Below are 55,899 nucleotides of genomic sequence, written 5' to 3'. Positions count from 1 at the left end.
GGCTTCCATAACGTTTGCTGCGCTCGATTTCAGGCTTCTCGTACCCGTGGTTTGCTCTGATACAGGGAAAGGGTTTTATTGAAGCCAGCGGCCCAGGGTTTCTTTTGGTCAAGCCGGCAGTCAAGAACCCATAGGTTTTTGGGTCCTGCCCCCACTTTCCAAATTAAACGACCGAGACCTTGGCGAAAATGCAAATTCGCCTCTTGCAAGTTGACGGTGTCTCCCATCATCGCGACCCTGCGTTGGTGAGATAGCGAGCGATTCAGCCGAAGGGGCAGTCGAGGGATTACGAGGTCTGAAACCATATTATTTTCGGTTGAGTCTGCCCGAACGTCACTAAGCAGGGACTCGTTCCAGGCGGCTCCTGTAGCAATCCATACGGGCCTTGCCCCGGTTAAATACATCGCTCTATATCGCGCAGCACAACCACTTGCACTTGCGTGTTGGCTTTGAATAATCAGACGCGAGTCCAGCTCTTCTGCAAGACCGTCGGCAATTTGCTTGGCATTAAGTTTGGATGTACACAACACTAGTGTCCCGCCAGAGGCATTGGCTGCTATCTGGCGGACCTGAGCTACTGTCTCTGCGGCCCATTCAGAGGAGTCATTAGGCGGAATTGATGTGCGGACGTTACGGTACAAAACCGTGCGATAGATCCATTCTGGATGTATCGGCTGTAGGTATTCAGCACGTTCTTTGGGTATGTGGAGCTTCCAGCGCGTCAGATTACCGCTTGCGCCATCTGTATAGAGGGTAGCCGAGACTAGGGCCGCAGCACCGACCTGATCCCAAAGGAAGCCTAGTGGTGTTTCAAGGTTGGCCTTACCTGCTACGATATGGGGGTGTTTACTCAGAGATGTCCGTTCCAATCGAACCGTGGAATGGTCAGTGAGGCACTCCATAAGGGCTTTTCTGGTGGCTTCGATAGTAGCTCGGAGCTCATAATCTTTATTCCGTGGCTTCAGCCCTTCAAGCGCTGAATCCAGATCTCGTATCTTTGAGTGCAAGCCCTCAAAGTCTGTAATTCGACCGGTTGCAGCCGACTGGTCCCGCCGATCCCCGGAGCGTAATTCTTTCAGCAGCTCGGAAATTCGCCCTGTAGCCTTGTCAATTTGCTCTATAGCGGCTCGCTTCCGAGGAAGCGTAGAGGTTCGGAGGGTTTTCGCTACCGTACTGAAATAGATCTCATGCTCGAACCCTGCCGATATGGCTTGTTCAAGCAAATGGGCCTCATGAATCAACAGCAAATCGATCTTGGGGGGTAGAAGTCCTCCAATAGGTGCTTGGGCGGCCGTAGTATTATTCGTAGCCCGCAAAAATAGCTGTTGAACGTGCGAAGCAAGGTAGGCATGAGAGCAGATCTGAATGGACGCCTGGGCGCCAAGCGATTGGACTGCCTCGTACATCTTCACTGCAGGACAGCCTTTTGCTCCGATCTTGGTCTCGAGAGTTACAGATTCAACGGGGATATTACCTGCGACTTCCAGAGCATCTTCCAGCAACCAACCCAGCTCTATGCCAAGGACCCTGCCGGCATTGATAGCCCTTTCATCGCGGGGCTTACCGCCTTCATCAATCCAATCTAGTAATTCTTGGTTGTTGCGGTCGGTGGCCCACTGGCGCAATAACAGCGGCGACACGACATCTGCTCGAGTTAGTAATAAAGCCAATCCCGAGGATAGGGCTTCTGGAATCGCGGCTAGTTCTTCGATCAGCTGCCAAGTAACCGAAAAAGGAGCACTGACCACTACCTTCTGTCCCTGTGCTACAGCGGTGGCTGCTAAAGATGCCAGCATCATCCCATTGCCGGCGCTGGTGGCTGCTTCGGCAAAGGCGATCTTCTTTCTCCTGACGGCGCTCCAGGTAGCTTCGGCTAGTGCTCGAAGGCCTGAGCTAACGAGACTCTCACCGACTAAGCCCTTATGAGGAGTAGCGGCATTGCTGGGCTGAGCGTTCATTTTAACCCTGGCGCTCTCTATAAACCCTGCTGCAATCTCGGCAACTGGGCGATTTAACCTGCTGGCCTTTTCATCCAAAGCGTTGGCCAAGTCGGTTGGGAGAGTTACCGTAAAGCTGACTAGCCTGTCTGAAGACACGGTAGCTGGCGTGAGTCCTTGCCCAATAGCGTCAGTCAGGATTTCTCTGGCCCATTTGCTCCGCATCTCTTCCGGTGGTTCTATGCATGAAATCCTCGTCAAATGCATTTCTTGCCCCCTTTTGGCGTTCGCCATCAGTTGTGTTGAGTACTCAACATAACGGGACCCACTAGCCGTCACCACTCAAACGGGGGTAACAAATGCAAGCTACGTCTGATCGCATTTGTTTCGCTACGATCATTTTTCTCAGACGAAACCGGCGCTGCGTTCAGGTGTCCCGGGCCGGGGGCTGGCATAGTTTCATTGCAGTACTCTCAGCTTTTTATCGGCTCAATCTGTTCGTCACGCGCCCAAACAGACCAATGGGGAGCCACAGCTTAATAAGCCTCGGGAGTTAACGTTTTATTGAGAGGTGTCGCATAAATTAAGGTTTTCATGGCTGAGTGAAGAAAATATTTGATGCGACCGGTCTAGCAACAGCTTTCCTAGCCGCCTTTAGCGATCGCTTGCGGAAAATTAAAATTTTAATGGCATAATAGAAAAAAATTAATATTTTCTTGGGGAGGTTAAGAAAATATTCGATGCCGTTACCTAAGAAAGGATTTTGTGATGAGCTCCGTCGGCTACAACCATCTCATTGAGCAGCTGCAGCTTTCCGCAGTTCCGCTCAAATGTCCGGCTGTTGTACGTCCTGTGACCCGGATTGAAAGAATCGGAAACCTTCTCGCTGTCCCGCAGAACCTCGTACCTGACGTGGGAGACTCACTGGGTCATATGCTCTTTGCCCTCAAACATGAAGGAATCAATCTGGCCGTACTGGCCCAGGCTCTGCCGATGATTCCTTCAGAGGAGTTGGAGACAGCCTATCAGGCGTCACCCAACGGCATTTACATACGTAAAGCATGCTACCTGTGGGAGGAGTTTACCGGCCGCCAACTCGGCCAGCATGCTCCGGTCCGCGCCGGCTACGCGCCGCTTTACGAGCCAGAAAAGTATGTAACCATGACCGGCAAGCGGAGCTCCAAATGGCGCATTGAATTTAATGGTCTTGGGGACCTCACATACTGTGCCACAGTTGAGCGGACCAAAGAGCTCTCCGCGCTGCTGGACCACGACATACTCAGTCGGGCCAAGGAGTTCATTGAGTCTCTGCCTCCGACTGTCATGGATCGGGCGATTAACTGGGCATACCTACACGAGACCAAGGACTCTTTTGCTATCGAGCGTGAGGCCCCCACTGAAGACAAGTCGCGTCGATTCATCCAACTGCTGCGCCAGGCTCATGACCGGCATTCTTTGACAGAGGATTATTTGGTCCAATTGCAGAATGCAGTCGTTTCAAACCCGTTAGATCGTGCAGGTGCATTCCGTCACGAACAGAACTACCTATCGGACGGCGCGCAGGGTGCTGCAGGTGTGACCTATCTACCACCTCCACCGGATCTTTGTCGGGAGCTAATGGATAGCCTAATGCAGTTTGCAAATGAGGCTCCTAACCGAATTGATCCGCTCGTGGCCGCCGGCGTTATCTCTTTCGGCTTCGTTTTCAATCATCCCTTTATGGATGGAAATGGACGTTTGTCGCGGTTTTTAATTCATCAGGCGCTCTGCCGGGCTGGAGCACTGGATAACGGACTGCTCCTGCCTGTGTCTGTCGCTATGAAACGGCAAGAAAGGCAGTACCTGGAGGCCCTGCAGACCTTTTCGCGTCATGCGCGCGAGTTTTGGGAGGTTCGGTGGATCGACTACGGTCAATACGACTTTACCTTCAATGGCGTCGACGCTATCTACCGATATTGGGATGCAACCCCGAGCGTGATATTCACTTTGAAAATGGCTCAGCTAGCCCTAGAGGAGGAGCTCCAGAAAGAAACTGCTTTCTTAGCGTCCTACGACACCGTCTATCGGCGCGTAGATGAACGATTCGACGTGCGCGGCAGCGATCTCGCCAGCTTAGTAATGATGTGCCTGAGCAACGACGGAAAGGTCTCCATCAACCGCCGCAAGCAGTATAAGTACGCCGTACCGGACCATGTCTTCGACTATATCGAAGAGGTCGCTAAGGAGGTGCTAGAGCAGCAACAGGGCGTTGGCCCGCAAGCTTCTGTGTCGAGTAGCCAGGCTGACAAGTAATAACTTAGTCGATCCTGGAGGCCATGCTATTCCCTCAATTTGCGCAGTTTAGATTGCCAGCATTTCGCCTGCCGGCGAGCTTCTGACACGCCAGCTAGGTACTAGGTATTGAGAGCCTACAGCCACGGTGAGGAAGTCGTTATGCTCAAACACTATGTTGCAATCGTCGGTGCCTGCTTTTGGCTCATTGGATGTACAGGTGAGTTCAACGGTAGCTATGCAGGAGATAATTGCATGGGTATCTACGTCGTTATGACTGTGAACGGGAATAACGCTCGGATTGAATCTATCGGCCGGATGAGAGGTGACATCAAGCGGGCCGATGATTTTGATGCAGATGTCCGGGAGGGAAAGCTGGTTCTTTCAAACGGCCCTGCTGTTTTCGTCTGTGGTCTGGGCGTTGATGAAGAGAGCCTGGATTGCCTGAGCAAAAGCTGTCAGGGATTTGCTGGTCTAGGCGCGGCCGGAATGCCAAGAACCTGGAAGCCGTTCACACCCTCAAAAGGTACAAAATAGGTACAGCAAAAAGGTACAGTAGCGGTACAGTGCCCAGTTTTTGCGATCTTAGGAAAACTCGTGAAAACCAAGCATAAACAACTAGTTAACCCTATTGTACCCTCGGCAACACTAGCCTAGACTTTACGGGCCTTGGCGTAACATCTAGCGACTTGTAATCAGTAGGTCCCGAGTTCGACTCTTGGTGCCGGCACCACAACACAAAAGGCTTGCGAGAAATCGCAGGCCTTTTTTGTTTTTCAGCGGTTGTTGCAAGAGGCAGATCGGAACTGCCCGACCCTTGGCGTGCTCGGAAGCACCGCCGCCCGGCGGCGATACGCCAGTGCAACTGGGCATCAATGGTGGCCCGTCAGGCGGGCTGTCATTGCTTGTGTCTTGCGTAACCCGGCTGCGACGGGCGCTGCAGCTGTCTGGCTTTGCGGAGTATTCGAATGCATCCTGGTGGTGACCCTAAGTGGCGGTTCGCGATGCTTGCGTGCCTGGTGTCGGCTGCATTGATGGTCGTTGCCCTGTCTCTTCCTCGCATCCCGCTTTTTGTCGAGCGGCCGCAGGACTACGTTTCCCTTCACCTGTTGCTGGAGCTGGTCGCCGTTGTTGTGTCGGTGATGGTTGTCGCTATCGCCTGGGGGTCGCTGGGTAAACGGGACTTGCCGCGGGCCAATGTATTGATCTTTGGTTTCAGCCTTGTGGCGGCCAGCGATCTGGCCCATGCCCTGGCGTATGAAGGCATGCCGTCACTGATCGTGGATGGCAGCGTCGAACTCTCCATCTTTTTCTGGCTGGCAGGGCGCTTTATCGAGGCTTTGTCGTTGCTGCTGGTTGCTGCCGGAGTGCGCTTTCACGGCACACCGTTGCGCTGGCTGGCGGCTGCGCTGCTGCTGTTCGCCGGATTGTTGCTGACGGGTGTATATGCCTTGCATCTGCTGCCGGATACCTTTGTGCCGGGGCAGGGTGTCACAGCGTTCAAGGCTCGGATTGAATACGCTCTGTGTGCAGCCAATCTGGTGCTGTCCGGCTGGCTGTTCACCCGTTTCCGCCGCGAACGCAATGTGCGCTTCCTCTGGCTCGGCCTGGCAAGCTTTGTCATGGGGGTGGGTGAACTGGCATTTACCGGCTATGTCGATCCGTCTGACGCCATCAGCCTGCTGGGGCACTTCTACAAGGTGCTGGCCTACATCTTTATCTATCGGGCAGCATTTATCGTCGCGGTGCATGAGCCCTACAGGCTGCTAAGCAGAACGACCGAGCTTGCGCAGGCCCGGGAGCAGGACCTGAACAGGTTGATGCAAAATCTGCCGGTCGGTGTGGTGCGGCTGGATCCGAGTCTGGCGATCCGCTTTTGCAATCCGGCCTTCGAACGCACCTTTCTCAGCGATGCCGCTGCCGAGACGGGGCGGCCATTTGAGCGGGCGATCAATGCTGATCTTTTTGGGCAGCTGTTGCCATTGCTGCGCAATGCACTGCGCGGTGAGCGTGGACAGCTTGATGGCGCTTACTGCGCGCCGCAGGGGGAGCTGCGCCATGGTCATGCCATTGTGGTGCCTGATGGCGACGGCGTCATGGCGATCTTTACCGATACCACGGAGCGCGAGCGGAACCTGCAAAAGCTGGAGCTGTCGATGCGCGAGAACAGTGATATTCGGCTGGCACTGGACGCCCATGCCATTGTTGCGTTCACTGATGCGCGTGGCGTGATTACCAAGGTCAACGACAAGTTCTGCGCGATCTCCCAATACGCCCGCGACGAGCTGATCGGGCGGACCCACAGCCTGCTCAACTCGAGGACTCATCCGCGGGAGTTCTTCGACGACCTCTGGCGCACCATTACCCACGGCGAGGTCTGGAATGGCGAGGTCTGCAACCGGGCGAAAGATGGCTCGCTGTATTGGGTGCAGACCACCATTGTGCCCTTTGTCGGTGACAACGGCCTGCCGGAGCAATATATCGCCATCCGCGCCGATATTACCAAGCGCAAGCAGGCTGAAGCGCAGGCACTGCATATCGCTCTGCACGATGAGTTGACCGGCCTGCCCAATCGCCGGCTGATGACCGAACGCCTGTTGCAGGCGACCCGCAAGGCTGTGCGCAGCGGCAGTTACGGTGCGGTGTTGATGATCGATCTGGATAACTTCAAGGAGATCAACGATACCCTTGGTCATGCCCAGGGAGACGCACTGCTGTGTCAGGTCGCCGGACGGCTGCAGCAAGTGGTTCGTGACGTGGACACCGTGACCCGGCTGGGTGGGGACGAGTTTGTGCTGCTGTTTGAAGACCTGGGCAGTGATCTGGACCAGGTCATCGCCCGGGTCGCCGCGCGCGCAGAGCACATTCGTCAGCGGCTGGGTGAGCCCTATCAGCTCAGCAGTCTGCAGCTGGGTGTGTCACCAAGTATCGGCGTCACGCTGTTCTCACTGATCGATGACCAGCCGGAGGAGCTGGTCAAACAGGCTGACATGGCGATGTATCGGGCCAAGGATGCGGGTCGTGATCAGGTATGCTTCTTTGATCCGGCGATGCAGACCGAGGTGGTGGCGCGCGCGATGCTGCTGCGCGACCTGCGTCAGGCGCTGGAGAACCATGAGTTCTGCCTGTTCTATCAGCCGGTAGTGGACGGGCAGCAGCGGATACTGGGTGTCGAGGCCCTTATCCGCTGGCAGCACCCCCAGCGTGGCATGGTCTCGCCGGCCACCTTCATTCCGCTGGCCGAGGACAGCGGGCTGATCCTGCCGATAGGTCAATGGGTGCTGGAAACGGCCTGCCGTCAGTTGGTCAGCTGGGCACAGGACCCGGAGCGCGCCCACTGGCATATCGCCGTTAACGTCAGTGCCAGGCAGCTGAATCAGGTCGAGTTTGTCGATCAGGTAACCGCTGTCATCGACGCCACGGGCGCACCTGCTGCCAGGCTGCGCATGGAGTTGACCGAGAGCATGCTGCAGGACAACCTGCCGCGTACCATCGGCAAGATGCGCACCCTGCGACAGATGGGTATCCGTTTCTCGCTGGATGATTTTGGCACCGGTTATTCCTCGCTCAGTTATCTCAAGCGACTGCCGCTGGATCAGCTGAAGATCGACAAGTCCTTTATCGACCACATTCTCACCGACGCCAACGACGCGGCGATAGCCGGCACCATTGTGGCGCTGGGGCGAACGCTCGGTTTGGGCGTCGTGGCCGAGGGCGTGGAAACCGTCGAGCAGATGCGTTTTCTGGTCGACAGCGGCTGTGAGGTGTTTCAGGGCTACCTGTTTGGTCGCCCGGTTGAAGCGGCCGCGCTGGGACGCTCTCGTGAGTCATTGGCAACCAGCTGATCGGTCACCTGCCTCCCGGGCGCCATGTTGCCCACCGGCGATTGCCAAGGCAGGCTGCCGGGGTCGAGAATGAAGGCACCTTTGCGACCATCGCGGTCGTATCTATCGTCACCCGACGGCGTGGTCGTCGGCGTTTGCCAAGGAAGCCTCGCATGACAAGACCCAACGTAATCAATGCATCGGTCAGCCCCAAAGGCAGCCTGGAAACCCTCTCTCAACGTGAAGTGCAGCAACTCGGCAAGGTCGGCTCCGGTGGCCTGCATCAGCTGTTTCGGCAGTGTGCGCTGGCGATTCTCAACACCGGCGCCCGCGTCGATAACGCCAAGACCATTCTTGAGGCTTACGCCGATTTTGAAGTGCAGATTCACCAGCAGGATCGTGGCGTGCGGCTGGAGCTGATCAACGCGCCGGCTGATGCCTTTGTCGATGGCGAGATGATCGCCAGTACCCGCGAGATGCTGTTCAGCGCGCTGCGCGACATCGTTTATACCGAAAGCGAACTGGGCGGCCCGCGGATAGATCTGGAAAGCTCCGCCGGCATCACCGACTACGTCTTCCATCTGCTGCGCAACGCGCGCACCCTGCGCCCCGGGCTGGAACCGAAGATGGTGGTGTGCTGGGGTGGGCACTCGATCAGCATCGAGGAGTACAAGTACACCAAGAAGGTCGGGCACGAACTGGGCCTGCGCAATCTCGACATCTGCACCGGTTGCGGGCCTGGTGTGATGAAGGGCCCGATGAAGGGGGCAACCATTGCCCACGCCAAGCAGCGCATCCTTGAGGGGCGCTATCTGGGTATCACCGAGCCCGGCATCATCGCCGCCGAAGCGCCCAACCCGATTGTCAACGAACTGGTCATCATGCCCGACATCGAGAAGCGCCTGGAGGCCTTTGTGCGGGTGGGTCACGGCATCATCATCTTCCCGGGCGGTGCCGGTACGGCGGAGGAGTTTCTCTACCTGCTGGGTATTTTGATGCACCCGACCAACCGTGATCTGCCGTTCCCGGTCATCCTCACCGGCCCGCGCAGCGCCGAGGCCTATCTGCAGCAACTGCATGCCTTTGTCGGTGCGACCCTGGGCGCCGAGGCGCAGCAGCACTATCGCATCATCATCGACGATCCGACCGAGGTCGCGCGCGGCATGGCCGCCGGGCTCAAGGAAGTGGAGCGGTTCCGGCGCGAGCGCAACGACGCCTTCCACTTCAACTGGCTGCTGCACATCGAGGAGAGTTTTCAGCGCCCGTTTGATCCGACCCACGCCAACATGGAGGCGCTGCAGCTCACCCTGGATATGCCGCCGCACGAACTGGCGGCGAACCTGCGCCGGGCGTTTTCCGGGATCGTTGCGGGCAACGTCAAGGACAAGGGTATTCGTCTGATTGAGCAGCACGGGCCGTACCGTATACACGGCGACCCGCGCATCATGCAGCCGCTGGATGCGCTGCTGCAGGCCTTTGTTGATCAGCACCGGATGAAGCTGCCGGGCGGGGCCGACTACGAGCCGTGTTACCGCGTGGCCAGCTGAAGCAGGAGGTGCCTCGCCGTCAGCGCGGCGAGGTGCCCTGTGTCAGACCGGCTGACAATAGCGGCGCTGGAAGTACACCAGGCCGTCGCCGCTGTCGCGCTGGCGGATCGCCAGAATCTCGCAGATCAGAATGTCGTGGCTGCCGGCGGCAACCCGGTTGCTGATGCGGCAATCGAAGTTGATCAGCGCGTCGTCCAGCATCGGTGCGCCACTGACATCGGTGCTCCAGTCGGCGCTGGCAAAGCGCTCCTCCATCGCTGTCTTGCCGCCGAACAGGTTGGACAGCGCCTGCTGCTCGCAGGTCAGGGTGTTCACGCACAGGTGGTCGTTGGCCTGAAAGATGTCGTAGACCGATGCGCTGCGGTTGAGGCAGACCAGCAGGCTTGGCGGCTCGTCCGACACACTGCACACGGCGGTGGCGGTGAAGCCGGCGCGGCCGGCAGGGCCATCGGTGGTGACCACGTTGACGGCTGACGCCAGCACCGACATCGCGTTGCGAAAAGCGTCCTTGGTGACCGGGGCGGGCATGGGTTCCACTATCTTGGCTGCGAGCATGACGGGCTCCTTCAGGTGAGAATGCAGGCCTTGGAATAGGCCAGACGCGGCAAACGGTCGAACACCTTGCTGCTGTCGCCGTAACCGAGGTTGATCAACAGGTTGGACTTCCAGTGGCTGTCGCTGAAAAACGCGGCGTCCAGCGCCTTGGCGTCAAAGCCGGACATCGGCCCGGTATCCAGTCCCAGGCTGCGGGCGGCCATGATGAAGTAGGCGGCCTGCATCGAGCTGTTGCGAAACGCGGTCTCGTAAATCATCTCCGGGCTGCCGGTGAACCAGCTGCGTGCGTCCGCATGCGGGAACAGCTCGGGCAGCGCGTCGTAGAAGCGCGAGTCGTAGGCAACGATTACGGTGACCGGCGCGCTCATGGTCTTTTCCAGATTGCCTGATGACAGGCACGGCTTGAGCATCTCCTTGCCTTGGCGGGTGCGCACGAACACGAAGCGTGCCGGGCTGCAGTTGGCCGAGGTCGGGCCCATTTTGGTCAGGTTGTAGATGGTTTCCAGCAGGCTGTCGGGCACCGGCTGATCCAGCCAGCCATTGTGGCTGCGGGCCTTGGTAAACAGTTGCGCCAGGGCGCTTTGATCCAATGGTTCGTACATGGTTGCCCTCACTCAGGCGGCGTATTCGGTGTCGTGAATGACGCTGGCAAGAAAGCGCCTGAGCGTCGTATTGATGGTGTCCGGGCAGCTCACGCTGGAGGCGTGGCCGCCGTAGTCAAAGCATTCCAGGCGGGCGTTCGGCAGTTGCTCGGCAAGCTCTCGCGAGCACTGCCAGGGCACCAGCATGTCGTCGCGGTTGGCGATCAGCAGCGTTGGCTGGCGGATGTTGGCCAGCGCCTGTGCGTCCGGTGCAAATGCCTGCAGGGCGGCAATGCGGCGCAGCAGGTTGTCGGTCGGCGGAAAGCCGGCCACGTGCTTGCGGTCGTCGATTTGCAGCTGCTCGATGTTGGCGGCAATCCAGTCCGGCGGGTAGAGAAACAGCGACTGCGCCTCGACGTAGGCAGCCGGGCCGCTGCCGGCCAGCAACTGCTTGCGTACCGAGAAACAGCGCGCGGTATGCGGGCTGAGCCGCGACCAGGCGTTCATCAGCGTCAGGCTGCGCAGCCCCGGTGCCTGCTGCATGGCCAGCGCCAGACCAACCAGACCGCCGAGGGCGTGACCGATCAGGTGATAGTCGCCGATGCCGTGGCTGGCGAGCAGCGTGCGCAACTCGCTGGCCATGGCGTCGATACTGTAGTCGGCGGGTAGCGTGGCGGGGCTCTTGCCGGTGCCGAGCTGGTCGTACAGTACGACGCGGTAGTCGCTGGTCAGTGCGTCCAGTTGCGGCATCCAGAAGTGCGCCGCGCCACCGAGCCCCGAGCTGCATACCAGCGTCGGGGCGTCGGCATCACGCCGGCCGTGGATTTCGATATGCATCACGGCCACGGCCTCAGCCGACGTGGGCAATGCTGGCGATTTCGATCAGCGCGTCCGGCTTTACCAGACCGCACTGGATGCAGTAACGCGCCGGCTTTTCGCCCGGGAAGTACTCGGCGTAGACGGTGTTGATGGCGGCGTAATCGCTCCAGTCGCGCAGCATGATCATGTTGAAGGTGACGTCATCCATGGTGCCGCCGGCTTCCTCGACCACACCCTTGATGGTTTCCAGCACGTGACGGGTTTGCGCTGCGGCATCGCCAACGTGCACCACGTTGTTGTCCTTGTCGAAGGGCAGGGTGCCGGAGACATAGAGAATGCCATCGGCCATCGAGCCCGGAACGTAGGGGGCCAGCGGTTTGCCGGTGCCGGCGGGGAGTACGGTGGTTTTGCTCATGCGGATGCTCCTTGGGTAACGGGCTTGGTCAGGGCAGTGCAGAAGTCATCGACGCTGCTGACCCAGCCAAAGAAGGTTTCGATGTTGTACAGCGAGGCCTGCTGGACGAATTCCGGGCCGGCCTGATGGGTGGCGTCGGCCAGCACCACGCCGAAGTATTCGAGGAAGAAGCCGTCGCGCAGGGTGGACTCCACGCAGACGTTGGTGGCGATGCCGGTGAACACCAGATTGCGGATGCCACGGGCGCGCAGCAGGCTGTCGAAGGCGGTGTTGAAGAAGCCGCTGTAGCGCGGTTTCGGCACCACAAGGTCGCCCGGTTGCGGTTGCAGGGCGTCGACCAGATCGTAGTCCCAGCTGCCCTTGGCCAGCAGCTTGCCCTGCAGCTCCGGGTTCTTGCGCATGGTCTTCAGCGCGTTGGATTTGTGCCAGTTCGGCGAGCCAGGGCCGCCAGCTTCGGCGTACTCGCTGTCCCAGCCGTTCTGGAAAAAGATCACCTGCACGCCGGCGGCGCGGGCCGCTTCGATGGCGCGGGCGATTTGCTCGATCACCGGCCCGGTGCTGGAGACATCAAAACCGGCCAGATCCAGATAGCCGCCCTTGGTCGAATAGGCGTTCTGCATGTCGACCACGATCAATGCGGTCTCGCCGCTGTTGATCGCCAGCGACTCGGGGCGCGCGGGCAGAATCACATCGGTCGGGTTATTGCGCAGCGGTGCATGACCGACAACAGGTTGGGTCAGGCTGTTCATCACGCGGTCTCCTGCATCTCTTTGGTTACGTGTTGGCGGCTCTTCATCAGCGGCTGGATCTTGCTGCCGAAGTCTTCGATGCCCTTGATAAAGTCGTCGAAGGTCAGCATCACACCGCTGTTGCCGGGCACGGTGGCGACTTCGTCGAGCATGCGGGCAACGTTTTCGTAGGATCCGACGAGGGTGCCCATGTTGATGTTCACCGCAGAGGTCGGATCGGCCATCTGACGGATGTTGGTATCGCCCTTGGATTTGGTGTCGGCGGCGCCCTGTTCGCCCAGCCAGGCAATGGCTTCGTGGTCGGCGCCGTCCTTGTAGTGCTCCCAGCGGGCGCGCGCGGCTTCGTCGGTCTCATCGGCGATGATCATGAACAGCGCACAGGAGGTGACGTCGCGGCCGCTTTCCTCGGTGGCCTTGACCAGTCGCTCGACGGTCGGGGCAAAGGCAGTCGGCGTGTTGACGCCCTTGCCGAAGCAGAAGTTGTAGTCGGCGTATTTGGCGGTGAAGGCCATGCCGGCTTCGCTCTGACCAGCGCAGATGACCTTCATGTCGGCCTGGGGTTTGGGGCTGACGCGGCAGTCGTCCATCTGGAAGTGTTCGCCCTTGAAGTCGCTGCGACCGGTGGTCCACAGGTCGCGCAGCACAGTGGCGTACTCACCGAGATAGTCGTAGCGGTTGGCAAAGAACTCATCACCCGGCCACAGGCCCATCTGGCTGTATTCCGGTTTTTGCCAGCCGGTCACCAGGTTGACGCCGAAGCGGCCGTTGGAGATCGAGTCGATGGTCGAGGCCATGCGCGCAACGATGGCCGGTGGCAGGGTCAGGGTGGCGGCGGTGGCGAACAGCTGGATGCGCTCGGTCACGGCAGCCAGGCCGGCCATGAGGGTGAAGGACTCGAGGTTGTGTTCCCAGAACTCGGTCTCGCCGCCAAAGCCGCGCAGCTTGATCATCGACAGGGCGAATTCGAAGCCGTAGTGCTCTGCGCGCTGCACGATGGCCTTGTTCAGGTCGAAGGTCGGCATGTACTGCGGCGCGTTCTTGGAGATCAGCCAGCCGTTGTTACCGATCGGGATGAAGATACCTACATTCATTGGATTGCACTCCGTGGTCCATTTGTTCGGAAGGTCGGCATACCCTGCCGGCCGCTGAACAGCTGAAAAGCACAATCCAGGCCATGTTTTTTTTGTTGATTTAAATCAATGACTTGGGTGGTTTGACTGGTTTAAGTTAGACCATTTAGTCCGAATTAGAGCACTTGGTTTGTGCATTCCGATTCGCTTTGGGGCCCATTTTGGGGCTTGAGTTGTCTGCTATCCCCAAGGGTAGAATGCGGGCGTTAAAAGAAGAGGCATACCTCCCAGTGAGCAAACAGATACAGCGTCCCGCAACACCTGCCAAGAAGCCCAAGGCGCGGACTCGGGTGCCCAGTGAGGCCACGCTGAATCGGCGCAAGCGGCTGATGGAAACCAAGCGCAGCGCCATCATGGAAGCGGCGCTGGATGTGTTTTCCCGTTACGGCTTGCACGGCACCAGTCTTGATCAGGTGGCCAGCCAGGCCGACGTGTCCAAGACCAACCTGCTGTATTACTTTGCTTCCAAGGAAGATCTGTACATCAATGTGCTGCGTCAGTTGATGGATGTCTGGCTCAGCCCGCTCAAGGCGTTCAGTGTCGAACAGGATCCGTCCGAGGCGATTGGTGACTACCTGCGCGTAAAGCTGGAGCTGTCGCGAGATCATCCGGCCGAGTCGCGGCTGTTCTGTCTGGAGGTCATTCAGGGGGCACCGCTGTTGTTGGGCGAGCTGCAGGGCTCGTTGCGTGATATCGTCGAATCCAAGGTCAGCGTCATCAATGCCTGGATCGAGGCCGGTAAGCTGGCACCGGTCGAGCCGCACCATCTGATCTTTTCGCTCTGGGCGATGACCCAGCATTACGCGGACTTTCGTACCCAAGTTGAGGCCGTCTCTGGTCGTACCCTGGAAGATCCGGCCTTCTTTGCCGAGACGCTGACCAATCTCAAGGCATTGGTGTTGCAGGGCGTTTGTCCGCGCTCTTGATGCAGATCAATATCTCCGCCCCTTTTTTGGGCTAAACGCACAAACCGAGTGCTCTAGATCAGACCGTTTGTTCCAAAACAAGCGATCGCTTTTCATTATCTATCTGTTTTTTAAGTAAAAACGCTTTTTGGCATAGTTGCTGCAAACGTCTCCGCTGATTGGAAAATGGCGCGTCGAACACTCCTCGCGTCGCTTCTTTTGCCCAGCGCTCCCGCTGAGCTCCATTTGGAGGAAACGGTTGTATGACGCTTCAATACGTCCCCATCATCGATCTAGGGCCTTATTTCGGCGGGACTGCCGAGGGCAAGGCTGAGGTGGCCAGAGCGGTCAACCAGGCCTGTCGCGACATCGGCTTTCTGGTTATTACCGAGCACCAGATTCCCAAGGAATTGATCGAGCGGGTTTATGCCCTGACTTCACAGTTCTTTGATCTGCCGATGGCCGAAAAGCGCAAGGCAGACCGTCCGCGTCCGGACATGGTGCGAGGTTACAGCGCGGTTGCCGAAGAAAGCCTTTCCTATTCGATGGAAGAGGCGGCGCCGGGCGACCTCAAGGAATCCTTCTCGATCGGCCCGAGCAACGTACCTGCCGAGCCTTACTATTCTGAAGCCATGGCCGGTCCGCACTTTGCGCCGAACGTCTGGCCGTCCGACCTGCCCGGTTTTCAGCACGCCTACACCGAATACTTTGAAGCCATGGGCGATCTGGCCCGTTCGCTGATGCGTATCTTTGCATTGGCGCTGGAGCTGCCGGAAACCTTCTTTGACGACAAGATCGACAAGCACATCAGCATGTTCCGCAGCCTGCGTTACCCGCACCTGAAAGAGGGTATCGAGGAAGGTCAGCTGCGTGCCGGTGCGCATACCGATTACGGCAGCCTGACCATCGTCAAACCCGATGGTGCGCTGGGCGGCCTGCAGGTTTGCAACCGCGCCGGCGAATGGGTCGATGTGCCCTTTGTTGAAGACGGTTTCGTGGTCAACATCGGTGACCTGATGATGCAGTGGACCAACGACCAGTGGATCTCGACACTGCACCGCGTTATCAACCCGCCGGAAGACGCCGCCGGCGATCAGCAGCGCCAGTCGCTGGTGTTCTTCCATCAGCCCAACTACGACGTGATGGTCGAGTGTCTGCCGAGCTGCCTGGCCGAGGGCGAGGCGCCGCGGTATGCGCCGGTCAGCTCCGGCGATCACCTCAAGTCCAAGTTCGTCCGTCAGACGACCTTCGGCGGCAGCAAGGTGGCCTGAGATGAGCAAACTTTCCTACGTCAACGTATTTGCCCGCGACATCGAAGCGCTCAGCGGGTTCTACCAGCGGGTGTTCGACTTTCCGGAAGTGGAGGCGATTCGCTCGCCGATCTTTGTCGGTTTGGATGCCGGCACCTGCTGCATCGGCTTCAACGCGCCGGATGCCTACGAGCTGCTGCATCTGGCCGAGCACTCCGACACCCGCGGTTGCAAGTTTCTGCTCAACATCGACGTCGACAGCCCGGCCGAGGTCGACCGCATGGTGCCGATCGCCGTCGAAGCGGGCGCCACCCTGATCAAGCCGCCGTATACCACCTATTACAACTGGTATCAGGCGGTGCTGATGGATCCGGAAGGCAACGTGTTCCGTATCAACCACATGATGTAGTCACACCACCTGATCGCAAGAAGGACTTTGGCAATGAAAAAACTGATTGCGGGCGCCGTATGCGCCCTGGCCACCTGCGGCCTGCCGACCCTGGCTGCTGCCGAGGAAGGCGGTTTTACCCTGACCGGCCCGGCGAAGATCGCCATGCTCTACATCAGCCCGCGCAATGACGGCGGCTGGACCCAGGCGTTCGACGAGGCGCGTCAGCGTCTGGAAGGCGAGATCGGCCAAAAGATTCAGTACGTGGAAAGCGTGCCGGAAACCGCTTCGGCGATTAAACCGACCGTTGAACGGCTGATTCAGCGTGGTGCCAACATCATCATCGGTACCGCCTTTGGTTACTCCGACACCTTCAAGGAACTGGCCGACAAGTATCCGGAAGTGGCCTTCCTGAATGGCTCCGGCACTACCAACTCGCACAACCTGGAGTCCTTCTACGGTCGTACCTACGAGAGCCAGTACCTGTGCGGCATGGCCGCGGGTGCCGCTTCTGAAACCGGCAAGCTGGGCTTTGTAGCGGCCAACCCCTTCGGTCAGGTGAACTGGACCGTCAACGCCTTCGCCATGGGCGCGCAGCAGATGAACCCGGATGCCACCGTCACCGTGATCTACACCGGCGCCTGGAACGACCCGGTCAAGGAGCGCGCGGCAGCCACCGCACTGATCGACCAGGGCGCCGACGTCATCGGTCAGCACGTGGACAGCCCGACCCCGCAGATCGTTGCCCAGGAGCGCGGCGTCTATGGCACCGGTCACCACCGTGACATGAGCGAGTTCGCCCCCGAAGCCACTGTCTGTTCCTCGGTCTGGGTCTGGGATCGCTTCCTTGCACCGGAGCTGAAGAAAATCATGGCCGGCAACTGGGTCCCGGCGGAGAACGGTGCGCTGCTGTCGATGGAGCAGGGCGGTACCGACGTCTCCTGCTGCGGCAAGGGTATCGATGAAGAAGAGAAAGCCAAGATCATGGCTGCTCGCGAGGCACTGCTGAACGGCGAGAAACTGATCTACGCCGGCCCGATCTCTGACCGTGACGGCAACGTCAAGGCGGCTGAGGGTGAGGCGCTGTCGGACGGTGAACTCTGGTCCATGGACTGGTTCGTCAAGGGAGTGATTACCCAGCAATGAGTAACCCGAACGCGATCCGGCTGGACAGCGTAAGCAAGTCGTTTGACGGCTTCAAGGCGCTGTCCGAGGCCTCCTTCACCGCACGCTGGGGCGAGGTACATGCTCTGCTGGGCGAGAACGGAGCGGGCAAGTCGTCCCTGATGAACATCGCCGCAGGGCTGTATGCGCCGGAAACCGGATCGCTGTTCATCGACGACAACCCGGTTCATCTGAAGGGGCCGCTCGATGCTGCCGCACAGGGCATCGGCATGGTTCACCAGCATTTCAAGCTGGTGAAACCCTTCACCGTGGCAGAAAACATTCTGCTCGGTCTTCGTCACCTGCAGGCCGGCACGTACCGGCAGCGGCTGGCGCAGACCGCCGAGCAGATCACCGCCATGGCCGCCAGCCTGGGGTTCAGCATCGAACCCCACGCGCGGGTGGATCAACTGTCGGTGGCCGAGCAGCAACGGGTCGAGATTCTCAAGGTGCTGCTGGCTGGCGCCCGCATTCTGATTCTCGATGAACCCACCGCGGTACTGACCGATGCGGAAGCAGAAAACCTGCTGACCACGGTCCAGAATTTCGCGCATCAGGAAGGTGCTGCCGTCATCCTGGTGACCCACAAAATGAATGATGTCATGCGCTACGCCGATCAGGTGACGGTGATGCGCACAGGCTCAACGGTTGCCAGCCTCAAGCCGCAGACCGTGTCGGTCGGTGAGCTGGTCAAACTGACCGTTGGCGACGCGCCGACTCCACCGCAGATTCCATCCAGCCGAGACGCGGGCGAGGTCAGGCTGGCGGTGCGTGATCTGAGCTCCAGCGGCGCTGCGCCGGCGCTGCGCGGCGTCAATCTTGAGCTGCGCGCTGGCGAGATTTACGGCATCGCCGGGGTTGGTGGCAATGGTCAGAGTGAGCTGGCGGGTGCGCTGATGGGCCTGCCGGAGCCGGTGTCCGGCGAGATGGAACTGGTCGGCGAAGGTGATCTCAACAGCCTCAGCGCGGCCCGTCGCCGCGAGCTGGGCATCGCCTGCATTCCCGCCGACCGCTACAGCTCGGCGCTCGCCGCACCGCTGTCGATCAGCGACAACTTTGCCATGGGCGATGTACACAGCGGCCGCTACGGGCCGTTCTGGTTTCTGCGCCGCAAACGGATTGAAGCCGATACCGCCGCCGCGGTCGCCGAGTTTGATGTGCAGGGCGTGCGCTCGCTGCAACAGAAGGCGGCGCTGCTGTCGGGCGGCAACGCGCAGAAGCTGGTGATTGCCCGCGAGTTTGCCCGCACCCCGCAACTGGTCATCGTCCACAGCCCCAGCCGCGGGCTGGATGTGCGCGCCACCCTGGCGGTGCACGAGCGGCTGCGCAGCGCCCGTGATGCCGGCTCTGCGGTGTTGCTGATCAGTGAAGACCTGGACGAAGTGATGGCGCTGGCAGACCGCATTGGCGTGATGTCGGCAGGACGTATCATCGGCGAGTTTGCCCAGCCGGCGGACCGCCAGGCAATCGGGCAGGCCATGGTGAATCATGTTTGATACAACGAATTTTCAACCGCTGCTGGCGCGCCGCTACACCCTGGAAGTACGCCAGCAGATGGCCTGGTACTGGCAGGCGCTGGTCATCGCGCTGGCGCTGCTGGTCGGCATGCTGATCTCGGCGGCGATTCTGGTCAGCGCCGGGGTGCCCGCCGGTGAGCTGCTCAACGAGTTTGTCATCCTCACGCTGTTCGACAGCCAGAGCCTGCGTGCGGTGCTGTTTCAGGCCGCGCCGCTGATTATGGTCGGTCTGGCCGGCTGTCTGGCCTTCCGCGCGCGCTTCTGGAACCTCGGCCTCGAGGGCCAGATGATCTGGGGCGCCATTGGCGCGACCGCAATCTCGCTGTTCGAGATCGGACCGCCATCACTGCGCCTGCCGCTGATGATGGTCTGCGCCATGGCCTGCGGCCTGCTCTGGGCGCTGGCGCCGGTGCTGCTCAAGCTGCACCTGAAGGTCAACGAGATCATCTCCACGCTGATGCTCAACTACATTGCGATCAACTTCCTGCTGCATCTGGTCTACGGCAGCTGGAAGGACCCGCGTGACTCTTTCCCCTATTCGCCGCAGTACAAGGTATTCGAGCGTCTGCCCGAGCTGTTCGATGGCGTCAGTCTGGCGGTGGTGCTGGCGCTGGTGGTCGCGCTGTTCGTGCTCTGGTTTACCGGTATCTCGCGCGCTGGCCTGTACCTGCGCTTTGTCGACAGCAGCCCGGGCGTGGCCCGCGCAGTCGGTGTGCCGGTTAAGCGGGTAATCCTCGGTACCGTTCTGCTGTCGGGCGCGCTGGCAGGTCTGGCCGGGCTGATGATTACCGCCGGGCAGGAAGGGCGACTGACCCATTCGTTCTACGCCGGGTACGGCTTCTCCGGGATTCTGATCGCCTTTCTGGCGCGCAATCAGCCGATTGCCGCGACCGTGGTAGCAGTGCTGGTGGCGACCCTGTTTGTCGCCGGGCGCAGTCTGCAGGTGTTCTATCAGATCCCGTTCTCGATGGTGCAGTTGATCCAGGCGATTCTGGTGATCTGCGTGGCGTCGTCCGAGTTCTTCATCCGCCATCGTATTCGCCGCATTCAGGGAGGGCAGGTCTGATGGACATGATTGCAAGCTGGATCGGCAACATTCCCGACTTTGCCGTGCCCTTTGCGCTGGCGGCGCTCGGGTTGATCGTGATCGAACGCTCCGGGGTGCTGGCGCTGGGCGCCGAGGGCTTGATGCTGGTGGGCGCGCTGGCGGGTATCGGGGCGTCGCTGATGACCGGTGGCGCAACCGTCTGGGCGCTGATTCTGGCGATGTGTGCAGCCGGGGTTGTCTCGCTGCTGTTTGCCCTGATGGTGCTGGTGATGCGGATCAATCAGGTGATCGCCGGTCTTGCGCTGGTGTTCTTCTGTCAGGGCCTGACCGGCTTGCTCGGCACCCTGCTGGACTGGACCAACAAGCCGGTCGCCGGGCTGCACGCGGTCTCGCTCTGGCCGTTTTCGGAGCTGCCGGTAGTGGGCAAGCTGTTTGTGCAGAACCCGCTGGTATTCGTTACGCCGCTGATCTTCGTCGTGGTGGTGCTGGTGCTCAATCGCAGTGTGCTGGGTCTGCGCCTGCGTGCGGTCGGCGAGAACCCGCAGGCGGCGGATGCCGCCGGTATTCCGGTACTGGGTTATCGCTGCGCGGCCATCGTCGCCGGCTCCATGCTGATCGGTCTGGCCGGTGCCTATATCTCGGTGCTGAGCACCAAGATGTGGATCGCCGACATGGTCGGCGGGCGCGGCTGGATTGCCGTGGCGCTGGTGATCTTTGCCCGCTGGTCGCCGTGGAAGGCGCTGGCCGGTGCCGTGCTGTTCGGCTGTATCGAGGCGCTGATTCCGCAGATGGCGGCGTCCGGTATTCGCCTGCCGCAGTACTTCGTATTCATGACCCCCTACGCCGTCACCCTCGGGGTGATGATCTGGGTAGCCCTGGCCAGCCGCGACAGCAGCAGCCAGCCCGGGGCGTTGGGGGAGCCTTTTATTCGTGAGGAAAGGCGCTAGCCGCGTTGAAAGCTGGCTGCGTGGCCAGCGCGGCGTTAAGAGTCGGTTCAACATGCTCATTTACTGTTCGTAAACTGCGCTGTTTCGCTGACTCTTGCCTTGCGCTGACTGCCTCGCCGACGCTTTCCACTGCGGCTAGTGATCTCATTTAAGAACAGGATATACCCATGCAAGGTGCAGTATTGATTACCGGCGCGACCTCCGGGTTTGGCGCCGCCAGCGCGCGCTGTCTGGCGCGGCAGGGCTGGCCGCTGATTCTCTGTGGTCGCCGTCTGGAGCGGCTGCAGGCGCTGGCTGATGAACTCAGTGAGCTGACCAGCGTTCTGCCGCTGCAGCTGGACGTACGCGATGCCATCGCCGTGCGGCGCGCCATCGATGAGCTGCCGGATCCGTTCTCCGGGATTCAGGTGCTGGTCAACAACGCCGGGCTGGCGCTGGCGCCGGGGCCGGCGCAGGCGGTCGAGCTGAGTGACCTGCACACCATGATCGACACCAACATCACCGGGCTGGTCAACGTCACCCACGCGGTACTGCCTAAACTGATCGCCTGGGGTAGCGGTGCAACCATCATCAACATCGGCTCCACTGCCGCCGGCAATCCGTATCCGGGCAGTCATGTCTACGGTGCCAGCAAGGCGTTCGTGCAGCAGTTTTCCTACAACCTGCGCTGCGACCTGCAGGGCACCGGCGTGCGGGTGACTGATCTGGCTCCGGGGATTGCCGAGACCGAGTTCAGTCTGGTGCGCAACGCCGGGGACTCGGGTGCCGCGGACAAGGTCTATCAGGGCACGGTGCCGCTCACCGCCGACGATGTAGCCGCACAGGTGGGCTACATCGCCGCGCTGCCGGCGCACATGAACATCAACCGACTGGAAGTGGTGCCGGTGCGTCAGGCCTGGGGGCCTTACGCGATTCACCGGGATCAGCTTACCGAGTCGGCCTGAGCGCTGTTCACAAACTCCACCACCCGCTGCAGCGCCGCATCAGCACTGTGCAGCAGCCCGGTGTGGGCCTGAAATACATGCCACAGGTCCGTGTAGCGCTCCAGCCGTACGGCAACGTCGGCTGCGCGCGCGGCTTCGGCCAGCCGCAGGCTGTCGTTCAGCAGCACCTCGTCTTCACCGACCTGCAGCAGCAATGGCGGCAAGCCCTTGAGCTGGCCGAACAGCGGCGACACCAACGGATCGGCGCGGTCCAGCCCGGCCGGGCAGTAGGCGTCGCGGGCGCTGTCGAGCCAGGACGGATGCAGCAGTGGATCGCCTGCCGCAGGCGCGTGCAGCTGCTCGGCGGTCATGTCGGTGACCGGTGAAAAGCAGACCAGTGAGGCGGGCAGCGGCAGCTTGAGCGCGGCCAGCTTTTGCGCCGTCACCAGTACCAGGTTGCCGCCCGCCGAATCGCCGACCAGGGTGATCTGCGCGGGCGTATAGCCTCGCTGCAGCAGCGCCTGGTAGGCGGCGACCGCATCGTCACAGGCCGCTGGTGCCGGGTGCGCCGGCGCCAGTCGGTAATCGAGTGCGCAGACATCAAACTGGCCACGGCTGGCCAGCGCCGAGCAGATGCCCCGATGGGTCTGCGGGGAGCCGATGACGAAGGCGCCGCCATGCAGGTACAGCAGCACGCGACCGTTGCCCCCAGCGGCCGGGCGGTGCCACATGCAGGACCGTCCGGCGATCTGCTCGGCGCTGCGGGTCACGCCTTTGGCCAGCGGCATGCCGAGGGTCAGCAGACGCAGCACCAGCGCCTGCACGGCAAAGGGTACGGGCGGGCGGATCAAACCGCGAAACAGCAGTTTCAGCATACCGCGCAGAAGGGCGCGCAACCCGGGCTGCCCCGGATTGCGATACAGCTCATCAACGTACCTGGACATAATCGCTCCATGTCGGTTTGCGGGTCATGTATCGATAGGTGAAGGTAAAACCGGGCCAGTTGACGGTCTGCTTGCCGTCGGCGGTCAGATACCAGCTCTGGCAGCCCTGGGCCCAGACCGTGCCGCGGGCATCGTCCTGCAGCTGCCGGTTGTAGCGCGCCTGCACCTCGGGCTGCAGATCAAGATAACGCAAACCACGGTCGCGCACGGCCTTTACGCAGGCAACGACGTAGCGGAACTGGCTTTCCAGCATGTAGATGATCGAGTTGTGGCCGAGGTTGGTGTTTGGCCCGTAGAGCACATACAGATTGGGGAAGCCGGCGACCGAGATGCCCTTGTAGGCTTCTGCACCGTCGCGCCAGACGTCGTTCAGGTCTTTGCCGTCCAGCCCGCTGATGCGGATCGGCGCGAGGAACTCGGTGGCGGCAAAGCCGGTGCCGTAGATGAGCACGTCGGCCGGATGCAGGGTGCCGTCGTTGGTGACGACGCCTTCCGGGACAATTTTCTCGATGCCGTCACTGACGATGTTGACGTGCTTTTGATCCAGCGCCGGGTAGTAGTTGTTGCTGATCAGGATGCGCTTGCAGCCCATCGGGTAGTCCGGGGTCAGTGCGGCGCGCTTGGCGGGATCGCTGACCTGACGGTCCAGATGACGCTTGGCGGCGCGTTCACTGCTTTTGACCAGTGCCGGGAAATGCACGAAGGCCAGCGCGCGGACTTCGTGGGTCAGGTACTGCCATGCACGATCCAGCTGATGAAGCAGCGGCAGGCGACTCAGCCAGCGTCGGCGCGAATCGCTGTACTCGCAATCATCCTTGGGCAGCACCCAGGCGGCGTTGCGCTGGTACAGGTCAAGCTGGGCCACATCGGGCACGATCTGCGGCACGAACTGGATCGCCGAGGCGCCGGTGCCGATGACCGCGACCCGCTTGCCCTTCAGATCAACGTCGTGCTGCCACTCGGCCGAGTGGAAGGCCGGGCCGGCAAAGCTGTCCAGTCCGTCGATGGTTGGCATCAGTGGGCGGTTGAGCTGGCCGGTGGCGGCGATCAGGTTGCGCGCGACCAGGGTGTCTCCGCCGGCGGTAGTGACCTGCCAGCAGCCGCTGTCAGCGTCGAAGCGGGCTTCGCGGACTTCGCAATTGAGGCGAATGCGCTGGCGCAGATGGTATTTGTCGGCGCAGTGGCGGATGTAGGCGTGAATTTCGTCCTGGCGGGCGTACTTGTGCGGCCAGGTGGTACGCGGCTCGAACGAGTAGGAATACAGGTGCGAAGGTACGTCGCAGCCCGAACCCGGATAGTGGTTGTCGCGCCAGGTTCCGCCGATGTCGGCGGCCTTTTCCAGCAGCAGAAAGTTGCTGATGCCGGCGCGGTCGAGCTGGATGGCCATGCCTATGCCGCCAAACCCGCTGCCGATGATGATGGCGTCGAGTGGTGCGGCAGGTGAGCGTGTTTTTGTCATTGTGTGCTTCCTCCTGTTGTCAGCATATTAGGTGTTGCCTGACGGCGCGGGTATGGCATAGTCGGTCAAAAAATTGTGAGTTTCGGACACGCCATGACCTCTACTGCTCCTCCCTGGCCGCGCCTGCGCAACATCGGCAGCGTGCAACTGATGACCCAGCTGGGTACCGAGCTGGGCCTGACGGTTCCGCAGTGCCTGCAGGACACCGGGCTGGATGTGATGACGCTGGCCGATGGACAGGCCGAGGTCACCGCGGACCAGGAGCTGCAGGTGGTCGGCAATCTGCTCGCCAACCTGCCTGATCAGCCGCTGCTCGGTCTGCTGGCCGGGCGTCGCTACCAGCTCAGCCGCTACGGCATCTGGGGGTATGCGTTGCTCAGCAGTGCGTCGCTGGGCGAGGCGCTGGAAATGGGCCTGCGCTACCTTGATCTGACCTTTGCCTTCTGCCGTATCCAGGCCCGCGAGGACGCCGGTCGCCGATGGCTGGTCATTGATGATCGCTGGATCGAGCCGCGTCTGCGGTTCTTTCTGCTGCTGCGTGACAGCTCCGCCATTATCCGCATCCACAGGGAGCTGACCGGGCTGCGGCAGCCGTTCAAATCGGTTCGACTGGCGCTGCCCGCGCCACCGGATGCACTGATAAGTGCCTACACCGAGGCCTATGGCTGCACCCCGCAGTTCGATGCCGCGGAAACCCTGCTGGAACTGGACCCGGTACTGCTGGCACGCGGTTTGCCCGGCGATAACCCGGCGATTCGGCAGGCCTGCGAGCAGCAGTGTCGGCAGTTGCTGCAGCGCTACCGGGCGCGTGATGGTCTGGCCGGACGGGTGCGCGAGTTGCTGCTTGAGGGGGGCAGTGCTCTGCCGGACATGACCTCGGTCGCGGCGCGGCTGCATTTGACCGAGCGCACGCTGCGCCGCCGCCTTGGCCAGGAGCAGACCGGTTTTCGCCAACTGCAGGAGGAAACCCGCGAGGCGCTGGCCGAGGAATTGCTGCGCCTGCCGGGCCTGTCGCTCGACGAGGTCGCCCAGCGTCTGGGTTACGGCGAGGTGTCCAATTTTGTGCATGCCTTCCGGCGCTGGAAGGGGATGACGCCGAAGCAGTTCATGCGCAGCCGGGAGGGCTGATCCATCACGTTGGTTAATGGGTAACCATTCGGTCAGTCAAGCTCTGCGCGCGCGGCGGGCCGGGCAGAGTATCTTTGCTGCCGGACCTTTCACGAACATACCGAGGAGAATGCCCGTGGCCGATCTGGACGTATTCCGCCAGCAGACCCGTGCCTGGCTGGAAGAAAATTGCCCGCAGAGCATGCGTACACCGCAACGTGCGGACAACGACGCCTGCTGGGGCGGACGCAAATTCACCTTTGCCAGCGAAGATCAGAAGCTCTGGCTCGAGCGCATGGCCGCGCGCGGCTGGACTGCCCCCGACTGGCCGACCGAGTATGGCGGCGGCGGACTCAGCCAGCAGGAGCACAAGGTTCTGCGCGAAGAGATGGCGCGCATCAACGCTCGCCCACCGCTGTCCAGTTTCGGCGTCTGGATGATCGGCCCGGCGATTCTCAAGGTCGGGTCTGAAGAGCTCAAGCGCCAGCATCTGCCGCCGATTGTCCGCGGTGAAATTCGCTGGTGTCAGGGCTACAGTGAGCCGGGTGCCGGCTCCGACCTGGCCGGCCTGCAGACCCGTGCCGAAGACCACGGCGACCACTTTATCGTCAATGGCCAGAAGATCTGGACCTCCTACGCCGACAAGGCCGACTGGATGTTCTGTCTGGTGCGCACCAACCCGGATGCCAAGAAGCAGCTGGGCATCAGTCTGGTGCTGTTCGACATGACCACTCCCGGCGTCAGCACCCGGCCGATCAAGCTGATTTCCGGCAGTTCGCCGTTCTGTGAAACCTTCCTCGACAACGTACGGGTCGAGAAAAGCCAGGTCGTGGGCGAAATCAACGCCGGCTGGACCATCGCCAAGTATCTGCTGACCCACGAGCGGGAAATGATTGGCGGCATGGGCCGCACGGCTGCAGGTCAGAAGACACTGCCGCAGATTGCGGTGGATGCTGTTGGGCTGGAAGACGGCAAGCTGGCCGATGGCATGCTGCGCGGCGAGCTGGCGACCTGGGATCTGGATGCGGCTGCCTTTGCGCTGACCGCAGAGCGGGTGCTGGATGAAGCCAAGGCCGGTCAGGGCGTGGGCGCGGCCTCGGCCATGCTCAAGTACTACGGCACCGAGCTGAACAAGCGTCGGCAGGAACTGATGGTCGCCCTGCATGGCAGTGACGGTCTGCTCTGGGAAGGGGAGGCGTCTCGCGAGGGCGCGATTGCCCGTAACTGGCTGCGCTCCAAGGGCAACTCGATCGAGGGCGGCACCACCGAGGTGCAGCTCAACGTCATCGCCCGCAACATTCTCGGCCTTCAGTAAGGGGACACCATCATGGCAGCTTTGGTACTTAACGAAGAACAACAGATGCTCAAGGACGCGGCCAAGCGTTTTCTGAGCGAGAGCGCCCCGGTCAGCCAGCTGCGTGCGCTGCGCGACAACCGCGATGAAACCGGCTTTTCCCGCGAGCTGTGGCAGAGCATGGTCGAGATGGGCTTTGTCGGTACCCTGATCCCCGAAGCCCTCGGTGGTGCCCAGTTCGGCTACGTCGGCATGGGCCAGGTCAGCGAACAGGCCGGCCGCAACCTCAGCGCTTCCCCCTTGATCTCGACCGCCATTGGCGGTGTGGCCGCGCTGCTGCTGGCGGGCTCCAGCGAACAGCAGCAGGCGCTGCTGCCGCAGGTCGCCGAGGGCAGCCTGCTGCTGGCGCTGGCGATTGATGAAGCGCCGCGTCACGCTCCGAACCGGGTAGCAACCCGGCTGCAGGTGGCTGATGGCGGGTATCTGCTCAACGGCCGCAAGACCTTTGTGGTCGACGGCCATGTTGCCGACAAGCTGATCGTCTCCGCCCGCAGCGAGGGCGCCGAAGCCGATCAGGCCGGCATCAGCCTGTTGCTGGTGGACCGCAACGCGCCGGGCGTCAATGTCGAACGCATCATCATGGCTGACAGCCGCAATGCGGCGATTGTGAGCTTTGACAATGTGAAGGTCGCCTCTGGTGATCTGTTGGGTGAAGCGGGCAATGCGTGGGCTGCGCTGGAACTGACTCTGGATGTGGTCAACGCACAGCTGGCCGGCGAGCTGCTGGGCCTGTCGCTGGAGGTGTTCGAGCGCACCGTTGCCTATCTGCAGGAGCGTAAGCAGTTCGGGGTAACCCTGAGCACCTTCCAGGCACTGCAGCATCGTTGCGCGCATCTGTTCAGCGAGTTGGAGCTGGTCAAGTCGGCGGTGCTGAAGGCGCAGATGGCGCTGGATGCCGGTGACGCCGAGGCAGCGCAGTGGGTCAGTCTGGCCAAGGCCAAGGCCTGCGAAGTGGCCGAGTTGGCGACCAACGAAGCGGTGCAGATGCACGGTGGCATGGGCATGACCGACGAGTTTGATATCGGCCTGTTCATGAAGCGCGCGCGCAGTGTGCAGACGCTGTTCGGCGACTACCGCTACCACGCCAACCGCTTTGCGGCGCTGCGGGGGTATTGAGTTCTTGGTGGAGAAAGCCGCAGGCTTTTCCACCGGATGGCGCGGCGAATGCTGGAGAGCGCTCGCGCTTCAGGTATGCGGCTGCACCACTGGCACGGTCGGACGCGACATGTCGCGTCCCTACGGCAAGAGCGCAACTTCACCGTCGTAGGGCCACGGCATGCCGTGGCCGTTGGCATTACCGGTGCCGCACATAAAAAAACCGCAGCCTTGGCCGCGGTTTTTTTATGTCCTGATCAGAAGTGGAACTTGACGATCAGGTTGGTCGCACTCTGGTGGGTATCCAGTCCGAAGGTGCCGTTCGGGATGCCGTACTTGTGTTTCCAGTAGTCGTACTCGATACCGGTGTACAGCTGCTTGGCGGACCAGCCCAGCGACTTGCCCAGGTCGTACTTGACCTGCGGGTTGATGTGCAGGTTTGCGTGGTAGTTGTCGCCGTCGTTATCGACCACCCAGTCGATAAAGCCGTCGATCAGGATGTCGGAGTTGCCCACCGGTACGGTGTAGGCCCAGACTGGAGTGATCTGCCAGATACCGCGGCCACCTTCGTCGTTGTTGGCATGGCGGTAGTAGGTGTTCAGCTGGAAGTAGTCGAAGCCGGGGATGCTCAGGTCAACGGCCGGGCCGAGCAGGTAGTTCTTGAGGTCGTTGCGGCCAAACTCGTAGGTGCCGGCCAGCAGCACGTCGGTGATCGGGCCGAAGGCAAAGCTCTGGCCTGTGATCTTGCTCAGCGACAGGCGCGGAGAGATTTCACCGTAGTAGCTGCTGTTCTGGTCTTCGCTGTTGGTACCACCGTTGTAGTGGATGGTGTCGAAGAAGGCGAACAGGTCACCCTTGGTCCAGCCGCTGGCGTGCTCGAAGGTCACGGTTTGCTGGGTGTCAGGATCAACCTGGAAGTCGGTGCCGTACAGATAGGTAATGCTGTTGTTCTGCCACAGCAGGGGATAGGCGTGTGCAAGGCTGCTAGCCAGCATCAGGGTGCTACCCAGTGCGGCGCGGGTCAGGCTGTTCATGGATGTTGCTCCATTTCGTATTGGCATTGTGGGTGTAACGCAGTGGCCCGGTAATGCACAGCTTGGTTGGGCCGGTAATCCGGCGCGCATGGTATAGCAAAACGCGTCCGGAAGCAGCGGTTCATGGGCATGTTGCTACATTTTGCCGCGCCGTCTGTCAGGGCGTCAGGACGGCCTTGCTCTGGTTGATCAGCAGTTTCTGCGCGTCGGCACAGGTCAGCGGCCGACCCCACAGGTAGCCCTGGATGGCCTCGCACTCAAGGCGCTCCAACAGTGACAGCTGTCGGGCTGTTTCTACCCCTTCTGCCAGGGTGCTGATGCCCAGGTTGTGGGCCATCTGGATGATGCTGCGTACCATGTCGGCGCTGCCCTGGTCGACGTCAATGTCCTGTACGAAGCTGCGATCGATCTTCAGCGTGTCGACCGGGAAGTGACGCAGCTGAGCCAGCGAGGAGAAGCCGGTACCAAAGTCGTCGATCGCCAGCCTGACGCCCAGGCGATGCAGGCTGGTCAACTGCTGGCGCGCCTGCATCGGGTCTTCCATTGCTGTTCCTTCGGTCAGCTCCATCTCCAGGCGTTCGGGCGGGACCTGATGGTGGAGCAGCAGGTCAGCCACCTGGGTGGCCAGATCGGTGCGGCGAAACTGCGCGGCCGACAGATTGATTGCCAGGGTAATCGAGGTGAAGCCCTGCGCGCGCCAGCGTGCCAGTTGAGCCACGCCCTGCTGCAGTACCCATTCGCCAATCTGGCCGATCTGACCGCTGCTTTCGGCGACCGGTATGAATTCGGCCGGAGAGACCTGCCCCAGTACCGGATGTTGCCAGCGCAGCAGCACCTCAAAACCGGTCAGCCGTTGGCCTACCAGTGCCCACTGCGGTTGATAATGCAGTGCCAGCTCGTGTCGATCGATTGCGGTACGCAGGGCATTCTCCAGCTCCATCAGGCGGGACATGCGCGCCTGCAGATCGGCCGTGTAGAACTGCACGTTGTTGCGACCGCGCTGCTTGGCCAGGTACATGGCGGCATCGGCGTGCTGGATGAGACAGTCCAGATCGTCGCTGTCGTTCGGGTACAGGGCAATGCCGATAGAGGCGCTGGTGGTAGTGACGTGATGGTCGAAATGCAGCGGTTGCGTCAGGCTTTCAAGCAATCGGCTGGCCATGTGCATCGCACCATCGGAGTCGATGTCGGGTAGCGCAATGATGAACTCGTCGCCGCCCTGGCGCGACAGGGTATCCTCGCTGCGCAGGTGCGGGCGCAGCCGTTCGGCGACGGCACACAGCAACTGATCGCCAGCGTTGTGTCCAAGGGTATCGTTGATATGTTTGAAGTGGTCAAGGTCGATCAGCAGTAACGCCACCGATTGCTGATGGCGTCTGGCAAGACCCAGTGACAGCGTCACCCGCTGGCGGAACAGGGTGCGATTGGGCAGGCCGGTCAGTGTATCGAAATGGGCCAGATGGAGAATTCGCTCTTCCTGCTGCTTCAGTTGGCTGACGTCACGCACCAGCAGGATATGCCCTGTCAGGTGGCGACCGATGCGCCGCGCCGATACCGACAGCTGCAGCCAGATTGACAGGCTGCCCTGTTCGAACAGGAAGGGCTGGCTCTGGGCGTAGCCCTGCGCGCTGGCGCTGGCCATCGTCTGCCGACAATGCTCCAGCGTGTCGTCAGACAGCAGGTCTGCAACCGATTTGCCGATGACCCTGGCCGGGTCTACCTGCAACCGAGCGTCGGCCGAAGAGTGGCAGTTGACTACGCGCTCCTGTTCATCCAGCTCGAACAGCATGTCCGGAATGGCGTCGAAGGTGGCCTGCAGCTGGGCGCGGGAGCGGGCCAACTGATCGTAGGGCTGTTCGACCGCCTCAACGAAGATGCCCCGGTACAGCTGCCAGTAGGCAATCACCTTGATCAGGTGCCCGAGCAGGTTGAACTGGTCGGTAACGCTGGCGTAGAGAGTGAAGCACAGCTCGCCCAGGGCCATCAGCAGAGATGCGCAGAACAGCGCGGCAATGTTGAATGGTTGTGGGCGGCGCATGCTGCGCCAGAAACACACGGCGGTGAGCAGGTGAACGGCAATCAGCAGGTACTCGCAACCCACCTTGAACAGGGTCAGTCCCACACCCTCGATAAAGGTACGAGGCAGCAGTTCCTGATAGCCGAAAACGGTAATGTGAACCACGGCAACCGCGAACAGGCTGAGGCCGAGTATGGCCCAGCGTTCAAAGGGTCGGCCGGAGGCTTTCCATGGGCGCAGTGCAACCCACAGCAGGGTGCCGGCGGCCATGCCCCGGGCGGCCAGCCAGAAGGAGATCGCCTTTTCCGGGTCCGCCGGAGTAATGAAATCGGGCATGCCCTGGAATGACAGCATGTGGCTGAAATCGAGAATCGCCACGCCGGCAAAACCGCAGGCCAGGCTCAGCAGGGTATCGGCCCGCAGTCGCCGATAACTGGCCCAGCTGATGGCGAACACCATCGCAGCGACCACGATCGCCAGCGTCTCCAGCAGCATGTGCAGCGGCAGGTAGCCTGCCTGGCCGAGTAGTGCCGGGAGCGGCACAACAGCGAACAGCAGCATTGCCAAGCACAGGGTACCCAGCAGCAGCGCCGAGCGACGAAGGCCCTGGCGGTGGCTGGCGTGACGGCTGGAAAACAGCCACAGGTGGCGCAGGGGTATCGGCATGGCCTCGGTACAACGACTGATCCGGGGTGGGAAAGTAAGTGACGCACTTTATCAGGCGCTTGTCGATTATCCATTGATCCATGTCGGTATTTGCCCGAAAAGGGCGTTTTAGGCCGCACGGTACTAGGCACTGCGCAGCGGAGTGTTTACCCTTTCCGGGTGTCTGTCCTGCTGGATTCAAATCAATGCTCTTACGTGGAATGACCTGGCTGGTGTTCTTCCAGTTGCTGGGTACCGGGCTCAATGTCCTGCTGTTGCCATTTCTCCCTGGCCCCATCATCGGCATGCTGCTGATGGTGGTCTATCTGAGCCTGCGTGGCGGCGTGAGCGAGTCGATCAGCCTGGCGGCCAGCGGGCTGCTGACCTATCTGCCGCTGATTCTGGTGCCGCCGGCGGTGGGTATCATGGCCTACGGCTCAGAAATCCTGGCGGACGCTACCGCGATTCTGCTGACCCTGGGGGCGTCGCTGGCGCTGAGCCTGCCGTTCTGCGGCTGGCTGATGCAGAAGATGATTGAGCGACAGGATCGGAGGGCCGGCCAGTGACCGGGACGCTGATGCAGGCCTGGCAGGCGATTCTTGGCCATCCTCTGTTCTGGGTTGGAGTGACACTGGCCGCATATCAATTCGGCCTCGCGCTCTATCAGCGCACCCGGCTGGCGCTGTTTCACCCGGTACTGGTCTCGACCCCGATGCTGGTGCTGGCGATCTGGCTGGCCGGTGAGGATTACCCGCATTACCGTGACGCGGTGCAGCCGTTGCTGGTGCTGCTGGGGCCGGCAACCGTGGCGCTCGCCGTGCCGTTGTACATGAACCTCAAGCGTATTCGCAGCTACCTGGTGCCGGTGCTGACCTGCCTGCTGGTGGGTGGGACCTTTGCGACCGTTCTGGCCATCGTGCTGGCCTGGGCGCTGGGCGCCGAGGACATGATCATGATGACGCTGGCACCCAAGTCGGTGACCTCGCCGATCGCCATGCTGGTCGCTGAACAGATCGGCGGTGTTGCCGCGCTGGCAGCGGTATTCGTGATGTTTACCGGCGTACTGGGCGCGATTTTCGGCCCGATGCTGCTGCGCTGGTGCGGAGTCGATCATCCGGCAGCCTGGGGCATGGCGATGGGCCTCACCGCTCACGCGGTTGGTACCTCCCGGGCCCTGGAGGAGGGGGAGGAGGCCGGCGCCTTCGCTGCCCTGGCGATGAGTCTGATGGGCACGGCAACGGCCCTGTTGCTGCCGCTGGCGGTATCCATCTGGATGATGTGGTAGGAAAACCGTCGGCTGTCGGCAGTTTTCTGGACTAATCTGCGTTCTGTTTGCTGTGCGTCAATTCGCCCAATCGCCGCTGGAGCGATGATTGCGGCACACTGTGTCGGCAGGCTCGGATAACCGGGCCTGCCTGCGGTGCCGAACTGGCCTGACGATGACTTCTCCGAGCGGAGTACGCAGATGGATATTGTAGAGCTTTCCCGAATGCAGTTCGCCTTGACGGCGATGATTCACTTCCTGTTTGTCCCCCTGACGCTGGGTATGGCTTTTTTGCTGGCGATCATGGAGTCGGTCTATGTAATGACCGGCAAGACCATCTACCGCGACATGACCCAGTTCTGGGGCAAGCTGTTCGGTATCAACTTCGCCCTGGGGGTTACCACCGGCCTGGCAATGGAATTCCAGTTCGGCACCAACTGGTCCTATTACTCCCATTACGTCGGCGATATCTTCGGTGCGCCGCTGGCGATCGAAGCGCTGATGGCGTTCTTCCTTGAGTCGACCCTGTTCGGTCTGTTCTTCTTCGGCTGGGAGCGCATGAGCAAGGTCAAGCACCTGGCGGTGACCTGGCTGATGGCGCTGGGTACCAACCTGTCGGCGCTGTGGATTCTGGTCGCCAACGGCTGGATGCAGCACCCGGTGGGGTCGGAGTTCAACATCGAAACCATGCGCATGGAGCTGACCAATTTTGCCGAGGTGCTGCTCAACCCGGTGGCTCAGGTCAAGTTCGTTCACACTGTCTCGGCCGGCTATGTGACTGGTTCAATCTTCGTGCTGGCGATCTCCAGCTACTATCTGCTCAAGGGCCGCGACCTGGCCTTTGCCCGCCGCAGTTTCGCCATTGCCTCGGCCTTTGGCCTGGCCAGCGCGCTGTCGGTCATCGTGCTGGGTGACGAGTCCGGTTACGAAGTCGGCGAGGTACAGCAGGTCAAGCTGGCAGCGGTGGAAGCCGAGTGGGAAACCCAGGTGCCGCCGGCGTCCTTTACCCTGTTCGGCATCCCCAACGAGGAAACGCAACGCACCGATTACGCGCTGAAGATTCCGGCGGTACTCGGCCTGATTGCGACCCGCTCGCTGGATGAAGAGGTCAAGGGCCTGCAGCAGATCAAGGAGGAGAACCTGCAGCGCATTATCCGCGGGCAGGAAGCCTATGACCTGATGCAGCGTATCCGCGCGGGAGACAAGTCCTCTGCCACGGTTGATCGCTTCAACGAAGTGCGTGTTGATCTGGGCTTTGGTTTGCTGCTCAGTGGCTACACCGATGATGTGCTGAACGCGACGCCGGAAGAAATTGCCAACGCGGTCGAGGCGACCGTGCCGAAGGTCTGGCCGCTGTTCTGGAGTTTCCGGGTCATGGTTGCCTGCGGCTTCCTGATGCTGCTGCTGTTCGCCTGCGCCTTCTGGCATAGCGCACGCCGCACTGTCGACAAGCCCAAGTGGCTGCTCAAGTTTGCCGTGTTCAGCCTGCCGCTGCCATGGATTGCCAGTGAAATGGGCTGGTTCGTCGCCGAGTACGGCCGTCAGCCCTGGGCTATCGGTGAAATCCTGCCGACCCACCTGGCTGTCTCGCAGCTGAGCCCGGGCGATGTGCTGTTTACCCTGATTTCGATCGCCGTGCTCTACAGTATTTTCGTGATCATCGAGATCTGGCTGATGACCAAATACGCGCGCAAGGGGCCGTCGAGCCTGCACACCGGTCGCTATGACCTGGAAACTGCCGAAGCACAGGAGGCCTGATCATGGATTACGAAGCGTTACGGTTTATCTGGTGGGTGCTGATCGGGGTTCTGCTGATTGGCTTTGTGGTCACCGACGGGTTTGACATGGGTGTTGCCTCGCTGCTGAAGATCATTGGCAAGAGCAACGATGAACGCCGGGTGATGATCAACTCGATCGCGCCGCACTGGGATGGCAACCAGGTCTGGCTGGTGACCGCTGGTGGCGCGCTGTTTGCGGCCTGGCCAACGGTCTATGCCGCCTCCTTCAGCGGCTTCTATATCGCCATGATGCTGACCCTGTTTGCGTTGTTCCTGCGCCCGCTGGCATTTGAATACCGCTCGAAGATCGATAATGAGCTGTGGCGCAGCCGTTGGGACTGGGCGCTGACCGCCGGTTCGGCGATCCCTGCACTGATCTTCGGTGTGGCCTTTGGTAACCTGCTGCAGGGCGTGCCATTCCATTTCGACGACCTGCTGCGGCTGGAGTACACCGGCAGCTTCTGGGCGCTGCTCAACCCCTTTGCGCTGCTGGCCGGGGTGCTGAGTCTGCTGATGATCGTCAACCACGGTGCGACCTATCTGCAGCTCAAGACCGAAGGCCAGATCAAGGCTCGTGCCGAGGCGATTTCCTCGTTGCTGGCGCTGGTCTGTGCGGTGGTATTCGTCATGGCCGGGGTCTGGCTGTGGGTTGGCATTGATGGCTATATCGTCACCAGCGTGATCGACACCAACGGTGGCAACCGGACCGTCGAGAAGACCGTAGAGATCATGTCCGGTGCCTGGTTTATCAATTACGGCAAGGCGCCGCTGCTGTGGGCTGTTCCGGCGCTCGGGGTGATCTGCTTCGTGCTCTGCGCACTGTTCAGCAAGGCGCGGGCGCATGCGATGGCGTTTGTCAGCTCCGGGCTGGCGATGGCGATGGTGCTGATCACCACCGGCATCAGCATGTTCCCCTTCGTGATGCCGTCCTCGAGCATGCCCAACCACAGTCTGACCATGTGGGATGCCACCGCCAGTGAAACCACGCTGTTCATCATGTTCTGCGTGGCCTGTGTGTTTGTCCCGCTGATTCTTGGTTACACCGCCTGGGGCTACTTCGTGATGCGCGGCCGTCTGAACGAGCAGCACATTCGCGACAACACTCACAGCATGTATTAACGGAAGGAGAAGACTATGTGGTATTTCACCTGGATTCTCGGCGTACTGCTGGCCTGTGCTTTCGGCATCGTCAATGCCATGTGGTTGGAACTCAATGGCTATGTCGGTGAAGAAGATCAAGTCGACTGAGATTGATTCGCGTACCGCCAGCGGCTGGTTGACCCGGCTGCTGGCACCGCAGGCTTCCCTGCTCAATCTGGCCCTGCTGTTCGCGTTGGCGGCGGCGGGGCTTTTTGTCTGGCAGTGCTGGCTGCTGGCGCAGCTGTTTTCCGGCTGGCTGGTGGCCTGGCAGCAGGGCGGGCTGGGCGAGGCGCAGGCGCAGCTGCTGGGCAGTCTGTTGCCCTGGCTGGCGCTCTGTCTGATCCTGCGGCCGTTGCTGCAGTACGGCCGCGAGCAGGCCAGCCAATTGGCCAGCCTGCGCGCCCGTGGCGAGCTGCGCCGCACCTTGTTGCAGCGTCTGGCGGCGCTGGGGCCTGCGCGGGCGCAACTGGGCGCCGACGCGGAACTCGGCAGCCGTTTGCTGGAGCAGGTCGAGGCGCTGGACGGCTATATCAGCCGCTACCGGGTGCAGCGTCAGCTGGTGTTGCTGGTGCCGCTGCTGCTGGTGGTTTGTACCGCTCTTTTCAGCCCGTTGGCGGCGGTGCTGTTGCTGCTGACGGCACCGCTGGTTCCGGTGTTCATGATTTTGCTGGGCAAGGCCGCGGCCTCCGCCAGCCAGCGCCAGTTCGTTGCGCTGGCGCGGATGAGCGGGCGCTTCAGTGACCTGCTGCGCGGCAGCTGGACGCTGCGCCATCTGGGCGCGTTGCCCGCCGCCGAAGCTGGGGTTGAAACCGCCGCCGAACACTACCGCGCCGGTACCATGCGGGTGCTGCGTATGGCCTTTCTCTCCGGTGCGGTGCTCGAGTTGTTTGCCTCATTGGCGATCGCGCTGGTGGCGCTCTACCTGGGGCTTGGCCTGCTTGGCATTTTACCCTGGGCCAAGGGTGAGATTCCGGTTCCCTATCTGGGCGCGTTGTTCATTCTGCTGCTGGCGCCGGAGTTCTATGCGCCGTTGCGTCAGCTCGGCGCGGATTACCACGCCAAGGCGGAAGCCGAAGGGGCGATGACCGAGTTGCTGCCGCTGCTCAATCAACAGGTGTGGGCGCACCCGGGGCGTGAGCCGGTGAGGCTCAGCGCCGCGCCGCGCATCGACTGTCATCAACTGGCAATTGAGGGTCGCCTGGCGCCGCTCGATCTGCGTGTGCAGCCGGCCGAGCGGGTGGTGCTGCAGGGCGCCAGCGGCAGCGGCAAGTCCAGCCTGCTCGAAGCGCTGCTGGGCTTTGTGCCCTGGCAGGGTGAGCTGCTGATCAATGGTCGCTCGCTGCTGGACCTGTCGCGACCCGACTGGCTGCGGCACGTTGGTTATCTGGCCCAGCAGGTACCGATCCTGCACGGCAGCATCGCCGATAATCTGCGCCTTGCCGCGCCCACGGCCACTGACGCCGAGCTGATCGCGGTGCTGGAGCAGGTCGCGCTCTGGCCGCTGATTCGCCAACTGCCCAAGGGTCTGGAGACCGAGCTGGGCGAGCGCGGGCTTGGGCTGTCGGGCGGGCAGCTGAGCCGGCTGGCGCTGGCGCGGCTGCTGCTGCGCGATACCCCGGTCTGGCTGCTGGATGAGCCGACGGCCCACCTGGATGCGGACACCGCCGAGTTGATCCATGCGCTGCTGGAGCGCCTGAGCCAGGGGCGCACACTGCTGCTGGTCAGCCACGATCTGCAGGGACTGGACTGGGCTGACCGGGTGGTGACGCTCGGCCAGTCTGAGCAACGCCTGGAGGCTGCCGATGTCTGAGCAACCCATTCGTCTGCGGACCCTGCTGCGCAGTCGCCTCGGGCAGTGGAGTCTGGCGCTGTTTCTCGGCGCGGTGACGCTGTTGTCGGCAATCGGCCTGCTGGCCACCTCCGGCTGGTTTATCAGCGCGGCGGCGCTGGCCGGGCTGGCGACGGTCGCGGCCTACGGTTTCGACTACTTTCGTCCGGCGGCGATCATTCGCTTCTTCGCCATCGTCCGTACTGCCGGCCGCTACGCCGAACGGCTGGCTTCGCACAACGCCGCACTGGCCCTGCTCAAGGATCTGCGTACGCGCCTGTTTGCCCGCGTTGCAGGGCAGCGCCGGCTCATTCCGGCGGCGCGCTCGGCGATTGCCATGCACCGGCTGGTAGCCGATATCGATCTGCTCGACTTTTTCCCGCTGCGCTTTGTCGCGCCCTGGTTCTGGGCATCGGTACTGACGCTGCTGGTGCTCGGCTGGTTGGCGCTGCTCGACACCTCGCTGGCGCTTGCCGCGCTGCCGGGGTTGCTGCTGGCCTGGCTGGTGGTACCGATGCTCGGTGGACGGCTGGCTGCCCGCCTGGCCCGTCGTGATGCCGAACTGGCCGAACAGCGCCGCGAGTTTCTGCTCGACCGTCTGCAGCTGCTGACCTCCCTGCTGCTGTGGCAGCGCTGGGACGATCAGCAGGCTGCGTTTCTGCAGCAGGATGATGCCTGGCTGCAGCAGCGCCTGCGACAGCAGAAACTGGTGAGTTTGACGGCGCTGGGGCAGCAACTGGGCCTGGCGCTGGCGTTGCTTGCGGTGCTCTGGCATGGGCATGCGCTGTTGCAGCAGGGGGCGTTGTCGGTGCCCTGGCTGCTGGCCGCCTTGCTGTCGGTAATGGGGCTGGCCGAAGCCCTGCTGCCGCTGGCAGCGAGCTTTATTTCGCTGGGCTTCAGCCAGGCGGCGCGGGATCGGTTGAATCAGCTGACCGCCGCCGAGACCGACCTTGCCGGCACCGCAACCGCGCTGCCTGAGCAGTCACTTAGCCTGGTGCTGTCTGGCCTTAGCGCCAGAATGCCCGGCGCGCTGAACGGCCCGGAAAATGTGTCCATCGCCCTGCAACAGGGCGACGTGCTGCTGATCGAAGGGCCGTCCGGCGGCGGCAAGAGCACCCTGCTGCAGGTGCTGGCGGGCGAGCCGCTGGCGTTCAGCGGGGAGCGGCTGATCAACGGTCAGGGCTTTGAGCATTGGGATTTGCGTGAGCTGATAGGCTATCTGCCACAGCAGTTGGATATCTTCGATATGACGCTGGCGCAGAACCTGCGATTGGCAGACCCCGAAGCTACCGACGAGGCGCTTTGGCAGGTGTTGGACGATGTCGCGTTGGCGGACTGGGTCCGCGGGCGCAAGCATGGCCTGAACACCACGCTGGGCGAGTTTGGCGCCAAGGTCTCCGGTGGACAGGCGCGGCGTATTGCCCTGGCCCGTCTGCTGCTGACCAGGCGCCCCCTGCTGCTGCTGGATGAGCCCTTTGCCGGGCTGGATTTTGATACCCGCGAGCGGGTGCTGGCGTCCCTGCTGCGTCGGCGCGAGCAGGGCATTATCGTTATTGTCAGCCATCAGCAGGTGGCGGTTCCGGAGGCTCGCCACCTGCGTATTGGCTAAGGGCCGGGGCTATTTTCCGGCCATGCTGCGTTGTCGGTCGCTTATGTGGGATGACCACACTGCACTCCCTCCGCCTTGCCTGGCCGAAAACTAGCCTCCGGCAGGCAGGCGGGTGAACTAAACAGCAACAGTCTCGGGTTACCAGGTGTCGACGAACGGGCGTGTGCCCTTCTTCAGCGCCTCGTCCGGCGCCGAGTGCAGGCCACGCATCAGCCAGTCGCGGGTTTCCAGCGGGTCGATCACCGCGTCGATCTCGAGGAAGCTGGCCATGCTGATGCCCTTGCCGCGCTGGTACAGCTCGGCGACCAGTTTCTCGAAGGTCGCCTGACGCTCGCCCTCGTCCTCAATCGCCGCCAGCTCTTTCGAGTAGCCCAGACGCACCGCACCTTCCAGCCCCATCGCACCGAACTCGCTGCTTGGCCAGCCGATAGTGAACATCGGTGCGTGGAAGCTGCCCGCTGCCATTGCCTGCGCGCCCAGGCCGTAGCCCTTGCGCAGCACCACGGTGAAGAACGGGATGCTCAGGCTGGCGGCGGTGACAAACATGCGCGAGACATGGCGCACGGTGCCCTGCTGCTCGGCATCCGGGCCGACCATAAAGCCGGGGGTGTCGCACAGCGAAACCATCGGCAGACCGTGGGCCTGACACAGCTGCATGAAGCGCGCCGCCTTGTCACCGGAGACGGCATCAATGGCGCCACCGAGATGCATCGGGTTATTGGCGATCAGGCCGAAGGCGCGGCCCTCGATGCGAATCAGCGCGGTGATCAGCCCCGGCGCAAACTCGCGGCGCAGCTCCAGCACCGAATCGCGGTCGGCCAGGGTTTCGATCACCTTGCGGATGTCATACACGCGCAGGCGGTTTTCCGGAATCAGGTGGCGCAGCTCGCGCTGGTCCGCCGCTTCCCAGTCCGTCAGATCACCCTGGAAGTAGGACAGGTACTGCTTGGCCACTGCGGTGGCTTCAGCCTCATCGCGCACCCGCACGTCGATTACCCCGTTCGGACTCTGCATGCTGGTCGGGCCAACCTGCTCCGGGGTAAAGCGGCCGAGGCCGCCGCCTTCGATCATCGCCGGCCCGGCCATGCCGATGGTGGCGTTCTCGGTGGCGATGATTACGTCGCAACAGCCCAGCAGCGCTGCGTTACCGGCGAAGCAGCGACCGGAGACGATACCGACGGTGGGCACCATGCCGGATAGCCGCGCCATGCGCATGAAGGTGGTGCAGTCCAGTCCGGCCACGCCGACCTTGTCGATATCGCCGGGGCGTCCGCCACCGCCCTCGGTGAAGAACACCAGCGGCAGTTTCCACTGCTCGGCCAGCTCGAGCATGCGGTCGGTCTTCTTGTGGTTGGTGACGCCCTGGGTGCCGGCGAACACCGTATAGTCGTAGGACAGCGCCATGCAGCGGGCGGCGTGTTCGCCGAATTTGTCGGCATTGATGGTGCCTATGCCGTTGATCAGGCCGTCCGCCGGGCTCATTTTTAGCAGCTCTTCGTGAGTGCGGCGGGTACGTTGGGCGGCGAGGGCAAAGCCGCCGTATTCGATAAAACTGCCCTCGTCGAGCAGGTCGGCGAGGTTCTCGCGGGCGGTACGCTGGCCGGTCTTGCGGCGCTTGGCGACGGCCTCCGGGCGGCGCTCGTCGGTCAGTTCGGCGCGGCGCTCCAGCACTTCCTGCAGGTCGGCGCGGATATGGTCGATGGCGACGGTCTCTTCATCCTGCTGGGCATTGCCTGCGACTTCGGCGGGCTCCAGATAGAGCAGGGCGCTCCCCTCGAACAGGCTGTCGCCGGGATTGGCTGCCAGTGCGCGGACGATGCCGCTCTGGGTTGCCTTGACCACAAACTCCATCTTCATGGCTTCCATGATCGCGACCTGCTGGCCGACGGCGACGCTGTCGCCAATTTGCACATCCAGGCTGACCAGCACGCCCTGTACCGGCGCATTCAGCGGCTCGGTACCGGCGGGGGCGTCGGTTTGCGCATTGCTTGCGGTGGCGGCGCTGGCGCTGCCCTGGAAGAACCGGTGCGGATGGGCGCTGGCGTGGGCGGCAGTCAGGCTGCCAGCTTCGGCTTCGATAAAGGCGGTGGATACGTCGTTGCTCTGTACCCGGGGATGCTGCAGCAGGTTCTGCAGCAGGTGCAGGTTGCTGGCGGCGCCTTCCAGACGGAACTCGCACAGCGCGCGGTAGGCGCGGCGCAGAGTGTTCGGATAGTCACCGTTTGCGTGCACGATCAGCTTGGCCAGCAGCGAGTCGTAGCGCGGGCTGGTGGTGTAACCGGCGTAGCCGTAGCCATCGACGCGGATGCCCGGGCCACTGGGCGGCTGATAGGCGCTGAGCGTGCCGCCAGCCGGGCGGGTGCTGCCGTCGGCGGCCATGCTTTCCAGATTGATGCGCAGCTGCACGGCAAAGCCGCGGGCGGCGGGGATGTTGGCCTGGGTCAGTCCCAGCTCGGCCAGCGTCTTGCCAGCGGCGAGCTGGATCTGAGTCACCGCCAGATCCAGACCGGTCACCGCTTCGGTTACCGTGTGTTCGACCTGAATGCGCGGGTTGGCTTCCATAAACACGAAGTCGCCACGCTCCTCGTCGAGCAGAAACTCGACGGTACACAGGCCGCGGTAGCCAACCGCGCGGGTCAGGGTGCAGGCGGCGGCGTGCAGTTGCTCGCGCACAGCCGGATCAAGACTCGGCGCCGGGGCAACTTCCAGCAGCTTCTGGTTACGGCGTTGCAGGGTGCAGTCGCGCTCCCAGACGTGGGCAACCTCAGTGCCGTCGCCAATGATTTGCACCTCGATATGACGGGCGCGGTGAATCAGCCGTTCGACATACAGATCGCCACGGCCAAAGGCGGCGGTGGCCTCCGAACTGCAGCGGGCGAAGGCGTCGTCCAGCTCGGTAAGGTCATGAACCGCGCGCATGCCGCGCCCGCCGCCGCCAGCCAGTGCCTTGAGCATCACCGCTGCACCGTCGCCGAGCGACTGCATAAAGTCGCGTGCCTGCTCCAGCGTGGTCGGCTCGTTGGTGCCCTGGGTCAGGGGTACACCCTGCTGCTTCGCCAGTCGGCGCGCACTGGCCTTGTCGCCGAAGGTGTCGAGCACGTCCGGGGTCGGGCCGATAAAGGTGATGCCGGCCTGCTGGCAGGCGCGGGCGAAGTCGGCGTTTTCGCTGAGAAAACCGTAACCGGGGTGGATGGCATCGCAATTTTGTTCCTTGGCGATGCGAATCAGCTGTGCTGCGTCCAGATAGGCGGCAACACCCTGGCTCTGCAACGCGATGGCCTGATCGGCGCTGCGTACGTGCAGCGCCTGGGCGTCATCTTCGGCGTAGACGGCAACGCTGGTGGCGTCGCAGTCGGCGATGGCGCGGGCCAGACGAATGGCGATTTCGCCACGGTTGGCGATAAGAATGCGGTTGAATGCCATGGGTTAGTTGATCCAGTCCTGTAGTTCCTGTTTCTTGACCTTGCCGGTCGCGGTCATCGGCAGTGTATCGACCAGCCGAATCTCCGGCACCTTGTAGATCGCCATCGCCTGTTTGCACCAGTCGCGCAACGACTCGGCGCTGGCCTGGCTGCCGGGCTTGGTGATGATGAAGGCAAGGGGCGTCTGGCCGCGCTGCGGGTCGGGCTTGCCGATGACCGCTGAGGCCAGAATATCCGGGTGCTGGCCGAGCATGGCTTCCAGCTCGCTGGGAAACACACTCATGCCGTTGACCTTGAGCATTTCCTTGCGCCGGCCGAGGTAGCGGATAAAGCCCTGCTCGGTGATTACGCCGCTGTCGCCGGTATGCAGCCAGCCGCCGTCACGCAGCGCCTCGGCGCTGGCGTCGGGTTTGTTCCAGTAGCCCTTGAGCAGCGACGGACTGCGCAGGCACAGCTCGCCTTCGCTGCCCAGTGGCAGCAGCGCGCCGGTGTCGAAGTCGCAGACCTTGAACTCGGTACCGGGCACCGGCAGGCCGACGAAGGTGGGCTCGGATTTCAGATCGAAGTCGTCATCCTGCAGGCCGGCGGTAAAGGTGTCGCAGGTGTGGGTTTCGGTCATGCCGAAGCTGGTTTCGAACAGGGTGCAGCCGGTCAGCTCGCGCCAGCGGCGGCGGTATTCCGGGGTCAGCTTCTTGATAAAGGAGACGCAGCTGGTGGTTTCGAGCGAGCTGAAGTCGAACTCGCTGACCTGCGGGTGATCGAGCACCTCGGAGGCGCTGTCGACCAGCAGGCCGGTTTGGCTAACGCGGTAGTGCTGGATCGCACTCATAAAGGTCAGCGCATCCCAGCGGGCCAGCAAGACCAGCGTGGTGCCGGCGAAAACGGGGAACAGCAGGCCGGAGTTCTCGCCGGCGATCCAGAATTCCGGCATGAAGTTCAGGCCGATGCGCTCCTCGTCAAAGCCCATGGCGACCGGGACAAAGCTGGCGCAGGTGTAAAGCATGTCTCCGTGGGTATGAATGCAACCCTTCGGCAGACCGGTGGTGCCGCCGGTGTAGTTGAGCGCGGCGGTGTCGTCCAGGTTCAGCCTGGGCAGGTTCTGCGGCGCGGGGGCCGTGGTAGCCAGTGCGGACATCAGGTCGATGCTGTCAGTGACGGGCAGTTTGGGTGCCTGCAGCAGATCCGGTACCGGAATCGGCGGCTGGGCCGGGCAGAGTTCGGACAGGCTGGTGGAGAACACCTGCTCCAGCGCGGTCTGCTCGCGAATCTCGCGTACCACCGGCAGCAACTGGTCGAAGCAGATGATGGCGCGGGCGCCACAATCGTCGAGCTGGTAGCTCAGTTCCATGCCCTTGGCCATCGGGCTGACCGGGGCGTGGATCGCGCCCATCTTGAGGATGCCGTAGAAAGCGATATGCAGCTGCGGGCAGTTGGGCATGAACACCGCAACCCGGTCACCCGGCTTGATGCCTTGGGCCTGCAGCAGGGCGGCGCAGCGATTGCTCAGGTCATCCAGCTCGGCGTAGGTCAGTTGATGGCCATAAAAATGCACGGCAACGCGGTCCGGCGTGGTTCTGGCCCAGTGGGCGAGGTATTCGGTCAGCGGTCGTTCACCCTGAGGGTAGACGGGGGTGGTCGGTTTGCCTGCCGGCCAGACCTTGGCCTGAATCGCCTTGAGGGTATCGAGATAGTCCTGCTCGTGCATGTCCGTGCCTCTTGCTGTTGTTATCGCTCAAGCTTAGGAGCTGTCGAGGCGGATAAGAAGCGATCAATATTCATTCAGAACCATGATTGCCATTCATGGTTTGGCTGCAGGCGCGTAATCTCGGGCCTATAGCCCATGGCGCAGGTGTTTGTTGATGAGTGAAAAGAATGATTCCCCATCATTGGCCCGGATTGATCTCAATCTGTTTCGGGTATTTGAGGTGGTTTACCGCGAGCGCAACCTGACCCGTGCGGCGGCGGTGCTGCATGTCAGCCAGTCCGCGGTCAGCCACTCGCTGGCACGGCTGCGTGAGCATTTTTCCGACCCGCTGTTCGTGCGTGAGGGCAGGGGCGTTACCCCGACCGCCGCGGCAATGCGTCTGGCGCCCGGGATTATCGACAGTCTGAGTCGGCTGCAGCAAAGCCTCGGCTATCTGCAGCAGTTTGATCCGCAGGAGGATGCGCGTACCTTCACTATCAGCCTGCCGGAGCAACTGGAGCCGGTACTGATTCCGCCGCTGCTGACCCGGTTGCGTGAACTCGCACCGCGCAGCCGAGTGCGCACGGTGGGTGTGCGCTGGTCCGAGCTGAAGCTGGAGCTGGCCGCCGGGCGAATCGATCTGGCGGTGCAGATTGCGCGGCCTGCCGATGCCAGTCTGCGGCAGATGCAATTGGTCAAGGAACCGCTGTGCGTGGTCGCCGGGCCGCAGTTTACGGGTGAACTGACAGCGGACAGCTATATGGCTGCCGAGCATATCGCGGTAGCGTCCTGGCGGCGCGGGCTGTCCTATGAGGATCTGGCGCTGGGGCATCTGGGGCTGATGCGCAATGTGGTGCAGCAATGCCAGAGTTATCAGGCGGCGAGTCTGGTGGTGGCGCAGACGCCATTACTGCTGACCATGTCGCGGCGTCATGCCGAGTTGATTAACCGGCCGCTGGGCAACCGGCTGCTGGTCATGCCGCTGCCATTGCCCGAAATTGGTCTGACCCTCTACTGGCACAAGGGCATGGAGCATGACCCGGTCAACCGCTGGTTGCGGCGCCAGGTCCATGCGTTGGCTCAGAACAGCTCGAGTGGTGAGACGCTGCCGTCGCCGTTGCTGTAGCCGCCCATTTCAAGCTCGCTGTAGGGCGGCGGCGCCTCTTCCTGCTTGAATATCTCCAGGAAGGCTTCACTGCTGCCGGGAGGGGCGCTGCGCCCGGTGGCGGGATCGATTCGTGCCGTTACCAGCCCGCTCGGCATGGGGATGGTCCGGTCCGGGACGCCTTCCAGCGCGGCGCCCATGAACTGCATCCAGATCGGCAGCGCGGCGGTACCGCCGTATTCGCGGCGCCCCAGCGTCGCGGGCTGGTCGAATCCGACCCAAGCGGTGGCCACCAGATCGGGGTTGTAGCCGGAGAACCAGGCATCCTTCTGGTCGTTGGTGGTCCCGGTCTTGCCCGCCAGGTCATTGCGTTGCAGTGCTCGTGCACGGACGGCGGTGCCGCGGCGCACAACGTCCTGAAGCATGCTGTTCAGCTGGTAGATGGTGCGCGCATCGACGATGCGCTCCGCGGCGACCGGCTCTTCTGCGGCCTCGGCTTCCTGGCGATCTGCATAGCTTTGCAGGCGCGCGGTCTGCTCTTCGGTCAACTCGGGCGTTACCGCCGGTCGAGCGTAGTCGATCAGGTTGCCGTAACGGTCTTCGATGCGCTCAACCAGGTAGGGTTTGACCGCATAGCCGCCGTTGGCAAATGCGGTATAACCCTGGGCAATCTGCAGCGGCGTCAGCTCGGAGGTGCCGAGCGAGGCAGACAGGTTGCGAGGCAGCTCTTCACGGCTGAAGCCGAAACGCTCGATATAGGTCAGTGCCTTGTCGACGCCCAGATCCTGCATCAGGCGAATGGAAACCAGGTTGCGAGAACGATACAGCGCTTCGCGCAGGCGGATCGGGCCGAGGAAATCCCCGCCCGAGTTCTGCGGGCGCCAGATCGAGTCCAGGTAGTCGTCAACAAAAATCAGCGGCGCATCGTTGACCAGGCTGGCCGGGTTGTAGCCGTTGTCCAGTGCCGCGCAGTACAGGAATGGCTTGAAACTGGAGCCGGGCTGCCGGCGTGCCTGGGTAACCCGGTTGTAGTTGCTCTGCAGGAACGAGAAACCGCCGATCAGTGCCTTGATTGCGCCGTCCTGCGGGCCCAGCACCACCAGTGCGCTCTGCGCCTGCGGGATTTGCGCCAGACGGAACTGGTCCCCTTCGAGGCGGCTGACCCGGATGATGTCACCCGGTTTGAGCACGTCAGCGGGTTTGCCCGGACGCGGCCCCATGCTGTTGGCGCTGAGGTAGGGGCGTGCCCAGTTCATGTTCTCCCAGGTGATGATCCCCGCCTGCTTGCGGCGCAGGCGAATCTCGACATTGTCGCCGTTCACTGCCGAAACCAGCGCCGGCTCCAGTCCGCCCATGCTGCGGTAGCCTTCGAGCATGGCCAGGCCCTGCTCCAACGTGATCTCGGGGTTGCGCGACTCGGGGCCACGGTAACCGTGGCGGCGGTCATACTCCTGCAGGCCATCGCGCAGGGCGCCGTTGGCCATTTCCTGCAGTCGACTGTCGACGGTGGTGTAGACGTTGAAGCCTTGGGTGTAAGCCTCGTTTCCGTAGCGCTCGACCATCTCAAGGCGGGCCATCTCGGCAATATAGGGTGCTTCCATTTCAGGGTTGGCGCCGTGATTGCGTGCGGTAATTGGCGTCGCAACGGCTTCTCGGTAACTTGCTTCATCGATGTAGCCAAGCGTCAGCATGCGGTCGAGAATCCAGTCTCGGCGTACCTTGGTGCGTTCCGGGTTGGCAATCGGGTTGTAGCGCGAAGGCGCCTTGGGCAGGCCGGCGATCATTGCGAGATCGGCCAGGGGTAATTCATTAATAGACTTGCCGTAATACACCTGCGCGGCGGCTTCGATCCCGTAGGCGCGGTTGCCAAGGTAGATCTTGTTCACATATAACTCGAAAATTTCCTGCTTGCTGAGATTGCGCTCGATTTGCAGAGCCAGCAGGATTTCGTTCAGCTTGCGCGAGAACACGCGCTTGCTCGACAGGAAGTAATTCTTGGCGACCTGCATGGTGATTGTGCTGCCGCCGGTCTGGATGTGACCGGTCTGCACAAGCTCTGCGGCAGCACGCAGCAGGCCCATTGGGTCGACGCCATGGTGATTCAGGAAATTGTCATCTTCTGCAGCAAGCAGGGCGTGGACGAAAGCCGGTGGAATCTGCTCGTAACTGATCGGGAAACGACGCATTTCGCCGAACTCTGCAATCAGTCGATTATCTGTGCTATATATCCGCAACGGAGTCTGCAGTTCGACGTCTCGAAGGGTTTCGACGTCAGGCAGCGAGGGGCTCAGATAGAGCGCGACGCCGCTGAGCACCATGGCTGGAGCGCATGCCAGCGCCAGAACTGACCAGAATAGAAACTTCAGCAATCGCATAAGGGATGCGGAATTCCCTGATTAATTAGAACGTTAGCAGGATTGCTAAACGAGAACGGGATAACAGTCTGCATTATAAGCGTATTTTTTTTGTTTTAGCCATTTGCGCTTGTACAAGTCCTGTTATTTAATGTAGGAAAACATAAACCGTCCGTAAGTGTCGGATGCTGATAGGAAATTGGCTGTGCTAGGGCTCTTCAAGAAAAAAGCGAATACGCTGCTGGGCATCGACATCAGCTCCACCACCGTGAAGCTGCTCGAACTCAGCCGCTCCGGTGGCCGCTACAAGGTCGAGGCCTACGCGGTCGAACCTCTCCCTCCTGCTTCGGTAGTGGAGAAGAACATTGTCGAACTCGAAGGCGTCGGACAGGCGCTGGAGAAGGTTCTGGCACGATCGAAATCGTCGCTCAGGCAGGCCGCAGTGGCGGTAGCCGGATCCGCGGTGATCACCAAGGTGATCGAGATGGATGCCGGGCTTGATCCTGACGAGATGGAAGAACAGATCAAGATCGAAGCCGACCAGTACATTCCCTACCCGCTGGACGAGGTTGCCATCGACTTCGAAGTCCAGGGCGTTTCCCCTCGCAATCCCGCCAGAGAAGAAGTGTTGCTCGCTGCCTGTCGCCGTGAAAATGTCGATATCCGCGAAGCCGCGCTGGCACTTGCCGGTCTGACCGCCAAGATTGTCGAGGTCGAGGCTTACGCGATGGAACGTGCCTGCGAGCTTGTTATCGGGCAGCTGGATGCGGGCCACGACGACCTGACCATCGCGGTGATCGACATCGGTGCAACCATGATGACCCTGAGTGTGCTCAGTGGTGGTCGCACCATTTATACCCGCGAGCAGCTGTTTGGCGGCAAGCAACTGACGGATGAGATTCAGCGCCGTTACGGCTTGTCCCAGGACGAGGCCGGGCTTGCCAAGAAGCAGGGCGGTCTTCCCGACGATTATGAAGTCGAGGTGCTGGGTCCCTTCAAGGATGCAGTGGTGCAGCAGGTATCCCGATCGCTGCAGTTTTTCTTTGCCGGCGGGCAATACAACGACGTCGACTACATCTTGCTGGCCGGTGGTACCGCTTCGATTCCAGGGCTGGATCAGTTGGTACAGCAGAAAATTGGTACCACCACTCTGGTTGCCAACCCCTTTGCAAACATGACCCTGTCAAACAAGGTTGATGCGGTTGCCCTGAGCAATGACGCGCCCGCCCTGATGATTGCGTGTGGTCTGGCAATGAGGAGTTTTGACTGATGGCTCGCATTAACCTGTTGCCTTGGCGCGAGCAGCTGAGGGAAGAGCGAAAAAAGGAATTTCTGACCATTCTGGCACTGGTTGTCCTGTTTGCAGGGGCACTGGTGTTTTTGGCTGACCGCTACGTCAATGGGCAGATCGAGAATCAGAACGCACGCAATGCCTTTATCAAGACCGAAATTGCCCAGCTTGAGCGGCGTATCAAGGAAATCGAACAATTGCAGGCGCGGCGCGCCCAGTTGCTGGATCGGATGAAGATTATCCAGGATCTGCAGGGCAAGCGGCCCATCATTGTTCGTGTCTTTGATGAGTTGGCGCGCACGTTGCCCGACGGAGTCTACTTTACGGACGTCGGTATGAAGGGCAGTGCGATTTCCATCAAGGGTGGGGCAGAGTCCAACAGCCGTGTGTCCAATCTGATGCGTCAGCTGGATGCGTCTGATTGGCTGACCGCTCCGAACCTGACTGCCGTCAAGGCAGTTACCTCGGGTGCTCTGGATCAGGCCAACGTGTTTGAGTTGACCGTAAAACAAACCGAGCCCAGAGCCGGTGCCGCTGAGGGAGAGCAGCAGCAATGAGTTTCGCTCAATCCATGGAAAGTCTGAAGAAGATCGATTTAAACGATCTTGACTTCAATAATATTGGCTCCTGGCCGGGAGCACTCAAGGTCATCGTCTGCGTGCTGGTGTTTATCGCGCTGCTGGCGGCGGGCTACCAGTTCCATCTGAAGGATCTGAGAGTAGGGCTGGAGCGTGTCCAGGCTCAGGAAGTGGCTCTGCGCAAGGAGTTCGAGGACAAGTCGTTCCGCGCCGCGAACCTTGAAGCCTATAAGGAGCAACTGGCCGAAATCGAGGAGCGCTTCAGCGGTCTCCTCAAGCAGCTGCCGAAGGACAGCGAAGTCCCCGGTTTGCTCGAAGACATTACCCAGATGGGGCTGAACAGCGGGCTGGAGTTCGAGTCGATCACCCTGCGTCCCGAGCAGGCCAAGCAGTTCTATGTTGAGCTGCCGATCAATATCGTGGTTCGTGGCAGCTACCATGATCTGGCGACCTTCGTCAGCGGTGTTGCCGGCCTGCCGCGTATCGTGACGCTCGGTGATTTCACTATCAAACCGGTCAGCGGGAACAACCCTGATTTGCTGGCGATGAACATCGTTGCGAAAACCTACCGCTACAATGATGCCGGAGGTCAGCAATGAACTTGACCTGGCGAATGACCGGATTGACGCTGCTGGCGGCGTTTTCGCTCAGTGGCTGTGGCAGTAACGATTTTTCCGATCTGCAGCAATTCATGGACGATGTGCGCGCGCGTCCTGCGGGCAAGATCGAGGCGTTGCCACGCTTTGAACCCTATGAGGCCTTCACCTACAGCGCGGCGTCCCTGCGCAGCCCCTTCCAGCCGCCGATCAAGATTGATCTGTCGCAGCGTCAAAAAGGGTCCCAGGACATTAAGCCTGACGAAAACCGCGTCAAGCAGTTCCTTGAAGGGTTCAACATCGAGAGTTTCCAAATGGTCGGTACCATCAGTAACGCCGAGGGAATGCAGGCGCTTATCTCGGGTGCCGGCAGTGTGCACCGGGTCAGAATTGGCGATTACCTCGGACGTAATCATGGACGTGTCACCGGGATCGAAGAAAATCGCGTTGATGTAGTTGAAATCGTGCCGGACGGAGAAGGCGGGTGGTTGGAGCGACCGCGCACCCTCAGCCTTGCTGAGCGCGGGTAGGACAACCAGGGAGAGAAAACATGAACTGCAAACAGTCACGCGTGGAACGCAAGCAAATGTCTCTGACCAGAATTTTTCCGCTCGCAGCAGTAATGTCACTGCTGAGTCCGTTAGCCCTTGCGGCTGATCTGCAACGTATGGATGTCGCTTCTCTGCCTGGTGATCGGGTAGAGCTCAAGCTGAGCTTCGACGAGCCTGTCACCGGCTCGCCGAAGGGTTACACCATCGACCAGCCGGCGCGGATCGCGCTGGACCTGCCAGGCGTGAAGAACAAGCTTGGTGAGCGCAGTCGCGAGCTAGGCCTGGGTAATGCCCGAAGCGTGACCGTCGTTGAGGCCGGTGACCGCACCCGCCTGATCATCAATTTGGCCAGCTTGGCGCCCTATACCACCCGCGCTGAAGGCAATGACCTGTACGTCATGGTTGGTGCAACGGAAACGGCAGTGGCAGCGCCGGTCACCACGACTGCCGCCACTCCGGTGGCCACCAACAGTAATTGGCGCACGGACAACGAGCCGGCAGTGTCCAGTCCGGTCGTCAGTGGTCGCGCGATCACCAGCCTGGACTTCCAGCGTGGCAGTGACGGCTCCGGTAATGTCGTTATCGATTTGAGTGATCCCACTATCCGGGTCGACGTGGAGGAGCAGGGCGGTCGCGTCAAGCTCAACTTCCCCAATACCCGTCTGCCTGACGAGCTGCGTGTTCAGCTGGACGTCAAGGACTTCGCCACGCCGGTGAATTTCGTCAATGCCAGTGGCAGCGGCGACAATGCGTCTATCGTGATTGAGCCGACCGGCTATTACGAGCATCTGGTATATCAGGCTGATAATCGCCTGACCGTCAGTTTCAAGCCGCTGACCCGCGCTGAGGTTGAGCAGCGTCGTGCTGATGCGTTCACCTATACCGGTGAGAAGCTGTCACTGAACTTCCAGGATATCGAAGTGCGCTCGGTGCTGCAGTTGATTGCCGACTTCACCGACCTGAATCTGGTAGCCAGTGATACCGTTCAGGGCAGCATCACGCTGCGCCTGCAGAACGTGCCATGGGACCAGGCACTGGATCTGGTGCTCAAGACCAAAGGTCTGGATAAGCGTCAGGTGGGTAATGTGTTGCTGGTAGCGCCGGCAGACGAGATTGCTGCCCGCGAGCGCCAGGAGCTGGAGGCGCAGAAGCAGATTGCCGAGCTGGCACCGCTGCGTCGGGAGCTGATCCAGGTCAATTACGCCAAGGCGGCGGATATTGCCAAGCTGTTTGCCTCAGTAACGGCGGCTGATGCCGACTCCCAACGGGGTTCGCTGACGGTTGATGAGCGTACCAACAGCATTATCGCGCTGGAAACCCAGCAAAAGCTGGACGAGCTGCGCCGCATTGTGACCCAGTTGGACATTCCGGTTCGTCAGGTCATGATTGAAGCCCGGATTGTTGAAGCCAACGTTGGTTTCGACAAGGCCCTGGGTGTTCGCTGGGGTGGCGCGTTCAATCTGGGTGGCAACTTCTCCGCATTCGGTAAGGATGGTCAGACCGAAATCGTTGACGCGCCGGACTTTCTGCCGCCGGATACTACCTCTGGTGGCTATTACGGTGTACCGGAGCGCCCGGCAAACTCGCCGTTCGTCGATATGGGCGTAGTGGGCTCCACCTCGGGGATCGGCATCGGCTTTATTACCGACAACACTATTCTGGATCTGCAACTGTCCGCTATGGAGAGTACCGGTAACGGCGAGGTGATTTCTCAGCCGAAGGTGGTGACCTCCGACAAGGAAACGGCAAAGATCCTGAAAGGTTCGGAAATTCCGTATCAGGAAGCCAGCTCCAGCGGTGCCACCACGACGTCCTTTGCCGATGCAGTGCTGTCGCTGGAAGTGACCCCCCAGATCACTCCGGACAACCAGGTGATCATGGAAGTTATCGTGACCAAGGATGAGCCGGACTTCTCCAACCAGGTGAACGGGGTGCCGACCATTCGAAAGAATGAGGTCAATGCCAATATCCTGGTTGCCGACGGTGAAACTATCGTGATCGGTGGCGTATTCCAGAGCGAGACCTCCAGTGCTCAGGAAAAGGTACCTTTCCTTGGTGATCTGCCGTTGCTCGGCCGGATGTTCCGTCGTGACGTAACTGCAGAAAGCAAGACCGAGCTGCTGATTTTCCTGACGCCGCGGATTATCAATAACGGTGCTATCACGCTGGCCAGGTAATCTTCTTGCGTAACGTCTTTCTGATAGGCCCGATGGGTGCTGGAAAAAGCACCATCGGGCGTTTGCTTGCCAAAGAGCTTAAATACCCCTTCAAGGACTCCGATCGAGAAATTGAGGTGCGCACTGGTGCAGACATCCCCTGGATCTTCGATGTTGAGGGCGAAGAGGGGTTTCGCCAGCGTGAAGAGGCGATGATTGCCGAGCTGGTCCACGAGGACGGAATCGTGCTGGCAACAGGTGGTGGCGTTGTCATGCGCCCGGCCAATCGTGCTGCGCTTAAATCTGGCGGTCTGGTTGTATACCTGCGCACCAGTGTCGAGCAGCAGCTGCAACGTACGGCCAAGGATCGTCAGCGCCCTCTGCTGCAAACCGCCGATCCCGAGGCTGTGCTGCGTGACCTGATGGCCAAGCGAGATCCGCTCTATCGGGAAATTGCCGACCTGATCATCGAAACGGATCAACGCGGCCCCAAGGTGGTTGTTAACGCCATTCTGGCCAAGCTGCAGGAAGCCTGAGTTTTACAGCTTTTGCTTCTCCTCCCTCCCGTATCGCAGCTTCCCGCGACTGTTGTATCCTGTGCCAGCTGAATGGGGAGTGCTTTGATGCAGGTTCTGAATGTCGATCTAGGTGATCGCAGTTATCCAATTTATATCGGCTCGGGTCTGATGGCCCAGGCTGAGGTGTTCGCTCGTCATATCGGCGGTCGGCAGGTGTGCATCGTCACCGATGATACCGTCGCGCCGCTATATCTTGAGTCTCTGCAGCAGGTGCTCAGTGACTACAAGGTAACCTCGGTGGTCTTGCCGACGGGTGAGGCCTACAAGAACTGGGCAACACTGCAGCAGATTTTCGATGCCCTGCTGGCGGAACGCCATGATCGCCGAACAACGCTCATTGCCCTTGGTGGTGGTGTAATTGGTGACATGACGGGCTTCGCAGCGTCTGCCTACCAGCGCGGTGTCGATTTCATTCAGGTGCCGACCACCCTGTTGTCGCAGGTTGACTCTTCTGTGGGCGGCAAGACCGGCATCAATCATCCGGCAGGCAAGAATATGATCGGCGCCTTCTATCAGCCCAAGGCGGTGATTATCGACACTGACAGCCTCAAGACCCTGCCGGGTCGTGAGGTCAGCGCCGGGCTGGCGGAGATAATCAAGTACGGCCTGATCAGGGATGAAGCTTTTCTTGGCTGGCTGGAACGGAATATGGTCGGCTTGCGTCAACTCGATACCACGCTGGTGACCGAGGCGATCATGCGCTCCTGTGCTATCAAGGCCGAAGTTGTTGCTGCTGATGAGCGCGAAGGCGGTGTGCGCGCGATTCTTAATCTGGGGCACACCTTCGGTCACGCCATTGAGGCGCACCAGGGCTACGGCAGCTGGTTGCACGGAGAGGCCGTGGGCGCCGGTATGGTCATGGCGCTTGACCTGTCGGAGCGGCTTGGCTGGATCTCCGCTGTTGACCGAAAACGGGGCGAATCCGTCATCGCTGCGGCTGGATTGCCGGTTTGTGCGCCTGTCGGTATGCGGGCGTCCGACTTTGAGCGTCTGATGGCAGTGGATAAAAAGGTGCTCGACGGTCAACTGCGTCTGGTGCTGCTGCGCCGGATTGGCGGCGCTGAAGTGACGGCCGATTATGACGTCTTGGCGCTTCGTGAATGCCTGCAGGACAGTGAACAATGAGTAACGGTTTTGATGAAGTTTTCAGTGCGGTGAGCCAGCCGGACGAGTTGCTGGAGCATTACCAGCTAAGTCACGATCCCTTTGCCGCGCGGGCTCCAGGCTTCAAGTTCTTTACGCCGAAAAGAAAGCCGGTCCTCGCCGAGTTGCACCATCTTGCTCGTTATGGCCACAAGGTACTGGTGGTAGCGGGACCGCAGGGTGCCGGCAAGACGTTGTTGCGCCAGGCGCTGGTTGCCAGCAGTAACAAGGATACCGTTCAGTGTGTTGTGCTGTCTGCGCGTGAGCACGCGTCTGAGGCGGCCTTGCTGGCACAGCTTTGTCAGGCGCTCAATACCGAGCAGCGCGATGTGGCCAGTCTGCTGCAGAAGGCGCAACAAAGCGAGCTGGTAGGCATTCAGCTTTATCTGGTCATTGATGATGCCGAGCTGCTTGAGTCATCGGCCATCAGCATGTTGTGTGAAATCGCTGAAGCCGGCAGCTTTGCGCCGCGGGTATTCCTGTTTGCCGATAGCGAATCGGTGGAGCGTTTTGCCTCTGCCTCTGCGGGTGACGAGGTCGGCAATGTTCATGTTGTCAGTCTGGCCGCGCTGGATGTTAACGAAACCCGCGACTATCTCGCCCAGCGCCTGGAAGGCGCCGGTCAGGGAATCGAGCTGCTCAGCGACGAGCAGATTGAGGAGATTCACCGCCTCAGCGGTGGCTGGCCCGGCGGAATCAATCTGGCAGGACGTCAGGTTATGCTTCGGGCGATGCAGCAGGAGCCGCTGGCAGCGCGCACTTCCAGCTCGGGCGGTATACCGTTCAAGGCGCTGGCGGCGCTTGGCCTGATTGGACTGGGTGTTGCCGTGGCCTGGTATATGGGTGACCGGACACCGGTTGAGCCGGAGCGCACGGTGCTGCAGTTGCCGGAGCCGGTCATTGAGGCGCAAATTGAGGCACCTGAGCCGATTGCGCCGCCGGTACCGGCCTCGGCTTCTGCTCAGAACGACGGTGGCAATCAAATGCCGCCGTCAACCGCTGGCCTCGTTGATGCGCCGGTGCTGGTAGAGGGCGATGAGTCTGTCCCGGTTCGTGCGCCCGAATTGGAGGTTGCGCAATCCGATTCCTCGACACAGCCTGTTCCAGCTCCAGCTCCAGCTCCAGCTCCAGCTCCAGCTCCAGCTCCAGCTCCAGCTCCAGCTCCAGCTCCAGCTCCAGCTCCAGCTCCGACGCCAG

Annotated in this window: 45 protein-coding genes; 31 read left to right on the top strand and 14 right to left on the bottom strand. The window is 61.3% G+C overall.

Features of this window, described 5'->3' with window-relative positions:
- Positions 1–29 precede the first annotated feature (29 nt).
- Positions 30–2,231, bottom strand: coding sequence for a P-loop NTPase family protein (locus B7O88_RS15225; RefSeq protein WP_140418592.1), 2,202 nt, complete (start codon positions 2,229–2,231; stop codon positions 30–32).
- A 474-nt stretch (positions 2,232–2,705) separates the two neighbouring features.
- Between B7O88_RS15225 and B7O88_RS15220 the strand changes: the two genes are divergently transcribed.
- The 4 genes from B7O88_RS15220 to ppnN all read left to right on the top strand — a co-directional run bounded on the left by B7O88_RS15220 (position 2,706) and on the right by ppnN (position 9,579).
- Positions 2,706–4,229, top strand: a complete 1,524-nt coding sequence (locus tag B7O88_RS15220) for a Fic family protein (RefSeq protein ID WP_088277185.1) — start codon at positions 2,706–2,708, stop codon at positions 4,227–4,229.
- 141 nt (positions 4,230–4,370) lie between these two features.
- Positions 4,371–4,745: a hypothetical protein gene (locus tag B7O88_RS15215; protein ID WP_140418591.1), complete on the top strand. Its 375-nt coding sequence runs from the start codon at positions 4,371–4,373 to the stop codon at positions 4,743–4,745.
- A gap of 467 nt (positions 4,746–5,212) precedes the next feature.
- The gene (locus B7O88_RS15210) at positions 5,213–8,053 is read left to right on the top strand and encodes a bifunctional diguanylate cyclase/phosphodiesterase (protein WP_088277181.1); all 2,841 of its coding nucleotides are present in this window, start codon (positions 5,213–5,215) and stop codon (positions 8,051–8,053) included.
- A gap of 152 nt (positions 8,054–8,205) precedes the next feature.
- The gene (gene ppnN, locus B7O88_RS15205; RefSeq protein WP_088277179.1) at positions 8,206–9,579 is read left to right on the top strand and encodes a nucleotide 5'-monophosphate nucleosidase PpnN; all 1,374 of its coding nucleotides are present in this window, start codon (positions 8,206–8,208) and stop codon (positions 9,577–9,579) included.
- Positions 9,580–9,621: 42 nt separating this feature from the next.
- Here the strand turns inward: ppnN and rutF are convergent, their stop codons facing one another.
- Genes rutF through rutA form a run of 6 tightly spaced genes read right to left on the bottom strand, consistent with a single transcriptional unit; the run spans position 9,622 to position 13,789 of the window.
- The gene (rutF, locus tag B7O88_RS15200) at positions 9,622–10,134 is read right to left on the bottom strand and encodes an NADH-dependent FMN reductase RutF (protein WP_088277177.1); all 513 of its coding nucleotides are present in this window, start codon (positions 10,132–10,134) and stop codon (positions 9,622–9,624) included.
- Between the two features lie 11 nt (positions 10,135–10,145).
- A complete protein-coding gene (locus tag B7O88_RS15195) occupies positions 10,146–10,736 on the bottom strand; it encodes a malonic semialdehyde reductase (protein ID WP_088277175.1) in 591 nt (196 codons plus the stop codon).
- A gap of 12 nt (positions 10,737–10,748) precedes the next feature.
- The gene (gene rutD, locus B7O88_RS15190) at positions 10,749–11,552 is read right to left on the bottom strand and encodes a pyrimidine utilization protein D (protein ID WP_088277173.1); all 804 of its coding nucleotides are present in this window, start codon (positions 11,550–11,552) and stop codon (positions 10,749–10,751) included.
- Positions 11,553–11,565: 13 nt separating this feature from the next.
- Positions 11,566–11,949 (bottom strand): pyrimidine utilization protein C, encoded by a 384-nt coding sequence (gene rutC, locus B7O88_RS15185; RefSeq protein WP_088277171.1) that lies wholly within the window; start codon positions 11,947–11,949, stop codon positions 11,566–11,568.
- Positions 11,946–12,698: a pyrimidine utilization protein B gene (gene rutB / locus B7O88_RS15180; protein ID WP_088277169.1), complete on the bottom strand. Its 753-nt coding sequence runs from the start codon at positions 12,696–12,698 to the stop codon at positions 11,946–11,948. Before rutB ends, rutC begins: the two co-directional genes overlap by 4 nt.
- Positions 12,698–13,789: a pyrimidine utilization protein A gene (gene rutA, locus B7O88_RS15175; protein ID WP_088277167.1), complete on the bottom strand. Its 1,092-nt coding sequence runs from the start codon at positions 13,787–13,789 to the stop codon at positions 12,698–12,700. Before rutA ends, rutB begins: the two co-directional genes overlap by 1 nt.
- A 236-nt stretch (positions 13,790–14,025) precedes the next feature.
- On the opposite strand from rutA, the gene rutR reads away from it, so the two are divergent.
- The 8 genes from rutR to B7O88_RS15135 all read left to right on the top strand — a co-directional run bounded on the left by rutR (position 14,026) and on the right by B7O88_RS15135 (position 21,991).
- Positions 14,026–14,754: an HTH-type transcriptional regulator RutR gene (gene rutR / locus B7O88_RS15170; protein WP_088277165.1), complete on the top strand. Its 729-nt coding sequence runs from the start codon at positions 14,026–14,028 to the stop codon at positions 14,752–14,754.
- Between the two features lie 242 nt (positions 14,755–14,996).
- The gene (locus B7O88_RS15165) at positions 14,997–16,004 is read left to right on the top strand and encodes an isopenicillin N synthase family dioxygenase (protein ID WP_088277163.1); all 1,008 of its coding nucleotides are present in this window, start codon (positions 14,997–14,999) and stop codon (positions 16,002–16,004) included.
- A gap of 1 nt (position 16,005) precedes the next feature.
- Positions 16,006–16,392: a VOC family protein gene (locus tag B7O88_RS15160; protein ID WP_088277161.1), complete on the top strand. Its 387-nt coding sequence runs from the start codon at positions 16,006–16,008 to the stop codon at positions 16,390–16,392.
- Between the two features lie 33 nt (positions 16,393–16,425).
- Complete coding sequence (locus B7O88_RS15155; protein WP_088277159.1) at positions 16,426–17,517, top strand: BMP family ABC transporter substrate-binding protein; 1,092 nt, start codon at positions 16,426–16,428, stop codon at positions 17,515–17,517.
- Positions 17,514–19,031, top strand: a complete 1,518-nt coding sequence (locus B7O88_RS15150) for an ABC transporter ATP-binding protein (RefSeq protein WP_088277158.1) — start codon at positions 17,514–17,516, stop codon at positions 19,029–19,031. Before B7O88_RS15155 ends, B7O88_RS15150 begins: the two co-directional genes overlap by 4 nt.
- Positions 19,024–20,118, top strand: coding sequence for an ABC transporter permease (locus tag B7O88_RS15145; RefSeq protein ID WP_088277157.1), 1,095 nt, complete (start codon positions 19,024–19,026; stop codon positions 20,116–20,118). The genes B7O88_RS15150 and B7O88_RS15145 overlap by 8 nt, the downstream gene beginning before the upstream one ends.
- Positions 20,118–21,047 (top strand): ABC transporter permease, encoded by a 930-nt coding sequence (locus tag B7O88_RS15140; RefSeq protein WP_088277156.1) that lies wholly within the window; start codon positions 20,118–20,120, stop codon positions 21,045–21,047. Before B7O88_RS15145 ends, B7O88_RS15140 begins: the two co-directional genes overlap by 1 nt.
- A 167-nt stretch (positions 21,048–21,214) precedes the next feature.
- Positions 21,215–21,991 (top strand): SDR family NAD(P)-dependent oxidoreductase, encoded by a 777-nt coding sequence (locus tag B7O88_RS15135; protein WP_088277155.1) that lies wholly within the window; start codon positions 21,215–21,217, stop codon positions 21,989–21,991.
- Here B7O88_RS15135 and B7O88_RS15130 read toward each other — a convergent pair.
- Together B7O88_RS15130 and B7O88_RS15125 are read right to left on the bottom strand one after the other, a co-directional pair.
- A complete protein-coding gene (locus B7O88_RS15130) occupies positions 21,970–22,914 on the bottom strand; it encodes an alpha/beta hydrolase (protein WP_088277153.1) in 945 nt (314 codons plus the stop codon). The two genes, B7O88_RS15135 and B7O88_RS15130, sit on opposite strands and share 22 nt — an antisense overlap.
- Positions 22,898–24,373: a flavin-containing monooxygenase gene (locus B7O88_RS15125; protein ID WP_088277151.1), complete on the bottom strand. Its 1,476-nt coding sequence runs from the start codon at positions 24,371–24,373 to the stop codon at positions 22,898–22,900. The genes B7O88_RS15130 and B7O88_RS15125 overlap by 17 nt, the downstream gene beginning before the upstream one ends.
- A gap of 93 nt (positions 24,374–24,466) precedes the next feature.
- On the opposite strand from B7O88_RS15125, the gene B7O88_RS15120 reads away from it, so the two are divergent.
- The 3 genes from B7O88_RS15120 to B7O88_RS15110 all read left to right on the top strand — a co-directional run bounded on the left by B7O88_RS15120 (position 24,467) and on the right by B7O88_RS15110 (position 27,950).
- On the top strand, positions 24,467–25,501 hold the full coding sequence (locus tag B7O88_RS15120; RefSeq protein WP_088277149.1) for an AraC family transcriptional regulator: 1,035 nt from the start codon (positions 24,467–24,469) through the stop codon (positions 25,499–25,501).
- Between the two features lie 115 nt (positions 25,502–25,616).
- Entirely contained in the window at positions 25,617–26,795 is a 1,179-nt protein-coding gene (locus B7O88_RS15115) for an acyl-CoA dehydrogenase family protein (protein WP_088277147.1), read from the top strand.
- Positions 26,796–26,807: 12 nt separating this feature from the next.
- Complete coding sequence (locus tag B7O88_RS15110; RefSeq protein WP_088277145.1) at positions 26,808–27,950, top strand: acyl-CoA dehydrogenase family protein; 1,143 nt, start codon at positions 26,808–26,810, stop codon at positions 27,948–27,950.
- A 236-nt stretch (positions 27,951–28,186) separates the two neighbouring features.
- On the opposite strand, the gene B7O88_RS15105 is transcribed toward B7O88_RS15110, so the two are convergent.
- Complete coding sequence (locus B7O88_RS15105; protein ID WP_088277143.1) at positions 28,187–28,963, bottom strand: outer membrane protein OmpK; 777 nt, start codon at positions 28,961–28,963, stop codon at positions 28,187–28,189.
- Positions 28,964–29,120: 157 nt separating this feature from the next.
- A complete protein-coding gene (locus B7O88_RS15100; RefSeq protein ID WP_088277141.1) occupies positions 29,121–31,646 on the bottom strand; it encodes a bifunctional diguanylate cyclase/phosphodiesterase in 2,526 nt (841 codons plus the stop codon).
- 185 nt (positions 31,647–31,831) lie between these two features.
- On the opposite strand from B7O88_RS15100, the gene B7O88_RS15095 reads away from it, so the two are divergent.
- The 7 genes from B7O88_RS15095 to cydC all read left to right on the top strand — a co-directional run bounded on the left by B7O88_RS15095 (position 31,832) and on the right by cydC (position 39,244).
- A complete protein-coding gene (locus B7O88_RS15095) occupies positions 31,832–32,191 on the top strand; it encodes a CidA/LrgA family protein (protein WP_088277139.1) in 360 nt (119 codons plus the stop codon).
- Between the two features lie 11 nt (positions 32,192–32,202).
- Entirely contained in the window at positions 32,203–32,910 is a 708-nt protein-coding gene (locus B7O88_RS15090; RefSeq protein WP_088277137.1) for an LrgB family protein, read from the top strand.
- A gap of 180 nt (positions 32,911–33,090) precedes the next feature.
- Complete coding sequence (locus tag B7O88_RS15085) at positions 33,091–34,647, top strand: cytochrome ubiquinol oxidase subunit I (RefSeq protein WP_200818474.1); 1,557 nt, start codon at positions 33,091–33,093, stop codon at positions 34,645–34,647.
- Entirely contained in the window at positions 34,647–35,786 is a 1,140-nt protein-coding gene (gene cydB, locus B7O88_RS15080) for a cytochrome d ubiquinol oxidase subunit II (RefSeq protein ID WP_172409678.1), read from the top strand. The genes B7O88_RS15085 and cydB overlap by 1 nt, the downstream gene beginning before the upstream one ends.
- Before the next feature lie 15 nt (positions 35,787–35,801).
- The gene (gene cydX / locus B7O88_RS15075) at positions 35,802–35,915 is read left to right on the top strand and encodes a cytochrome bd-I oxidase subunit CydX (protein WP_083728321.1); all 114 of its coding nucleotides are present in this window, start codon (positions 35,802–35,804) and stop codon (positions 35,913–35,915) included.
- Complete coding sequence (gene cydD, locus B7O88_RS15070; RefSeq protein ID WP_200818473.1) at positions 35,887–37,617, top strand: thiol reductant ABC exporter subunit CydD; 1,731 nt, start codon at positions 35,887–35,889, stop codon at positions 37,615–37,617. Before cydX ends, cydD begins: the two co-directional genes overlap by 29 nt.
- The gene (gene cydC, locus B7O88_RS15065; RefSeq protein ID WP_088277131.1) at positions 37,610–39,244 is read left to right on the top strand and encodes a thiol reductant ABC exporter subunit CydC; all 1,635 of its coding nucleotides are present in this window, start codon (positions 37,610–37,612) and stop codon (positions 39,242–39,244) included. The genes cydD and cydC overlap by 8 nt, the downstream gene beginning before the upstream one ends.
- Before the next feature lie 138 nt (positions 39,245–39,382).
- On the opposite strand, the gene B7O88_RS15060 is transcribed toward cydC, so the two are convergent.
- On the bottom strand, positions 39,383–42,667 hold the full coding sequence (locus tag B7O88_RS15060) for an acetyl-CoA carboxylase family protein (RefSeq protein ID WP_088277129.1): 3,285 nt from the start codon (positions 42,665–42,667) through the stop codon (positions 39,383–39,385).
- 3 nt (positions 42,668–42,670) lie between these two features.
- Entirely contained in the window at positions 42,671–44,371 is a 1,701-nt protein-coding gene (locus tag B7O88_RS15055) for an AMP-binding protein (protein WP_088277127.1), read from the bottom strand.
- Positions 44,372–44,525: 154 nt separating this feature from the next.
- Here B7O88_RS15055 and B7O88_RS15050 point away from each other — a divergent pair, with 154 nt between their 5' ends.
- Positions 44,526–45,476: a LysR family transcriptional regulator gene (locus B7O88_RS15050; RefSeq protein ID WP_088277125.1), complete on the top strand. Its 951-nt coding sequence runs from the start codon at positions 44,526–44,528 to the stop codon at positions 45,474–45,476.
- Here B7O88_RS15050 and B7O88_RS15045 read toward each other — a convergent pair.
- Positions 45,431–47,830, bottom strand: coding sequence for a penicillin-binding protein 1A (locus B7O88_RS15045; RefSeq protein WP_088277123.1), 2,400 nt, complete (start codon positions 47,828–47,830; stop codon positions 45,431–45,433). The genes B7O88_RS15050 and B7O88_RS15045 overlap by 46 nt on opposite strands.
- Positions 47,831–48,014: 184 nt before the next feature.
- Between B7O88_RS15045 and B7O88_RS15040 the strand changes: the two genes are divergently transcribed.
- The 8 genes from B7O88_RS15040 to B7O88_RS18005 form a co-directional block, all read left to right on the top strand.
- Positions 48,015–49,079, top strand: coding sequence for a pilus assembly protein PilM (locus B7O88_RS15040; protein WP_088277121.1), 1,065 nt, complete (start codon positions 48,015–48,017; stop codon positions 49,077–49,079).
- Positions 49,079–49,657, top strand: coding sequence for a PilN domain-containing protein (locus B7O88_RS15035; protein ID WP_088277119.1), 579 nt, complete (start codon positions 49,079–49,081; stop codon positions 49,655–49,657). Before B7O88_RS15040 ends, B7O88_RS15035 begins: the two co-directional genes overlap by 1 nt.
- Positions 49,654–50,277 carry a type IV pilus inner membrane component PilO gene (locus B7O88_RS15030; RefSeq protein ID WP_088277117.1) on the top strand — a complete coding sequence of 208 codons (624 nt, stop codon included), beginning with the start codon at positions 49,654–49,656 and terminating at the stop codon, positions 50,275–50,277. The genes B7O88_RS15035 and B7O88_RS15030 overlap by 4 nt, the downstream gene beginning before the upstream one ends.
- 14 nt (positions 50,278–50,291) lie before the next feature.
- Entirely contained in the window at positions 50,292–50,804 is a 513-nt protein-coding gene (gene pilP, locus B7O88_RS15025; RefSeq protein WP_088277191.1) for a type 4a pilus biogenesis lipoprotein PilP, read from the top strand.
- Positions 50,805–50,860: 56 nt separating this feature from the next.
- Positions 50,861–53,002 carry a type IV pilus secretin PilQ gene (gene pilQ / locus B7O88_RS15020; protein WP_088277189.1) on the top strand — a complete coding sequence of 714 codons (2,142 nt, stop codon included), beginning with the start codon at positions 50,861–50,863 and terminating at the stop codon, positions 53,000–53,002.
- Between the two features lie 5 nt (positions 53,003–53,007).
- Entirely contained in the window at positions 53,008–53,517 is a 510-nt protein-coding gene (gene aroK, locus B7O88_RS15015) for a shikimate kinase AroK (protein WP_088277115.1), read from the top strand.
- A gap of 87 nt (positions 53,518–53,604) precedes the next feature.
- A complete protein-coding gene (gene aroB / locus B7O88_RS15010) occupies positions 53,605–54,684 on the top strand; it encodes a 3-dehydroquinate synthase (protein ID WP_088277113.1) in 1,080 nt (359 codons plus the stop codon).
- The coding region (locus B7O88_RS18005) for an ExeA family protein (RefSeq protein WP_088277111.1) at positions 54,681–55,899 on the top strand (1,219 nt) is incomplete at its 3' end. The genes aroB and B7O88_RS18005, both read left to right, overlap by 4 nt.

The sequence above is a fragment of the Halopseudomonas aestusnigri genome (assembly GCF_002197985.1).
GTDB lineage: Bacteria > Pseudomonadota > Gammaproteobacteria > Pseudomonadales > Pseudomonadaceae > Halopseudomonas > Halopseudomonas aestusnigri.
Note: the sequence above shows the minus strand (reverse complement) of the source record. Positions and strands in the feature narration are given on the sequence as shown.

What these genes read in the sequence shown, in the direction of transcription:
- B7O88_RS15225 (WP_140418592.1), bottom strand. Translation starts at nt 2,231, where the DNA reads ATGGCGAACGCCAAAAGGGGGCAAGAAATGCATTTGACGAGGATTTCA.
- B7O88_RS15220 (WP_088277185.1), top strand. Translation starts at nt 2,706, where the DNA reads ATGAGCTCCGTCGGCTACAACCATCTCATTGAGCAGCTGCAGCTTTCC.
- B7O88_RS15215 (WP_140418591.1), top strand. Translation starts at nt 4,371, where the DNA reads ATGCTCAAACACTATGTTGCAATCGTCGGTGCCTGCTTTTGGCTCATT.
- B7O88_RS15210 (WP_088277181.1), top strand. Translation starts at nt 5,213, where the DNA reads ATGCTTGCGTGCCTGGTGTCGGCTGCATTGATGGTCGTTGCCCTGTCT.
- ppnN (WP_088277179.1), top strand. Translation starts at nt 8,206, where the DNA reads ATGACAAGACCCAACGTAATCAATGCATCGGTCAGCCCCAAAGGCAGC.
- rutF (WP_088277177.1), bottom strand. Translation starts at nt 10,134, where the DNA reads ATGCTCGCAGCCAAGATAGTGGAACCCATGCCCGCCCCGGTCACCAAG.
- B7O88_RS15195 (WP_088277175.1), bottom strand. Translation starts at nt 10,736, where the DNA reads ATGTACGAACCATTGGATCAAAGCGCCCTGGCGCAACTGTTTACCAAG.
- rutD (WP_088277173.1), bottom strand. Translation starts at nt 11,552, where the DNA reads ATGCATATCGAAATCCACGGCCGGCGTGATGCCGACGCCCCGACGCTG.
- rutC (WP_088277171.1), bottom strand. Translation starts at nt 11,949, where the DNA reads ATGAGCAAAACCACCGTACTCCCCGCCGGCACCGGCAAACCGCTGGCC.
- rutB (WP_088277169.1), bottom strand. Translation starts at nt 12,698, where the DNA reads ATGAACAGCCTGACCCAACCTGTTGTCGGTCATGCACCGCTGCGCAAT.
- rutA (WP_088277167.1), bottom strand. Translation starts at nt 13,789, where the DNA reads ATGAATGTAGGTATCTTCATCCCGATCGGTAACAACGGCTGGCTGATC.
- rutR (WP_088277165.1), top strand. Translation starts at nt 14,026, where the DNA reads ATGCGGGCGTTAAAAGAAGAGGCATACCTCCCAGTGAGCAAACAGATA.
- B7O88_RS15165 (WP_088277163.1), top strand. Translation starts at nt 14,997, where the DNA reads ATGACGCTTCAATACGTCCCCATCATCGATCTAGGGCCTTATTTCGGC.
- B7O88_RS15160 (WP_088277161.1), top strand. Translation starts at nt 16,006, where the DNA reads ATGAGCAAACTTTCCTACGTCAACGTATTTGCCCGCGACATCGAAGCG.
- B7O88_RS15155 (WP_088277159.1), top strand. Translation starts at nt 16,426, where the DNA reads ATGAAAAAACTGATTGCGGGCGCCGTATGCGCCCTGGCCACCTGCGGC.
- B7O88_RS15150 (WP_088277158.1), top strand. Translation starts at nt 17,514, where the DNA reads ATGAGTAACCCGAACGCGATCCGGCTGGACAGCGTAAGCAAGTCGTTT.
- B7O88_RS15145 (WP_088277157.1), top strand. Translation starts at nt 19,024, where the DNA reads ATGTTTGATACAACGAATTTTCAACCGCTGCTGGCGCGCCGCTACACC.
- B7O88_RS15140 (WP_088277156.1), top strand. Translation starts at nt 20,118, where the DNA reads ATGGACATGATTGCAAGCTGGATCGGCAACATTCCCGACTTTGCCGTG.
- B7O88_RS15135 (WP_088277155.1), top strand. Translation starts at nt 21,215, where the DNA reads ATGCAAGGTGCAGTATTGATTACCGGCGCGACCTCCGGGTTTGGCGCC.
- B7O88_RS15130 (WP_088277153.1), bottom strand. Translation starts at nt 22,914, where the DNA reads ATGTCCAGGTACGTTGATGAGCTGTATCGCAATCCGGGGCAGCCCGGG.
- B7O88_RS15125 (WP_088277151.1), bottom strand. Translation starts at nt 24,373, where the DNA reads ATGACAAAAACACGCTCACCTGCCGCACCACTCGACGCCATCATCATC.
- B7O88_RS15120 (WP_088277149.1), top strand. Translation starts at nt 24,467, where the DNA reads ATGACCTCTACTGCTCCTCCCTGGCCGCGCCTGCGCAACATCGGCAGC.
- B7O88_RS15110 (WP_088277145.1), top strand. Translation starts at nt 26,808, where the DNA reads ATGGCAGCTTTGGTACTTAACGAAGAACAACAGATGCTCAAGGACGCG.
- B7O88_RS15105 (WP_088277143.1), bottom strand. Translation starts at nt 28,963, where the DNA reads ATGAACAGCCTGACCCGCGCCGCACTGGGTAGCACCCTGATGCTGGCT.
- B7O88_RS15100 (WP_088277141.1), bottom strand. Translation starts at nt 31,646, where the DNA reads ATGCCGATACCCCTGCGCCACCTGTGGCTGTTTTCCAGCCGTCACGCC.
- B7O88_RS15095 (WP_088277139.1), top strand. Translation starts at nt 31,832, where the DNA reads ATGCTCTTACGTGGAATGACCTGGCTGGTGTTCTTCCAGTTGCTGGGT.
- B7O88_RS15090 (WP_088277137.1), top strand. Translation starts at nt 32,203, where the DNA reads ATGCAGGCCTGGCAGGCGATTCTTGGCCATCCTCTGTTCTGGGTTGGA.
- B7O88_RS15085 (WP_200818474.1), top strand. Translation starts at nt 33,091, where the DNA reads ATGGATATTGTAGAGCTTTCCCGAATGCAGTTCGCCTTGACGGCGATG.
- cydX (WP_083728321.1), top strand. Translation starts at nt 35,802, where the DNA reads ATGTGGTATTTCACCTGGATTCTCGGCGTACTGCTGGCCTGTGCTTTC.
- cydD (WP_200818473.1), top strand. Translation starts at nt 35,887, where the DNA reads ATGTCGGTGAAGAAGATCAAGTCGACTGAGATTGATTCGCGTACCGCC.
- cydC (WP_088277131.1), top strand. Translation starts at nt 37,610, where the DNA reads ATGTCTGAGCAACCCATTCGTCTGCGGACCCTGCTGCGCAGTCGCCTC.
- B7O88_RS15060 (WP_088277129.1), bottom strand. Translation starts at nt 42,667, where the DNA reads ATGGCATTCAACCGCATTCTTATCGCCAACCGTGGCGAAATCGCCATT.
- B7O88_RS15055 (WP_088277127.1), bottom strand. Translation starts at nt 44,371, where the DNA reads ATGCACGAGCAGGACTATCTCGATACCCTCAAGGCGATTCAGGCCAAG.
- B7O88_RS15050 (WP_088277125.1), top strand. Translation starts at nt 44,526, where the DNA reads ATGAGTGAAAAGAATGATTCCCCATCATTGGCCCGGATTGATCTCAAT.
- B7O88_RS15045 (WP_088277123.1), bottom strand. Translation starts at nt 47,830, where the DNA reads ATGCGATTGCTGAAGTTTCTATTCTGGTCAGTTCTGGCGCTGGCATGC.
- B7O88_RS15035 (WP_088277119.1), top strand. Translation starts at nt 49,079, where the DNA reads ATGGCTCGCATTAACCTGTTGCCTTGGCGCGAGCAGCTGAGGGAAGAG.
- B7O88_RS15030 (WP_088277117.1), top strand. Translation starts at nt 49,654, where the DNA reads ATGAGTTTCGCTCAATCCATGGAAAGTCTGAAGAAGATCGATTTAAAC.
- pilP (WP_088277191.1), top strand. Translation starts at nt 50,292, where the DNA reads ATGACCGGATTGACGCTGCTGGCGGCGTTTTCGCTCAGTGGCTGTGGC.
- pilQ (WP_088277189.1), top strand. Translation starts at nt 50,861, where the DNA reads ATGTCTCTGACCAGAATTTTTCCGCTCGCAGCAGTAATGTCACTGCTG.
- aroB (WP_088277113.1), top strand. Translation starts at nt 53,605, where the DNA reads ATGCAGGTTCTGAATGTCGATCTAGGTGATCGCAGTTATCCAATTTAT.